The organism is Bradyrhizobium sp. CB3481 (assembly GCF_029714305.1).
Classification (GTDB): domain Bacteria; phylum Pseudomonadota; class Alphaproteobacteria; order Rhizobiales; family Xanthobacteraceae; genus Bradyrhizobium.
The window spans coordinates 3,617,002-3,671,768 of the sequence record NZ_CP121647.1; the positions used below are offsets into that span (position 1 = coordinate 3,617,002).

The following is a 54,767-nucleotide window of genomic DNA, read 5'->3' on the forward strand; positions in this document are numbered from 1 at the left end:
GTCGGTCATTTGCGGTTGATGTTGCCGGCCTTTGCCGCAGGACCGGCATCAGGGGGTGCATCAGGCCTGGTTCGACCAGCGGATCGGCGCATAGAGGCCATTCTTGCCGGAATTGTCCCAGCGCATGCCGTGATCGCTGTACGTATTGCCGGCGGCGCCGACGGCCATCACCATGTTGTCGGGGCTGACGGGATGGCCGATGTTCGCCCACATCTCGCCGCTCGGATGCATGGTCGGCAACGGATCGACAGACATGTGCAGAATGCCTGGAATTTCCGCGGACCGCGTCTTGCCCTCGATCCGGAACGTGATCGGGACCTTCCTCACGCCGAGGTTCTTGCTGATCAGCGGCGTGAACGCGGCCATCGGACCACCGGCGGCGCCGGTGAAGATCGCAGCCAGGGCCTCGGTCTGCGCATCGTTGGCGCGCTGATCGATATAGGCGGCGACCGACCAATCGCCGTCTGCCATGACGCCCGGCGCGTGGAGGATGACCAGGACATTGAATCCGTCGAGCACGACGTCGCCATAGCGGCCGCTTTCGACGTGGAAGATCAGCGGTACGTTGCAGAAGCCCTCGGTCGGCCGCGCGGTCAACGGCGGGGCCGCCGACACCAGGCAGGGACACACGATGCTGCAGCTGCAATTCTCGAAATAGTCACCGGAAAGGTGCCAAGGGACATCCGCCATCGCTCTCTCCCCCGCTAGGCCGCATCAGATAGATCGCTTTCGAAGGAACTACGTGTGGTTGAAAATTACGCCGCGCCGGAAGGGACCGCAAGGCGAATCGACCATTGGAAGATGCCGGGGGAAGGCCAGACAGGCCGTGGCGGCCTCCGTCGCGGGAATTCCCGCCGGCCTGCCTACCGATCACCGATTTGAGGAAGTCAAACATGCATGCATTCTGCTTTGAAGACCGATCTCGCGAGCGGAGACATCAGGAATATGAAGGCTTGGCCAGCTCCTTGGACGCTCCGCGGATCGTGACTGCACGATCGATTGCAGCGCCGCTTACGGCTGCTTGTTCGAACCCTGAGGCGAGAGCGGGACTCGGAAGGTCCGCAGCCGTGCAAGCTCGGGAAAGCTGTCCGCGGCAGCGACCGAGACCAGCCCTACGACCGCGGCCGGGACCTCTTTGCTGACCAGCCGGCTGATCGCCGTGGTTTGGCCCTTGCTCAGCTGGACGTCGAGCGCGCCCGCCGCCGCCACCGCCGTCCTGACCCGGCCGATCGATGACTCGGAATATCTGTCGTCGATCGCGATGGTCTTGCCGGCGAGGTCGGAGACCGACTTGATGTCGGGACCTGTGACCAGAATGGCCACGAGGGTGTCCAGCGATGCATCCAGCGTCGGGACCGTCATTCGTTCCGCGACGGCGGAGGCGGCCGCCACCTGCTGTTCTGTCGCGCGGGTCTGTGGGACATCGATCGTTGATGGCGGATCAGCGGCGCGTGCACGATCGGCTTCGGAGGCCGCAGCGTTGCCTGTTGTCTGCTGGCTCGTTTGCGGAGAAGGGACCGGCAGCGGAACGGGAGGCGCGGCTTTCGCTGCCTTGGCTGGCTTCGGCCCCCGGCGAATGGTGTGGTTCGAAGGCGATCGGGCGGGCCCGTCACCGCGCCAGGCAACGGTGGATACTGGTTTTGCCGGGGCAGAATCGTTGTCGTGTCCGTCGGGTTCAATCGGCACAGGAACCGCGGTCAGGCAGGGCAGCGGGTTCAGGCCGGCGCATGATAACTGTGGCGATGGTTGGTTGCTGCAACCGGCCAGAGCCATAGCCAGCGCGCAAATGGCAAGCGTCCTCAATCGATCCTCCTGACGAGGTTGAGTGGGGCCCGCAATTCTTGCGGCTTGAGAAATGGTGCGCTGGAACGTCAATCATTGATGCAAAACCGTTAAGCGCACATTAAGCCTCGCGGCGTGCAGCGCGACGCGCCGGCAGGGCCAGCACGTGGGCAGGTCTGTCTCTATTCACAAGTTCGCCTTCTAGTTGCTTTGTTCGGCGCGGGATTTCGCCACGAATCGGTCGCCATGCTCGCGCGGCCTGGGGGCTATTCATTGAGTCATGGAGATCGCCTATGGCGAGCATCGAACGACTTCACAGAACTGCGCCGCTGGACTTGGCCAAACTCGAGGAAGATGTCGTCGGGAGCCTTCCCGCGATCAGGGCAGCTCCATCGGAGCCAATGCCCGACTACGTCGAACACGAAGAGGGCATTACGCGCGTTGGCGCGCTGAGTGCCGAAGCTGTGGTGCGCGACTATGAAGCCGCCGCCAAGGAAATCGAAGCCATGGGGGCAGAGCTGATCAGCGCCGCGAAGAGATGCGAGGCGATGACCGCTGAGGTGCACAATGCCATTGCCTTCATGCGCGATACCGCAGCCTCCTATCGTGAGGAAGCCAAGAAGATCTTCAAGCGCATCGAAGAATGCGCGATCTTTACCGAGCAGGTTCGCAAGACCTGCGAGAGCGTCAAGCTCAAGATGATCGAAGGCAAAGCATAGTCGGAACATCCGTTCGCCGTCCTCACAGGAGGGCGATGTTTTTCAAATAGCGTGTGTCAATTGCGGTACATGTCCGGGCCGCGAATCAGCCTAATTTGCAGCTCCTCCCTGACCTCACACCCGCCGCAAATGGCGGGTCCTCTTCTGCAGTACCCGACAGTCAAAACAGCGCTGCTCGCGACGGCAGTTGCCGGTCAGACGGGGCCGTACCCGGTTTGTCGTGGCTTGGTATGCTCTGGTGGTCTGACGTTCTCCCCGCGTGCAACCGCAACGTGGCGGTTCGGTGTACTGCAATCGGTTCTGCGCGCATGCTGCGTGTCCGCAATGACACGAACCGCGAATCCTTTGCTGCCTGCTGCGTTGATACTCCTACCGTCGTACCTGCAGCGTAAGCTAAGAAGGCCGGCCGGCGGCTGATTGTACCGTTCGGCGCTTCCAAGACCTCCCCGGAGCCTCTTCTATGTTATTTCTGAGCTACGCCTATCGAGTCCTCTCCAACTTCGTGTTCCTGGCGCTGGTCTATTTCGCTCTCAATTTCCTCGAAAAGTATCAGCACCGCGTGGTAGTCGCGGTGCTCGTGTTGATCTACGCCAGCATGCATGCGGCGTCGGCGCTGCGGTCGTTTCACTTCTTCCAGCGCATCGAACGGCTGGAACTGGAGGCGCGCCGTCTGGTGGCGGCGCTGGGCGAGGGACCCAATTCGACATCGACGCGCAAGCAGGTGATCACCGAGGTCAGCGCACTCCGCCAAGCCGGCGAGATCAAGGCCTATATCGACCTGATGTTTCTCGCCATCGTGATCCTGCTGTGCATCGCCAAGATCGTGGCCAACTGAGTTGTCATCCGATTGCCGGGCGTGCGAGGGACCTGGTCTGGAAAATCAATCAAAACAAATGATTAGAGTTCAGCGCTGACCCGATCGGGCAGGGCCGCAAACGCTCAGCGCTTTTTCAGGCCGGCCACCCGCGTCGTCCGCTTGACCTCTTTCGCGGGCTTGGCGGCCGCTCCGCGGCCGCCGCCTTGGGGCGTCTGGGTGGCTAGTCCGGTAGTCGCAGGCTCGGCTGCTGCCGCGTGCCCGCGACGGCGAGATTTCCCGTCAAGCTTTGCCGAGACCTCGGTTGAACGCGCCTGCGCCACCGGCGTCGCCCGTCGCGCGGACCAAGCCAGCAGGGTCAGCCGTGCAGATTCCGGCATTTTGAAAATGTCCGCCGCCGGAACCGGTAGCGCGGCTAGCGTCGTGCCCGGCAGCAATGCCGCCTTGCGCGGCCATGGCGCAACCGGCGGCAGCGGGACGCCGCGCCCACGGCGCGGCGCGCCGAGATTGCTCGTGTGCCAATCGAGATTGGACAGGGCCGCGGCGGGCAGCACAGCACCGCCGGCCAACGCGAACTTCGGGACCTTCGGCCAGCGCGATGTCGCCACCACCTCCGACGCCGGGTGCAACTGCCATTGCTGCGGCTCGGTCGGTGTAGCCGGGCGCTCGGCTGTCGCCGGCACCACGTGGACGATGCGATAGCCGCGCGCCTTCATTTCACGCAGGATCCGCGGCAGCGCCGCGACCGTGCGCGGCTGGATGTCATGCAGCAGCAGGATGCCCTTGCCCTTTTTCTCCAGCCGCTGCATCGCGAGTTCATAGACACGGTTGGCTGTGACGTCGCGCCAGTCGTCGGCGGGGAAATCCGCACTCCAGAGCTGAAGCCCCTTGGCTGCGGCATAGTCCTCGATCTCGTCGGTGCGGCGCAGGCCGGGAATGCGTAGGAAGGGCGACAGCCCGCCGCCGTCGCCGAGCGCTGCGGTCACCGACGCGATACCTTGCTCGATCTCCTGCTTGGAGCGGTCGAACGGCAGCCGATCCATGCCGGTTGGATGGTTCTGGGTGTGGGTGCCGACCGTGTGGCCGGCATCGCGCACCTTGCGCACGCCTTCGGGATTGGCACGGGCCTGGCTTCCGACCAGGAAGAAGGTCGCCTTGGCGCAGTGGGCGGCGAGAATGTTGAGAATCTCGTTGCTGTATTTCGGCAGCGGACCGTCGTCGAAGGTCAGCACCACCTCATGGTCCTGGAGCGGCAGCGTCTTGCCGTATTGCATGGTGCCGATGATCGGATGGGCGCGAGGATCGACCACGAGGGTACGCGACGTGCCGATGGCGTCGGGATGGCCCGGGCAATCGGCAGCCGATGCCGTCTGCGCGGCAACGGAGGCCAAAAGGCCCAGGCACAAACCCATGCACGGGGCGGTCCAAGGCCGCCGCCGAAGCTCCCCAAATACACTAACGATCATCGAACCCCGGCTTCATTTCGAGAGCACGCAGCGGCTTATAACTGGCGTCATGAATGCCGCCTTAATCTCCTGAATTCTAGACTTAATTTTGGATTGCGAGCGTGATCCGGCTGACAGAGCGGCGCCAACCAAAAACTTCGTGATCTAATGTGCTTTGCCGGACACGGTTTTGGCTCCGGCCGGAACGAGATGGACCACGCGGTAATGATTGTCGCGGAGGTAGCGCAGGAAGGCCGGCAACATGGCGGCCGTCTGCGCTTTGGGATCATGCAGCAGGATGATGCCCTTGCGGGCAACCTGTAGCCGCTCGGTGAGCAGTTTTAGTTGCTGCGCCGGCGTCATCGGCGTCCAGTCGCTGGCCCACAGATCCGCGCCGAACACGGCAATGCCGCGCTTTTGCAGCGCCTCCAACGTGGCTGGCGTCGCTTCGAAATAAGGGAAGCGGAAGAACGGTGTCGTCGGCGTCGTCGTGGCGGCCCCGTTGAGCGCGGTCTCGACCGCCGCGATGCCCTTGTCGATCTCGCCGATGGCTGCATCGGGCTTTAAGTATTTCAGGTTGGGATGAGCAAAGCTGTGGTGCGCGATGGTATGGCCCTCGGCCGCCATTCGTCGCACCAGTTCAGGATGTGCTGCGGCGTTCCTTCCGATCAGGAAGAAGGTGGCGCGCACGCATTCCTGCGCCAGCGCGGCCAGGATTTTCCGGTCCGTCGGCGGCCATGGCCCATCGTCGAAGGTCAGCACCACCTCGCGGTCTTCGAGCGGGAGCGTCTGGGAGAAGCTCTTGAGGCCGACGCGGGGAAAGGTCGCAGCGTCCACGGTAAGAACGCGCGAGGTGCCGAGCGCGTCCTTGCGGGGACATTCGCCGGCCCAGGCCCCCGCCACGAAGGTGATCGATGCCGCAGCCGCCATGCACAGCACGTCGCGTAAATATCGGGTCATTTGCACTTGGACATATTTGGCATTGCGCTTTGTGTCGTCGATTGGGTAAGCGTGCAACGTAATCAGACAAGTTCCCGCAATCTGTCAAACCGGCGAGGCGCGGCATGGCCGAGAATATCGACGTTGCCCAAGCCGAGGCGCTGCCAGCGCAAGGCTCCGTGCTCGACCGTCTCCTGATGCGGGACGAGGAGGGGCAGCTTCGTCACGAGTTTGTCGAGGAGATCACGCGCTCCATCCACGCCGCCGACCGGCCGCTGCTATGTGAGGTGGTGGCGGAACTGCACGAGGCCGATCTCGGCGATTTGATCGCGGCGCTCGAACCTGAAGATCGCGTCACCCTCGTCGAGATCACCGGCACCGATTTCGACTTCTCGGCGCTGAACGAGGTCGACGACGCCGTCCGCGAGGAGATCCTCGAGGAACTCGAACCGGAGACGGTCGCCGAGGGCGTCCGCGAGCTGGAATCCGACGACGCCGTCGAACTGCTCGAAGGCCTGGACGAGGAGGACAAGGAGGAGATCCTCGACAAGCTGCCGCCGGCTGAGCGCGAGCCGCTGGAGCGCAGCCTGCTTTATCCGGAGAATTCCGCAGGCCGGCGGATGAGCTCCGAGTTCATCGCGGTGCCGCCGGACTGGACCGTCGGGCAGGCGATCGACTACATGCGCGACACGCCCGATCTGCCCGACCGCTTCTACGAGATCTACGCTGTTGATGCCGACAAGCACTGGCAGGGCGCGGTTTCGCTCGACACGCTTTTACGCGCGCGCCGGCCGGTGCAACTCGCCGAGCTGATCGACGAAGACCGCCGCCGCGTCTCGGTGCTGGACGACCAGGAAGAGGTCGCGCGGATGTTCGGCAAATACAATCTGGTCGCAGCCCCCGTGGTCGACACCACCAACCGGCTGGTCGGCGTCATCACCATCGACGACGTCGTCGACGTCATCGAGGAAGAGGCGGATGAGGACCTGAAGGCGCTCGGCGGCGTCACCAGCGACGAAGAATTGTCCGACAATGTCTGGACCATCGCGCGCGGCCGCTTCAACTGGCTGCTGGTCAACCTCGCGACCGCGTTCCTCGCATCCTCCGTGCTCGGTCTGTTTGAAGGCCAGCTCGAAAAAATGGTGGCGCTCGCGGTGCTGGCGCCGATCGTGGCGAGCCAGGGCGGCAATGCCGCGACCCAGACCATGACGGTGGCAGTGCGAGCGTTGGCGACCCGCGAACTCGGCTCGAATAATGCGTTCCGCGTCGTCTTGCGCGAGGCGATGGTCGGCCTCGTCAACGGGCTGGCCTTCGCCATCATCACCGGCGTGGCCGCGGTGGCCTGGTTCAAGATCCCTGGCCTCGGCGTCGTGATCGGTCTTGCCATCATCTGCAACCTGGTCGCCGGCGCGCTCGGCGGCATCCTGATCCCGATGGTGCTGGAACGGGTCCGCGCCGATCCGGCGGTGGCATCCGGAACCTTTGTCACCACCATCACCGACGTGGTCGGCTTCTTCTCTTTCCTCGGCATCGCCACGTTGTGGTTCGGGCTGAAGTAATCCGGGCAGGCGCCATATTTATCGTTAATCGCGCCTTAACGCGCTTGGCCCATGATGTTGGCTCACGGGGTCAACATGCAGCGCTTGCGACTGAAAGCGGACGGACGGATCGTCGAACTGCGGGACGGGCAGGAGTTCCCGCTCGCGCCGGCGCTTGTCGAGACGACCGCGGCTCCGGCCCCCTGCGAAACTGCGCCGCTGCCGGCGGTGCGCGATCTGCGCCGCCGTGCCCAACTGACGCAGCTCGAATTCGCGGCAAGGCTTGGCGTGCCCGTGGAAACGATCCGGAACTGGGAGCAGGGCAAGCGCGTGCCCCGCGGACCGGCGCGGGCGCTCCTCGCGGTGATCGCCCATTCGCCGGAGACCGTCTTCGCTGCGCTCGCACCGGAACAAGCGCCCGCCTAGTCATTCTGGTCTACCAGAGATCGATGCGTGGCATGCGCTCGCGCACCGCGGTAGCTGTTGGCACGGCTGTTTCCGCAGCCCATAATGGGGCTGATTTCGCGGATGCAACCGATGCTGTTTGTCGAAGCCAATGGCGCAAAGATTCCGGCGATTGGGCTGGGCACTTGGGAGCTGCGCGGCCGCACCTGCGCGCGGATCGTCGAGCAGGCGCTGCGGCTCGGCTATCGCCACATCGACACCGCCCAGATGTACGACAACGAGCGCGAGGTCGGCGAGGGCCTGCGCGCCGCCGGCGTCAAGCGCGACCAGGTCTTCATCACCACCAAGGTCTGGCCGTCGCATTTCGCGCCCCATGATCTGGAACGCTCCGCCAAGGAAAGCCTGGTGCGGCTGCGCTTGACCGAGGTCGATTTGCTGCTGCTGCACTGGCCGAACCCGCAGGTGCCGCTGGTCGAGACGCTGGGCGGGCTGGCGCGGGTCAAGCGGCAGGGGCTCGCGCGGCATATCGGCGTGTCCAACTTCACGGTCGCCCTGATCGAGGAGGCGATTGCCGCGTGTTCCGAACCTCTGGTGTGCGACCAGGTCGAATACCATCCCTATCTCGACCAGACCAAGGTGAAGGACGCCTGCGCCCGTCACGGCATGGCGGTGGTCGCCTATAATCCGCTTGCCAAGGGCCGTATCAAGAACGACCGCGCGCTTTTGCGGATCGGCGACCGCTATCGCAAGACGGCGGCACAGATCGGCTTGCGCTGGCTGGTACAGCAGGACGTCGCGGCGATCCCGCGCACGTCCAGGCTCGAGCGGCTTTCCGAAAACATCGAGATCTTCGATTTCGAGCTGTCGGATGAAGACATGCAGGAGCTTTCCGCCATGGGCAGCTCGAGCGGCCGGCTCACCGATTTCGGCTTTGCGCCGAAATGGGATTGAGAGGGTGCGCCGCCCGACGCTATGCTGGCGGATATTTAGGGACTTACCGGACATCGTTGCGATCCGATGGAGCTGCGGCGGATCATATCCTCTGACATCACGGCGTCGGCGGTTGCGCATGTGTCGCTGCTGACGCTGCTCGTGCTGTTTTCCGAGGTGCATCCGTTCGGCGCGGTGACCGCCGAACAGATCCCGGTCGAGATCGTGACGCCACAGGACGTTCCCGAGCAGCCGAACCCGCCTGAACAACAGGCGGCCGAGACCAGGCCGGAGTCGCCACCTGATTTCTCGTCGGCTGACAAGCCTGCCGCGGCATCTCCACCGCCAGCCGCACAGCCTGTACCCGTCACACAACCTGCGCCAGCCGCACGGCCGCAGAAGCAGGCGGCACTCGCCACGCCACCTGCGCCCCAGCCGGCGCCTCCGCCGCCATCGCAGCCGGCGGCCCCGGCCTACAAGCAGCCCGAGCCGGATGTCTCGATCAAATATCAGGTGCTGCTCGGCCTGCCGCCCGACCTCTCGCCAATGCCGCTGACATCAGCACAACCCCACAACAAGGGCGACGATGCCTTCGATGGTCCGGCGACCGAGGCCGCCGATCTATCGAGCAGCGTCGTTGCGGAATTCCGGCGGCATCTGAAGACCTGTTCGAAACTGCCGGCCTCGCTGGACGGCAATGATGATGTCAGGGTCAAGCTGCGCGTCTTGATGACGCCGGACGGAAGGCTCGCCGCGGACCCGATCCTGATCGAGGCCAGCGCCTCCATGAAGGGACCGCTACTGATGCAGGGCGCGATCCGCGCGTTGCAGGCGTGCCAACCCTACGGGATGCTGCCGGCGGACCGCTACGGCGAGTGGAAGGTGATCGACCTCAGCTTTACGCCGCAGGATTTCAGCAGCTGACGAGGATCGCAGCCGCCCGGATGCCGGGCGGCCTTGAACCTTTGTACCTCAGCCATCGTGCAGAGCGCGCCGGATCGCCAGTTCGACCGGGGAATAATCGCCGTCTTTCCGTTCGAGCTGAAAAGGCTCGGCGGGATGCAGCGGCGGCTGCGCCATGAAGCGCGGCGATGATCCGCGATGCGGCTGGGCGGCGTGGATCAGGAAAGGATGACACAGATAGACCGTGCCTGCTTCGCCGGTCGCCAGCGCTTCCGGATGATCGGCCGACACGTCCTTGAGCATCAGATGCGACATGCCGGCTTCCCCGGCAGGCCGGAGCAGCCGCGCCATATCGAGGTGCGAACCGACCCTTATCCGCGTCGGTGCATCCGCTTCACGGATGTCGGAAAACAGGAACAGCATCAGTAGCGCGCGGCCGCGCGAGGTGACGTTCACCCGCCATGAGGAGAAATCGTTCCGCTCATTTGGATCATCCGATGGGCCGGGGAAGCTGAGATCGACGTGCCAACCGGTGTCACCGGGATCGTCCGCGTGCGGGAAGCGAACAGGAAAACTGCCGAGGTCACCGCGCGGAAGCCAGCGGCCGCGGCCGACCAGCTGGTCGAAGGCCGCGTGGAGCACGGGCGTGTTGACGGCTTGCCGGAACGGCTCCTGTCCGTAATAGCCGAGCCGCACGACGGGTCGCGTCCATGTCCTGCTGTCGTAGGGGTCGCATCCCGTGTCGCGCCAGAGGACGGCGCGTCCTTCGTCGGCAAGTCGGCGAGGGAAGGCGTCGTCCAGCCGGACAAATCCGTCTTGGACAAATTGGTTGATTTGCGCGTCGCTGAGTGCGCGCGGTCGTGCAGATGTAGTCGTAGGCATGAAATCCTCATATCGCCTGGCCAGCCGGTATCACCTCGCATGGCGAGGCTAGCGGCGGCTCATTTCGGTCCTTGAACGCGCCATTGCATAAAATGGCAGGCGCATCCGTTCGCCCGCCGGAGCGGGGCCAGCCGTTAGCGGCTGAGGAAAAAGACCGAAGCGAAATTGACGCGGATCATCATCATGGTGACGGGCAATAACATGTACGGCCGGAGGCGGCAATTAAATGGAACCATGACCTACAAAGCGGTATGATACGAAATGATGTGGTCCGAGAGCCCTGGCAGGACGTTGCTGGCGGGACGTTGAAAGGCAACCGATCAACAGGGCGGCGAGCCATTAACGGGGGCAATCTCGCGGCCCATTCATTGGCGGGAGACGAGCATGACATTCATATGGCTTGGTGTGCTCCTTGTTCTCGGCGGCGTGTTGCAGATGGCATATCAGCCCATCTGGCGTGGCCGGCTAAGCGGTAGAAGGCGACTTCGCGCCGGGCAACCCGGCGACACCTTGGAACCAGAAAGACCGGCTGGCGGCTTTGGGTTCAAATCGAATTGGCCCGGCCTTGCACTCGTCGCGCTTGGCGGCGCCTCCCTGCTGGCCGGGGCAGCTATCTGAATCCGAACTGATTGCACGAGCAGGTTCGCTTGAAGCGCTCTAGCGGCCCATCGCCCGCCAGGCGTTCGATGCGAACTGTCGCCGCCAGGTAACGATGACGACGAGCGCGGTCGTTACCAGCAGCACCCAGGGGCTGACGAACCAGCCGAGATAGCCGAGCGCGAAGAAGAAGGCGCGCTGGCCGCGGTTGAAGTGCCGCCCCGCCGCCTCGAACAGGCGCGTCGTGCGCATCACATGGCTCTCCGCTTCTGCGGTGTCGCGCTGTGACGAGGGCGGCATCGCGCCGAGCAGGATCGCGACATAGTTGAACAGGCGATACGACCAGGCGAATTTGAAGAAGGCATAGATGAAGATCAGGATCAGCCCGACGCATTTGATCTCCCACAGCGCCGGCGAGGGGCTGAGATTGACCGGCAGCTCGCGCAGCACCGCGAGGGCGTCGTTGGTCGCGCGCAAAAGCGCCAGCGCGCCGCCGATCGCGAACAGGCTGGTCGAGGCGAAGAAGGCGGTACCGTTCTGCAGCGAGGCCATGATCTGCATGTCGACCATGCGCGCCTCGCGATCGAGCATGTTGCGCACCCAGACCTCGCGATAGGCGTTCATCCGCGCCGACAGGCTGTCGCGGCCGTAGGCCGTGTGCTCGAGCGTAAAGCCGTAGACCAGCCATTCGACGACGAAAAACGCGACGGCGGCGATATCGACCCAATAAGCGGCCATGTGGCGGCATCTCCGAGGATGGCTTGGCAAGCATCGTGATGTACAGGTTGAACGTGTGCGGTGCACTATGGCAAGATGCGGGTTCCAACAGGATTTCCCCCGCAAATGTTGAAACTGGTCATCGGCAACAAGAACTATTCGTCATGGTCGATGCGGCCATGGCTGGCGCTGCGCGCCAATGAAATTCCGTTCGAGGAAGTGTTCATTCCGCTCTACACCAACGACAAGGCCGACAAAGACCGGATCCTGAGCTTTTCGGATTCCGGCAAGGTGCCGGCCCTGATCGATGGCGACGTCACGGTGTGGGATTCGCTTTCGATCATCGAGTATCTCGCGGAGAAGTATCCGCAGGCGAAGCTATGGCCGGATGACCCCGCCCGCCGCGCGCATGCGCGCTCGATTTCGGCGGAAATGCATTCCGGCTTCCTGCCGCTGCGCAACGAATGCGGCATGAACCTGCACCGTCCTGTCGGCGCGATCGATCTGTCGGACGACGCGTGCGCCAACGTGGCGCGCGTGCAGGAGATCTGGGCCGACTGCCATCGCCGTTACGGCAAGGACGGGCCCTTCCTGTTCGGTGCGTTCGGCGGGGCGGATGCGATGTTCGCGCCGGTCGTGCACCGCTTTCGCACCTACGCGATTGAGGTGAGGGGCGAGGCGGGTCACTACTACGATGCGATGATGTCGCTGCCGGCGTTTCAGGAATGGACCCGCGCCGGTCTCGCCGAAACGCTCGTGATCGAGCGGTTCGAGACGGTCTGATTTAGGGCAGGGATCTGTGGCTGGGCCGGGAGGGTGACGGCGCCCGGCGGCCCGCCGCGTTCGGTGAATTCCCGGCCGAGGTGTCCGATATTGGGAAAACCGTCTGGCGGGCCGGGCGCCCGGTTTCCCGGGAACTCTCAAAAATTACCGCTTACTGCCCTGAAAAATATGCAGAATTTACCTGCGTGCCATGTCTCGATGCTGCTGGCTTTTGGGCCGGCGGCTGTGCTAGGTTGCCGCAGGGTTCTCAAGTCGGCCGAAAGCTAGCGGGACCGTGAGCGCGGCCGGCGTTCTTGCGTAATGGAGAGGGCGTTGAAGCATAAGTACTCCGTTGGAGAGACTGTCTATTTTACTGCCAGCAATGTTGCCCGTCCGGCCGCCAGCGGCACCTATGAGGTCGTCCGGCTGCTGCCGACCGATGGCGACGACTGCCAGTATCGCATCAAAAGCTCGACCGAAGCTTTCGAACGGGTCGCCAAGGAAAGCCAGCTCGCGATTTCCTGAATCAGTTGTGTGCAAGCCGCCTGCTGACGGAGTTCCATTCTAAACGCCGTCAAAAGGCCCCGTTCGCAGAACCATTCTGCCGAAAAGCGAATGCGAGAAAGACGCATTCGCGTTTCGATTGCGATTGATGCTGCGTTGAGGGACACCGCGCATGAACTGGGACTGGGCTGTCTCGCTGGATCAGATCTGGCGCTCGTCGAACCTTCCATTGTACCTGACGCTGGCCACGGCCGGATTTGTCGGGATCGTCGTTCTGATCACCCTGTTGCGCTCGGAGAGGTCCGCGGCCAACGGTGTGCTGGCGCTTGTCACGCTGCTTGCAGTTGGGGTCGCGAGCGCGATGACCTTCCGCGGCCTCGGCGCGGCGCCCGTGCCGCAGCAGGCCGAGGTGCGTCCGGTCCAGACGGCGACCGCTCCGTTGCCGCAGCTTTCATGCATCGATGAACTCGCCGGCGATGCCGTGCTGGCCGCGTGCGAGAAGGTGCTGTTCGGTTCGGCCGAGTCGGTCGCCGCGGCCGTGGCTTACGCGGCCTCTCAGATCACGCTGCTGACTTCGCTGGGTGATGTCGCCACCGCGAACAAGGGGGGCGGCTCCGATCTGGTGGCGCTGCGCCGCGCCGTCGAGCGCGATCGATATGGGTTGATGGCCTATGTGCTGATGGCGCGCGACCGCTGCACGCCGACGTCCTGCCGTGCGTTTCGCTCGCTGACCGAGACGCGGCAGATCGCCGCCAATATGGAAGATCGCGTCTACGAAAGCCTGATCATGCGTTATGCGTCCTCCTGGAACGCGCCGGGCCAGAACGGAGCCGGCCTGGTTGCCGCGCTGCCGCCGTCCGCGCCCACGGGTAAGCCGACCAACGCCGAATTCCCGACCTCGGCCTCCACCCCGCCGGTCAGCATCATGACGCCTGAGCCGCCGGCAAAGCCGTCGCCCGCGGCAGCCGCTGCGCCGGCGTCGCCGCCCCCGCCGCGTTCGGCCACGGCGGCAACGCCGCCGGCGCCCGCACCATCACCCACGGCCGCAGCCGCCAAGAAACCGCCGCCGGCGCCGAAGCGGCCTTCCGCTGCACCGGTGCAACTCGCACCGTCGGGGCAGGCCGCGTCTGAAAACGAGCAGTGATCTCCACAGGGAGTGATCTTTTCAAAGCGCGCACCGCCCGCTAAATCGGCATGATCATGCCGCTTCATCTCATCAAGCTTGCCGTCGGCTGCGAGTCGGTCAAGGAACTCAAAGGCTGGGTCGCCGACCGCATGGCAACCGCCAAGAAAAAGGGCCTGCCGATCCGTCACGTTCATGTCACCCGGATGACCCCGAAGCGCGACGCGGAAATCCTTGCCGGCGGTTCGCTCTACTGGGTGATCAAGGGCGAGATCGCCGCGCGTGAAAAGATCGTCGCGATCGAGCCGTTCCGCGACAAGGACGGCATCGGACGCTGCCGCCTGGTGATGCAGCCCAAGGTGTTCGCCGTCTCGCCGCGGCCGATGCGCCCGTTCCAGGGCTGGCGCTATCTGACGGCGGATGCCGCGCCGCCGGACCTCACCAAATCCTCCGCTGCCAGCGTGGCGGCGATGCCGGAGCCGATGCGGCGCGAACTGCGCGATCTCGGTCTGCTTTAGCGCTTACAGCGCCGTCGATGTGACGATGTGCAGCCGAAGCCATTCGGACGGCGGCATTTCGGTCGCCCGGTTCGTCTCCGAAATACGGTCGACGATGTCGAGCAGTTCCGGCTCGACCCCCATCTCCTTGAGGTAGCGGCGGAACTGATCGCCGAACAGCGCGGTCAGGCCCTGGCGCCGCTCCTCGGAGACGTTGGGCGCCAAGCGATTATGAATCGACATGCTGCCCAGGATCATCCTCGTGCCGGCGGGCAGGGTGCGATGTACGCCGCCGGCCAGCGTCAGCACGCAGGCCAGATCGCAGCGCGTGCCCGTCAGCGTCACCTTGGCCTCAAGCGGCCCGCCCGAGCGCTTGAGCGCGAAGCACTCGGCTTCGCTCTTCCCGTTGCAGGCCACGACGTCGGTCGTGCCCGCTGTCGTGTCGATGCCGTGGTCGCGCAGGATGCGCCCGAGACTTGCCGCGACGTTGAGGTTGGAATCGCCCCAGGCGTGGATGATCACAGGAAGCTTGCGCCCGGCCTGGCGGTCGAGGATCGCGATCAGCCGCTTGTGGGTGTCCCATTGCACGGTGCCTTCGGCGGCGATCCATTCGGAGCAGCCTTTGCCACAGGCGCCATCTGCACCGTGCGCGACATAAAAGATCATGGCATCGACCGGCGAACCGATGCCGCCGACCGCCGGCCGTCGCGGGTCCTGGGCCTGCGCGGCACCGGCCGCGAGCAGGCCGATCAGGCTTCCGAGGATCGCAGCGCGTAGCGACATGGGGCGCTCCTGCAGCCGGTAAGTCCTTTGTGACGGGATTTTCGATCCCGCGACGGCAGCGCGCAAGCAGCCCCGGCGGCTTACACGCCGATGTTATCGATCAGGCGGGTGGCGCCGAGTTTCGCCGCAACGAGGAGCCGCACCGGCCCGTCCTTCATCGACGCGATCGGGGCCAGCGTCGCCGCGTGGCGGGCTTCGAAATAGTCCAGCGCGAAACCGGCGGCGGTGATCTCTTCGCGGCCGGCGGCCATCGCGGCCTCGAAGTCGCCGCCAGCCTTCAGCCGTTTGGCGGTTTCCTTCATGGTCCGGTAGAGCGTCGGCGCAACCTGCCGCTCCTCGGCCGACAGGTAGACGTTGCGCGAGGACATCGCGAGCCCGTCGCGCTCGCGCACGGTGCGCGAGCCGATCACCTTCACGCCGAGGTCGAGGTCGCCGGCCATCTGGGTCACGACCCGCAATTGCTGAAAGTCCTTCTCGCCGAAGATCGCAACGTCCGGCCGGACCTGCGTGAACAGCTTGCCGACCACGGTGGCGACGCCGCCGAAGAAATGCGGCCGGAAACGATCCTCCAGCCCGACGGTGGCCGGACCTTCCGGCACGATCCGGGTGGCGAAGCCGTCCGGGTACATCGCCTTGACGTCCGGATTCCAGATCAGGTCGGTTTTCTCCTCCGTGAGCCGGGCGAGGTCGGCCTTCCAGGTGCGTGGGTATGAGCCGAAATCCTCCGTGGGCGCGAACTGCGTCGGGTTGATGAAGATCGAGACGACGACTTTCTGCGCGCGCTGCTTGGCGAGCCGCACCAGCGACACATGCCCGTCATGGAGCGCACCCATGGTCGGCACCAGTGCGACGGCGGCCTTTCGGGCGCGCAAGGCCTCGACGGCACGGCGCAATGCGGGAACGGTACGGACGACCATAGGACTTCGCGACATCTGGCTTGGATCTCTCGCAGCGTGTGACGGGGTGAGGGGGCGGGGGCCCCGATCGGTTCGGCGGGTGCGCCGACCTTATAAGGCCGGCGCATTGCCGCCAAGGTTGCGCTGAGATGGCAAGCCTGAGGCGGCAGAGCGCCAAGATAGGCACACGTCCCAACCGCTGTTGGTGGCCGGTCACTGCGACGGAACGAAAACCGCACCATCGGGATTCATGATTAAGACACACCACGCGCGAATTGAATGCGTCGCCACGCATTTCACTTGACGGGCAGTCGCGCGTGATTTGAAGATATCGTGCGGGGGTTGAGTCATGTTGCTGCAAGCGAGTCAGGGTCAATCGGGTTCGGCGCATGTCGTCGTGCTCGGCAATGAAAAGGGTGGTTCGGGAAAATCCACCACCGCCCTGCATATCGCTGTTGCCCTGATGAAGGCCGGACAGCGCGTCGCCACCATCGATCTCGACTGCCGCCAGAAGAGTTTCACCCGCTACATCGCCAACCGGAACGCGTGGGCCCGCCGCACCGGCCTCGACCTCGAAATCCCGGTGCACTACTGCATCAAGCTCGGCGAGACGATGCAGATCGCCGACAACGAGAATTCCGAGTTCCAGCAATTCGCCGAGGCGGTCGGCGCGGTCGAGCGCGCCTTCGATTTCATCGTCATCGATACCCCGGGATCGGACTCCTATCTAATGCGGCTGGCGCATTCGATGGCCGACACGCTGGTGACCCCGATCAACGACAGCTTCCTCGATTTCGACGTGCTCGGCACCGTCGACCCCGCGACCTATACCGTGACCGGGGAGAGTCACTATGCGGAGATGGTCCGCGATGTCAGGCGCAAGCGCCGCCAGCTCGACGGCGCCACCACCGACTGGATCGTGGTCCGTAACCGCCTGTCGATGATCGGCTCGCGGAACAAGCAGCTGGTCGCCGACAGCCTGAAGGACCTGTCGCTGCGGCTCGGCTTCCGTTCGATCGACGGCTTTGCCGAGCGGGTCGTCTACCGCGAATTCTTCCCGCGCGGCCTGACGGCGCTGGACGATATCGACGAGGCGACCCTCGGCACGCGGCCGAGCATGGGCCATGTGACGGCGCGCGAGGAGGTGACCAGCCTGTTGCGCCAGCTCAAGCTGCCGCTCGACGAGCGCGGCCGCCGCCGGGCCGCCAACCGGGCCGAATGGTTCACCCAGGTCGACAAGCCGCTCGAAGTCGACGACGTGATCGGCGACATCATCAGCGCCTGACCGGCTTGCCGGCCTACCGCGGCTGGATCACCGTCATCTTGAACGGACCGGCGTGTGCTGCGGCATGCGCGACCGCCTCGTTGGCGCGCTCGAGCGCAAATGCGGTGACCTCGAACTGGCCGAGGTCGATCAGGCCGGCGCGGATCAGGCCGGTCATCAGCACCGCGGCATGCGGCGGGTACATCCATTGCCCGTGCACGGTGATGCAGTTCCGCATCATCCATGAATACGGCAGGTCGAAACCGCTGCCGACGCCACCCATCAGCACCACCCGTCCGTACGGCCGCACCGCCATGACCGCCGTCCGCACCTGCACCGCGTTGGCCGCGGGCGGGAGGATGTCGAGCACACAGTCGATCGGGCCGGGCGCCGCCTGCAGAATGCGCGCACGATCGTCCGCCTCGTCGCCGCGCATCGGCACGGTCCGGACGCGGCCGCCGAACCGCCGGGTCAGCGCGGCCAGCGCCTGCTCGTTGCGTCCGGTTGCGACCACGCAGCTCGCTCCCATGGCCAAGGCGACCGCGACCGCCGCGCTGCCAAAACTGCCGGTGGCGCCGTTGACCAGCACGATCTCTCCGGCGCGCAGCTCCGCGGCCAGGAATCCGCCATAGGGAACGAGCAGGGTGCCGAGCGCGCACCATCGGGCCGCGTCCTTATCCGCGATGGTCCCGATCGGAACCGCGTTCTCGGTCGGCACGCGCATCTGCTCGGCCCAGGCGCCGTCGTGAAAGTATCGTTGCAAGCGCAGGCCGCTCTCGCTGCCGACGGTGAGGCCCTGCAGCGCGATGTCGGGCGACAGCGCATTGTCGCGCGAGCGCACCGTCGGATCGCAATAGACCCAGTCGCCCGGACTGAGCCGGGTCGCATCGGGGCCGGTGGCGCTGACGCGGCCGATCGCGCCGGGGCCGGGCACCATGGGCAGTTCCATCAGGTATTTCCGCTCGCCGCTGAGCACCTCGCCGGCGTAGGCCAGCACGCGGCTCGCCATCACATCGACAATGACCTCGCCGGTGCCGAGCTTCGGGGCGGGCACGGTTTCGATCGCAAGCGGCGATCCGAGCGCATTCAGAACGGCAGCCTTCATGGCCTCTCCTCGTTTCGGTGAAGCCGCATTGTCGGCAAGCTTCGCGGGTCCAACAAGACCTGGTATTATCCTAGGACTGTTAGACCCTTTCTCAGGACCCCGCGCATGGCGGCATCGATGGCCAATTCGAGGCAGAGCGAACTCGGCGACTTCCTGCGGTCGCGGCGGCAGAAGCTGACGCCGAAGACGGTCGGCTTGCCGGTTGGCCGGCGGCGACGCACGCCAGGGCTGCGGCGGGAGGAGGTGGCTGAACTCGCCGGCATCGGCGTCGACTGGTACATCCGTCTCGAGCAGGGACGTTCCGTCAGTCCTTCGGCTGCGACGATCGACGCGCTGGCGCGCGCGCTGCGGTTGACCAAGGCCGAACACCGGCATCTGAAGGAGCTGACGCAAAATGCCGATCGGCGTGCGTTCGCCCGCGAGAGCGTTCCCGCCGCCATCCTGCGCACGGTCGAGCAGCTCAATTTGCCGGCCTACGTCACTGGCCGGCGCTGGGATGTGCTCGCCTGGAATACGCCCGCCGACGCGATCTTTGCCTTCAGCCGCCTTGCGGATGCCGATCGCAACAGCCTGCTCTCGGTGCTGACCAATCCGGCAACGCGGCGCCTGTTCGGCGCATCATGGGCGGATGAGGCGAGGCGCATGGTCGCGCAGTTCCGGGCGACACACGACCTCTGGGCCGGCGATCCCGCCTTCCGCGATCTGTTGGCGCGGCTTCAGGAAGGCTGTCCCGAATTTGCAGGTTGGTGGGAGGCCCATGACGTCAGTGGAGTTGCGGCCGGCCGGAAGTCCTTGATCCATCCCAAAAAGGGCCGGCTCAAGCTGGAGTATGTGAGCTTTCAGGCCAATGACGACCCAGCGCTGAAGCTGGTCATCTACACGGCGGTGTAGCGCCGGTATTGTTCCACCTTGCGGGTTTTTTGGGAACCGGGAGGGCAGCATCCCGTTTTCATTAGACTTTTATCCAGCGGTCGAACCAAAGCTTGAGAGGAGGCGTCGTAAGTAAAAACGGGGTCAATTTGTGGGGATTGAGCGGTGCCCAATATCTGGGTGCGCCGCACAATGATCAGGCGGTCAACACACAACATTTGGCCTTTATGTCACGCCATCGTGACATATATCATCAACAAGGGACCGAAAGAGTCTCAAACAGGGATGGCCCCTCGCAGGGCTCGAGGACGACAATGAAACGTGGAATTCTGGTTCTGCTTTCACTCTCGGTGCTGGTCGCCGTCGCGTATTTCACCGCGAGCAAGTGGGCGATCCGTCACGAGACGATCGCCTTCCACGATCCAGGCCGCGACAACCGCCTTGTCGCCGTGCAGATCGCGGTTCGCCGCGACAAGGAGATGCAGGCCAATGCCGGCCTGATCAAGCTGCCGGTTGCGATCCTCAACCATGGCAACACCGTCAAGAACACCGAGTATTCCTTCCTCGCGAACATCTTCGCCGCGCGCGGCTATCTCACCATCAGCCCACAGCACGATCTGCCGACCGATCCGCCGATGGTGACCAAGATCGGTGAGCCCTATGTCGGCCGCCTGCCGCAGATTCAGCGCGGCGTCGCCAACATCCATTTCGCCATTTACGAAATGAAGAAGATCCAGCCCAATGCCGACTATGAAAAGGTGACGATGGTCGGCCATTCGATGGGCGGCGACATCTCGATGTATTTCGCCAAGGAGTTTCCCGACGAGATCAAGAAGGTCGTGACGCTCGACAATCTGCGCGTGCCGTTCCTGACCGACGGCAAGTTCAAGATCCTGTCGTTCCGGTCCAAGGATACGCATTTCAAGGCGGACCCCGGCGTCGTGCCCGACGACGAGCAGTGCGAGCAGGCCGGCATCACTGTCGTGAACACAGGCTTCCAGCACAACGACATGCGCGACACCGGCCCGGAGGCGGCCAAGTCTTCGATCCAGTCGATGCTCGACAAGTTCCTGGACGAGTCCGACAAGAGCGGCGCGTTGAAGCCGGTGCCGACCAAGGTGCCGGACGTGCTGAGCAGCAGCCCTGGCCCCGTGCCGCTTTCGACCCCGCTGGCCAGCAATCCGCAGCCGAAGAACAAGCCGGTCACGAACTAGGCTGCCGTCGCGCAATCGCCGCTGCGCCGCACGACGGCGCATTGACCGGCACCTCCAGCCGTCCCACATAAGGCTTGCTGCTACCCTGCGAGCACTTATGGCTGGCGAGCCCACCAAACCGAAATCAGCAGGCGACGTCGCCTCGACAAAAGCACGTCAAGACGGTTCGTTGCCTGAGGCCAAGCCGTCGACATCGGAGGATATCGCCGCCTTCGTGGCGAAGGCGCGCGCGATGTCGCCGCATGCGGCGGGCGGGCGGGGGCGGCTGGTGTTCGCACTTGACGCCACCATGAGCCGGCAGCCGACCTGGGACATGGCCTGCGCGCTGCAGGCCGACATGTTTCGCGAGGCGGCGTCGCTCGGCAGCCTCGACATCCGCCTGGTCTATTACCGCGGCTTCAATGAATGTCGCGCGACGGGATGGATCTCCGACTCGGCGCAGCTGGCGAGGTTGATGGGCAGGATCGACTGTCAGGGCGGCAACACCCAGATCGGCAAGGTGCTGTCGGAGGCGCGCCGTGAAGCGGTGGCGTCAGGCGTGCGCGCCGTGGTGTTTGTCGGCGACGCCATGGAGGAATCGGTCGACGATCTCTGTGCCAAGGCCGGTGAGCTCGGCCTGCTCAAGGTCCCCGTCTTCATGTTTCAGGAGGGCCATGATCCCATCGCCGAGCAGGCGTTCCGCGAGATCGCACGGCTCACCGGCGGCGCGTGGTGCAGGTTCGATCCCGGCGCCGCGGCGCAGCTGCGTGAGCTCTTGCGCGCCGCCGCTGCCTATGCCGCCGGTGGGCGCGAGGCGCTGCTGCGTCTGGCGAAAACGACCGGCGGAGCGGCCGCGCTGATCGGCCAGATGAAGTGATTACGACTTTGGTTGCCGCGGTGCGGGGCACCATGCTTTTCGGCGCCAGCAAGGCTATATTGGCATCATGCCAACCCTGGTTGCCGGCGTCGTCGCCGTAGTCGTTCTGTATTTGCTGCTGCAGATGTTTCGCGCGGCCAATCCGGTCGTGCTCGCGCGCGCCATCAAGATCGTGGGCGGCGTGCTGTCGCTGGCCGTTGCGGCCTATACCGGCTTGCGCGGCGAGCTTGCCGTTGCCATCCCCCTCGGCATTTTCGGCGCCGGCCTGCTCGGCTGGTCACCGTTCGGCCCGGGCAGCTTCGGCAATATCGGCGGGATTTTTGGCGGCGGCGCGCAGCGCTCGTCAGGGCAAGCCTCGCGCGTTCGCTCGCAGTTTCTGGAGATGATGCTCGATCACGACAGTGGCGAATTGTCCGGGCGGATCGTCGATGGGCCGAACGCAGGCCACTCGCTCGACGAATTCGACCTGTCGCAATTGCTCGCGATGGCCGCCGCCTTCGATGCCGAGAGCGTCGCCTTACTTGAAAGCTATCTTGACCGCCGGTTTCCCGCTTGGCGTCAGAACGCGCAAGGCGACACGGCAGGGGGGCAGCGCCGTACGGCGGCGAGCGGAAAAATGACGAATGAGGAGGCCTATCAGATCCTTGGCCTGCAGCCGGGCGCGGGGCGCGACGACATCACCCGGGCGCACCGCACCCTGATGAAGAAACTGCATCCCGACCAGGGGGGCTCGACGTATCTCGCTGCCCGCGTAAACGAGGCCAAGGATACCCTTCTTCGCACGCATCTCTAGCTAACTCCGGCTCACGCCACCGACGCTACAAACCGCGAGTTGCTGCTGTTCTCTGATTGAGGCCCCGTATCGCCCGCCGTTGTCCGGCGTGGTCGATCTCTTCGTTGCAAGGAACCTAGCGGCAAATTCTTGACGAGAAGTTTTCGTTTGGCGCGTTGTGCAAGATCACGCGCGCGTCGCCGCTGCTGTGCCTGGAAAACAACAAAGCCGGCGCTTGCGGCGCCGGCTTTGCGAACTCCAAAAGAAAAATCGTGATCAGTTGCGAACGGTCATGCAGGAGATGTCGGCGCGCTTGAGGGCCTTGCACACGGCTTCAGCCTGATCGCGGTCGAGACCGGCGAAGCGGGCGCGGTAGAGCGTGCGGTGATCCTTGGCGACGACGGTTTCGGTGAAGGGCTCGGCCTTGCTGAGCAGGCTGCTCGCCTTGCTCCGGACGAGATCGATCCGCTGCTTGGCTTCGTTTTCGCTTTCGAGCGCGCCGACCTGGACGATCCAGCCGGTGCGTACCACCGCCGGCTTGGCCGCCTCGCTCGGCGGCGCGGCCACGGGCTGCGCCCGCGGCGCCGGATCGGCAAAGGCGAGCGCCTGCGTGTGCGGGGTCGTTGAGGGCGCCTGCGTCAGGCTAGAAGCAGGCAACACACCGAGCACGCCGTTACCGGTGCCGTGACCTGCCGGCTGCGGCGGCATGGCTGCCCGGAGGGCTTCCTTGGCAGCTTCCGCCTTGGTCTCCGCGGCCTTTTCGACGACGGCGCTGGAGGTTTCGGCGACTTCGGGACGCGCCGGAATGGCGTTGGTGACTGGCGGGGCTACCGGCTGCGAGGGTCCGGCGGCCGCCAGTTTCATCGGGCCGGCCTTGACCTGAACGGTCTTGACCTTGACCGGCTTCATCGGTTCGGCCGAGCCCGGGATCGCCGAGATTTGTTGGGTCTGGATGACGCCGCTGGTCAGCGGGGCCGGTTCGGGCTTGGCCTGCGGCTCGACCTTGGCGGGCGGCGCGGGAAGAGCCGCGGCGGCGGCGGCCATCAGCGACGGCTTTGCCGGCCCGATCGAGCGGGTCGTTGGCATGGCTGGCTCGGACTGGGCTACCTCAGCCATCACCCGCGAAGGCGCGGTTTCGGCTTCCGCCACGTCGACGGCGCCGTCAGCGGAAGGATTGCGCTCGGTGATCGCGGCAACCGTGCGCTTGGTCGCGGCCTTGTCCAGGTTCTCGGCGAGCAGGTTGCGCATGATGGAGTCGCGCGAGCCGCCGCTGCGGCCGCCCAGCACGACGCCGACGAGGTGCCGGTTGCCGCGGCGCATCGAGCTGACGAGGTTGAAGCCGGAGGCGCGGGTGTAGCCGGTCTTGATGCCGTCGATGCCTTCGACATTGCCGAGCAGACGATTGTGATTGCGGATCGCCTGTCCGCGATAATTGAACACCGAGGTCGCGAAATAGCGGTAGTAGCGCGGAAAGCGGTCCTGAATCGCGCGGCCGAGGGTGGCCTGGTCGCGTGCGGTGGTCAGCTGTTCGTCGTTGGGCAGGCCGGACGCGTTGCGATAGGTAGTCTTGCTCATGCCGAGTGCGCGCGCCTTGCGCGTCATCAGCCTGGCGAATTCGGTTTCATCGCCGGCGATGGCCTCGGCGATCACGACGGCGGCGTCGTTGGCGGAACGCGTCACCAAGCCCTTGATGGCGTCCTCGACCCGCAGCGTCTGGCCGGGCTTTAAGCCAAGCTTGGTCGGCGCCTGTTCGGAGGCGTGCTCGGACACGTCCATTTCGGTGTCGAGCTTCATCTTGCCGGATTCGAGACGCTCGAACAGCAGATAGAGCGTCATGATCTTGGTCAGCGATGCCGGGCGCCGGATACCGTCGGGGTTGTTGGAGCTGAGGACGGCGCCGGAATTGCCGTCGACGATGATCGAGGAGAATTGCGGACTGTAGCTTTCCCGCACGACGTGATGGTGGCGGCGGTGCTTGTAGCGGCGCGCTTCGGCGCTCTCGCTCGAGATCAGGATCGTGGTCGTGAAGGTAATCAGTCCGAGGGCGCACACGCGCAAAGCGCGTGAGGAAGCCAAGGTTGTACGAAGCATTTACTTCCCCGTCCCAATTTCTGTCTTGATCACCGGCTCGTGAGGCAAAATTGTGCCCAACGGCCGCTGATGCTTTCCCGTTCGAAGTGCCGGTCCGGCTTTGATGGATGGCCGGCTCGGCCGATCAGGTCGCTGTTCTAGCTAAGTTGCTGTTCACAAACGACATTCATGTCGTCTGTCGGAAGGCGAACATGTCCAGGAATCAGGTTAGGCGGAGCGAGTTTCCAAAAGATTAATTAAGCGTTGCGTAAGACCCTGGGATTTTCCGCTAATACGCCACATTTGTGCGACGCACAACAATTCTTGACTTTATTGTGCAGTGCACATATATGTGATGTGTCAGGGAGCCGGGACCTCCCGGCAATCGGTTTGCACCTGCAGTCTGGGAAAGGACTCCATTGATGGTCAAGGTTGAAGACATTCAGAACTACGGCAAAGAGCATCTTGAAACGGTTGCCGCTTCCGCGAGCAACCTGCAGAGCGGCGTTCAGGCGATTGCGACCGCCTACGGCGACTACGCCAAGAAGTCGTTCGAAGATACCAAGTCGTTCGTCGAGAAGCTCTCCGGCGTGAAGTCGCTGGACAAGGCGCTCGAGGCGCAGACGGAATTCGCGCGCTCGTCCTACGAATCCTTTGTTGCGGAAGCGCAGAAGATCGCGGGCCTCTACACCGATCTCGCCAAGCAGACGTTCAAGCCCTACGAAGGCCTGGTCTCGAAGTACACCTCGGCCGGACACTAAGCCGTTCGCTTTCCGAGAAAAGACAACAAAAAGCCCGGCCGTTGCGGCCGGGCTTTTTTCTTGGCTCGTTTCTTCTTGCGCTCGCGTTTATTTATAGACGCGCAGCTTGGCCAGCGATTGGCCGATCGAGTTGAACACGGACAAGGTTTGGTTGGGGTCGGTGATGTGGAAGTACTTATCCGTACCGCTGGCGCATTGCTTGAGCACGGCAGACTCGCCATCCCCGCCGGTATCGACCTGGACCGTGTAGATTGTGATGTTCGCCGCCTTGGCGTTGGCGCACAGGATCTTCTGACGGGCGTCGATCGAAGAGGCGCTCGTGTACCAACGATTCTGCGTGTTCAGGCCGTCCGACAAGAGGACGATCGCCTCCTTGTAGGAATAGTTGCTAGTGTCCTTGGCCGGGGCATTGAACGGCGCGGTGGTGCCGAGCGTCAGCCAACCCCAAGCCAGTCCGATGCCCTGGTTGGTGTTGCCTGTCGGGTCGAGGTTGTCGATCGCCGTCTTGAGCGAGGACCAGTTGGAGCTGAGCGGCACGACCGGCTGCACGTAGGACGAACTGCCGATCTTGCAGTAGTTCGTACTCCCTGAGGTGTACTCTTCAGCCACAACCATCGTAGGCGCATTGCTGGACGTCGGCTCCGTATTCTTGGTGTCGTAGTCCTGGTCGCGGTCAGTGACGCAGCCGTTCCACTTGGTACGGTCCGGTGTCCAGGTTTTGCCGTTGTACTTGCAGGTCGCGCGGTCTGTGTAGGTGTTCTTGCTGCAGGTGCCCCAGGTGTTGGTCGCGGACTGAGTGTCCCAGATCGACCAGTCGATCCAACTCGAATTGTAGAAACTGCTGCCAATGTTGACGTCCTTGGCGAAGGGAACCAGCGAGATATAGATGTCACCAGGATTCTTTTGCAGCGCGCTCAACTGATCGACCAGTGCCTTGGCGGCGGTCTGCATCGCCGGCATCTTGCCGCTGCTGGCCATCGATCCCGTTACGTCGAGCACCATTGCCACCCGCATCCGGACGTTGCCCCAGGCCGAGGTGGAGCTGCTCTTAAAGTCCATGGTCGGGAAGCCGACGACCCGCATGAAACCGGTCTCGATATTGCCGGACCCGTTGACCACGATGGTCGACCCGTTGCCGGATTGCTGCGTATAGCTCGCCGTGATCGCGATCGATTTGGTTTCGTTGTTGGTAAAGAGGGCCCTGAAATACGCGTCCGCCTTGTCCGCGATCTGCGAGGTGTTGATCGTGCCCTCGGTCAGGTCCTTCGCCAGCATAAGGGCGGTTGAGTCGAGGGCGGCCTGCATCGCGGAACGGGCGTTGTTGGCGCGGGTATAATCGACCGCGGCCCCGACGAAGCTGATGATCGGAATGACCGCGATTCCAAACAGGATAGCGATGTTGCCTTCATTGGCGCCGGCGAACCGACGGCCGGCCGCGCGAATGCGACCGAAAACGTGTGTATCGAGCATGGCTTTCACCGCAGATGTGATTTCTGCGGGCATTTCCGCCCGATGCCGCTAAACAGGCGGTAAACCGGTTCCGCCAAAAACGGGTCAAAGCCGCTGCATCGCCGGACCGGCCGCCAAAAAGCGACCGGTATCCTCAACCGCGCCTAAACGGGGCCACGGGTCCTTTGTCAAATCCGGCAGAAACGATTAACCTTGAAGCGGATAGCCGAGCCGGGAATCGGGCTGGCCGAGGAGCGCGCAAGGGCGGTGTCAACGCGCTTGCGGCGATCAGGCGGCGGACCCATATTCCAGGTGCCGATCCGGCCACGGGTCGGATCGGGAGCGGCGATCTGGAAAAAGGCGTTGCCGGGTACTTGGCGGCGGCTCACGGCAGAGCCGACCCGCGGGTACGCTGGTATGCGCTGTCCGGTCACCCCTTTTGGAATCTCGAACGCCTGAGCCATGTTGCAGTCAACCTTCAAAGCTTGTTCGTCCGTGCCGGCAACGTCATCTGCTTCTGCTCCGCGAATGAGCAATGACGAGAACCGCAACAGCGGAACCGGCGGGCCGTCGACGTCGGTCATCACCAAGGTCAAGCCGAAGACGAAGCGGCCGAACCTCTACCGTGTCCTCATCCTGAACGACGACTACACGCCGATGGAATTCGTCGTTCACGTGCTGGAGAAATTCTTCCAGAAGGACGTCGAGGCGGCCACCAAGATCATGCTCCATGTCCATCATCATGGGATCGGCGAGTGCGGCGTGTTCACCTATGAGATCGCCGAGACCAAGGTCACGCAGGTGATGGATTTCGCGCGCAAGCACCAGCACCCGCTGCAATGCGTGATGGAAAAGAAGTAGCGGCGCACGGCGCGCGACCCGGCCGCTAGACGAGGAACGGGTCTTGCATTGATTGCTGACGGAAGCCGATCGTATTCCCGGTAATTTTTCGGGGGAGGGGTAGCCGCGTGGCGCAGGTGTGGTCGGGAATTTAGAGGAAAACCACGCTTGCGGAACCAGTCTTTCGCCACGATCGTTTGTAACTATATGACACTATGTGACAGGGGATGACGAAGGTTGTTGTTGCCTCACCGGGTAATGGCGATCATGATGACCGGGGGCCATAGAGGACGCGAATGCCAACTTTTTCCCAAAGCCTTGAACAATCCCTGCATCGTGCGCTGGCGATTGCAAACGAGCGTCATCACCAATATGCGACGCTCGAACATCTTCTGCTGTCGCTGATCGATGACTCGGATGCGGCGGCGGTGATGCGTGCCTGCAGCGTCGATCTCGACAAGCTGCGCACCAGCCTCGTCAACTATCTCGAGACCGAGTTCGAAAACCTGGTGACTGATGGCGCCGACGACGCCAAGCCGACCGCCGGATTCCAGCGCGTGATTCAGCGCGCGGTGATTCACGTCCAGTCTTCCGGTCGCGAAGAAGTGACCGGCGCCAACGTGCTGATCGCGATTTTCGCGGAGCGCGAAAGCCACGCTGCGTACTTCCTGCAGGAGCAGGACATGACGCGATATGATGCTGTGAACTATATCAGCCACGGCATCGCCAAGCGGCCGGGCGTCTCCGAAGCGCGGCCCGTTCGCGGCGTCGACGAGGAGACCGAGACCAAGGGCAACGAGGACGCCAAGAAGAAGGGCGAGGCGCTCGAAACCTATTGCGTCAACCTCAACAAGAAGGCGCGCGACGGCAAGATCGATCCGGTGATCGGACGCAATTCCGAAATCAACCGGGCGATCCAGGTGCTGTGCCGCCGGCAGAAGAACAATCCGCTGTTCGTGGGCGAAGCCGGCGTCGGCAAGACCGCGATCGCCGAAGGCCTCGCCAAGCGCATCGTCGATTCCGAGGTGCCGGAAGTGCTGGCCGCTGCCACCGTATTCTCGCTCGATATGGGCACGTTGCTGGCCGGCACCCGCTACCGCGGCGATTTCGAAGAGCGCTTGAAGCAGGTGTTGAAGGAACTGGAGGCGCATCCAAACGCCATCCTGTTCATCGACGAGATCCACACCGTGATCGGGGCGGGCGCTACGTCAGGCGGCGCGATGGACGCCTCCAACCTGCTCAAGCCGGCGCTAGCGTCGGGCACGATCCGCTGCATGGGCTCGACGACCTACAAGGAATATCGTCAGCATTTCGAGAAGGACCGCGCGCTGGTGCGGCGCTTCCAGAAGATCGACGTCAACGAGCCGACGGTGGAAGACGCCATTGCGATCCTCAAGGGCTTGAAGCCCTATTTCGAGGACTACCATCGGCTGAAATACACCAACGAGGCGATCGAGGCGGCGGTGCAATTGTCGTCGCGCTACATTCACGACCGCAAGCTGCCGGACAAGGCGATCGACGTGATCGACGAGTCGGGCGCGGCGCAGATGCTGGTCGCCGAGAACCGGCGCAAGAAGACCATCGGCATCAAGGAGATCGAGACGACGATCGCGACCATGGCGCGGATTCCGCCCAAGAGCGTGTCGAAGGACGATGCCGAGGTGCTCAAGCATCTCGAGCAGACGCTTAAGCGCGTCGTGTTCGGTCAGGACAAGGCGATCGAGTCGCTCTCGGCGTCGATCAAGCTGGCGCGCGCCGGCTTGCGCGAGCCGGAGAAGCCGATCGGCTCCTACCTGTTCTCCGGCCCGACCGGCGTCGGCAAGACCGAGGTTGCAAAACAGCTTGCGGCCTCGCTCGGCGTCGAGCTGCTGCGCTTCGACATGTCCGAATATATGGAGCGGCACACGGTGTCGCGCCTGATCGGCGCGCCTCCCGGCTATGTCGGCTTCGACCAGGGCGGCCTTCTGACCGACGGCGTGGACCAGCATCCGCATTGCGTGGTGCTGCTCGACGAAATCGAGAAGGCGCACCCGGATCTCTACAACGTGCTGCTGCAGATCATGGATCATGGCCGGCTGACCGACCACAACGGCAAGCAGGTCAACTTCCGCAACGTGATCCTGATCATGACCACGAATGCGGGCGCCGCCGACCTCGCGCGCCAGGCGTTTGGCTTCACGCGCAACAAGCGGGAAGGCGACGACCATGAGGCGATCAATCGCCAGTTCGCGCCGGAATTCCGCAATCGGCTGGACGCGATCGTCTCGTTCGCCCACCTCAACGCCGACGTCATCGGCATGGTGGTCGAGAAGTTCGTGCTGCAGCTCGAGGCGCAGCTCGCCGACCGCGACGTCACCATCGAGCTGTCGGAGCCCGCCAAGGCCTGGCTGATCGAGCATGGCTATGATGAGCAGATGGGCGCGCGGCCGATGGCCCGCGTGATCCAGGAGCACATCAAGAAGCCGCTGGCCGACGAGGTGCTGTTCGGTCAGCTCAAGGGCGGCGGCCACGTCCGCGTCGTGCTGGTCAAGGATGCCGAGAACAAGGACAAGATCGGCTTCGAGTTCGTCGAGGGCCCGGTCACGCCGAAGCCGGAGAAGCTGCCGGTGGCGCGCAAGCGCAAGCCGAAGTCGGGCGGTCCCAACAATGGCGGCGGTGGTGGCGGCTCCAAGGGGCCGGCCTCCAAGGGGCCGCTGGTCAAGGTGTAAGCGGCTTCAATTCGAAACCAAGAGCCGGCGTGTCGCAAGACCGCCGGCTTTTTGCTGTGCCTAGAGCAAGTTTCAACTGCGTTGAATCATGCTCGTCGGTCATCTCTTTGTTTTGAGCATGATCTTTTCGGAAAACCGGTACCCACTTTTCCGGATCATGCTCTAGCTGCCCGGCCAGACCAGCGCCTGGGCGGCCACGACATGCTCGCCGTTGAACGTCAGGGCGGGTGAGCCGTACAAGACGTAGCCGAGCTCGATGGCCTCCGAAACGCGCCGGCAGAAGGTGGCGTCATCCTTGCCGGTCAGGAGGCGATAGACGGGCAGGTCATCTGGCGGTTTTGTAGACATGCGAACTCCACCGTGGTGGCTGCGGCAGTGCAGGCTGTCTGTTGTATCACGTATCGCCGCAGGCGTTCAGCGCTCGCCGAGCAGCTCGTCGATCCGGCGCTGGAGCTGTCGCTTCTTGATCTCGCTCCGGCGCAGCCGCTCTTCGAGATCGGAGGCGGGCGGGGCCGGGCTTTCGCCCCTGAATGCGACGCCGACGAAATTGTCGCGCCACCAGATCACCTTGGCCAGAAAAGAGCGGCCCTTGCGCGCGATGCGCAGCGAAAGCTGCTCCCTGGGCAACTGGAAGTCATTGCTGAACTCGATGGTCGCGCCCTTGTCGGAGATGTTGCGGACGATGCATTCGTGCGTCGTGCCGCGTTCGCCGATTTCGGCGACGCCGCCATACATCACCTTATCGCGCACGCTCTCGCGCCGGTCCTGCATTGAAAGTCTCCCAACAAAGTGAGGAGACTTTTACCGCGCTTTGTTGTGCGAAAAAGTCCGGCGAGGGCAAAATGCGGCATTAACGTAAATTAACGGCGGCGCCGATGGCGCGGAATTAGAGGCAATTGCAGCGCAAAACGCGGCATTTCGCCCGGCGGCGGATCCACCTGCAAGCGACGATCGTTAACGGACGTTTTGATCGCCACGCGCTCTCGGAGTGCAGATTGCCATGCCAAGAGGACGGTTGCTTCGCGCCCTATCCTGCACGGTCTTGCTGTTGTCCGCCTCGGCGAAGGCGCCGGCTGAGGACGCGGGCGAGGCCACGCGCTCGAGCGCAGTGGCAATTCAAAAGGTGGATGCATCGGCGCGCGAAAGCGGGGCGCGCGAGGCGATGTGCCTGATGATCGAATCGGCGGCGCGGGAGTCGAACCTGCCGCTGGAGTTTTTCGCGCGCGTGATCTGGCAGGAAAGCCGCTTTCAGCCGGACGCGGTGGGGCCGGTGACGCGCAGCGGCCAGCGCGCGCAGGGCATTGCGCAATTCATGCCTGGCACGGCCAGCGAACGCGGTTTGCTCGATCCCCTCAATCCGGTGCAGGCGTTGCCGAAGTCCGCGGAGTTCTTGGCCGAGCTGCGCGAGCAGTTCGGCAATCTCGGCCTCGCCGCGGCGGCCTACAATGCCGGCCCGCGCCGGGTGCAGGAATGGCTTGCCGGCACCGGGCCGATGCCGCAGGAGACGCGCAACTATGTGCTCGCCATCACCGGCTCCACGGTGGAGGATTGGGCGAAGGCGGAGAAGAGGGGCAAGGCGCCCGAACCACGCCGGGCATCGAGCTGCCGCGAATTGATGGCATTGCTGAAGCAGGCGCCCAATCCCTTTGTTGCCGGGCTGGAGCAGCGCGTGACGCTCGCCGCCGCCAAGTTATGGGGCGTGCAACTCGCCGCCGGCTTTTCCCGCGACAAGGCGCTGGCGATGTATGGCCGCGCGGTCTCGCGCCTTTCGAGCGTGATCGGCAATCGCGACCCCTCGATCCTCACCTCGCGCCTGCGCAGCCGCGGCCCGGCGACGTTCTACCAGGTGCGCTTCGGCGCCGACACCCGCGGCGAAGCCGACGGCCTCTGCAACAGCATCCGAAAAGCCGGCGGGGCGTGTTTTGTGCTGAGGAACAGGGGCGTGGCGGGGTGAAGCTACTAGCTCCGTCATTCCGGGGCGATGCGCAGCATCGAGCCCGGAATCTCGAGATTCCCCGGTGCGCAATTGCGCACCTGAGGTCTGGTCCTTCGGACTATCCCGGAATGACAAAGGCAACTGATTGCATAGCCGCCCTGAGCCGCGCTTGGTTGACGCAGGCTGCTTTCGCCCGCCCTATGCCCGTGAGACTCTCACTCTGATCCCGGTCGCCCGTGGCGCTACCTCCACTCTCTTCCCCCCAATGGAAAAGCCCCATCCGCGCCTTCGCGTGGGGCATGAGTTCGGTTGCCTCCACCGTGCTGACGCTGGTGCTGTTTGCGACCTATCTCGGCATCGGCGCGCTTGCGCATGACAGCCATTTCAGCCTCGGCTGGGTGCTCGGTTCGACGGTGCTGGTCTGGGCCGGGCCGGCGCAGATCATCCTGATCTCGACGCTGGGCTCCGGCGCAACCGCGGTGCAGGCGGCGGTTGCGGTGACGTTGAGCGCCATCCGGCTGTTTCCGATGGTGGTCTCGGTGCTGCCGCTGGTGAAGACGCCCAGGACGAGGCGCCGGCATCTCATGCTGGTGACGCATTTCATCGCGGTGACATTGTGGGTCGAGTGCTACCGGCTGCTGCCAAAAGTGCCGCGCGAGCGGCGCATCGCGTTCACGCACGGGCTCGGCTGCGGGCTTCTCATGGTCTGCATGGTCGCGACCACGCTCGGCTATGGCCTCGCCGCCAACCTGCCGCCGCTGTTTGCAGCCGCGATCCTGCTGCTGACGCCGCTGGCGTTCCTGCTGTCGACCGCGCGCAACTGCAAGGAGATATCCGATGTGCTGGCGCTGGTGTTGGGGCTCGCGCTGTTTCCGCTGATCTCGATGCTGCATACCGGCGTCGACATCCTGATCAGCGGTATCACCGCCGGTACCATCGCCTACGGCGCGCACTGGTGGCGGGAGAGGGCGCGGGCATGAGCGAATTCTTCGGCAGTCCCCATGCACTGTTGGTGCTGGTCCTTGCGGGCTTCCTGCCCAACGAGATCTGGCGCATGGCCGGGCTGTGGTTCGGCGCCAGCGTCGATGAAGGCTCCGAAATCCTGGTGTGGGTGAGGGCGGTGGCGACCGCGATCCTCGCCGGCGTCATCGCGCAGATCCTGGTGCAGCCGCCGGGCGCGCTGGCCGGCGTGCCGGACTGGCTGCGCTATGGCGCAGTCGCGGGCGGCTTTGCGGTGTTCATGCTGACGCGGCGCTCGATCTTTGCCGGCGTGGTCGCAGGTGAGGTGTTTCTGGTGGCCGGGAAGTGGTGGCTCGGTTGATTGCAGGCAGCCGATAATCGGCTACTGTCCTGCGCATAAGAAACGCCGAGGAAACGCAAATGAACTGGCTGAAACTGCCGGCGCTGGCCTGCGCGCTGGTCTTCGCGATGCCGCAAGCCCATGCAGCGGAATATCCGGTGCGGCCGATCAAGCTGATCGTGCCCTATGCCGCGGGCGGGCCGACCGATGTGCTGGGACGCATGGTCGGCGAATATCTGGCCCGCGATTTGAAGCAGGCGGTCGTGGTCGAGAACAAGGCCGGCGCGCAGGGCGCGATCGGCGCGGAGGCGGCGGCGCGTTCCGAGCCCGATGGCTACACGCTGTTCTTCACGGCGGCCTCGATCTTCGTGCTCAACCCGCTGCTCTACAAGAAACTTCCCTACGACCCGCAGAAAGATCTCCGCCTGCTCGCGCTGGTCACGGACCTGCCCGTGGTGATGGAGGTGCATCCTTCCGTGCCTGCCAAGACGGTTGCCGAGTTCATAGCCTACGCCAAGCAGAATCCGGGAAAGCTGAATTTCGGATCGGCGGGTACCGGCGGCACCATTCATCTGGCCGGAGAGATGTTCAAGCAGATGACCGGCGTCGACATGGTCCATGTCGCCTACAAGGGCGCGGGGCCGGCGCTGACCGACCTGCTATCGGGCAACATCCAGTTGATGTTCGACACGCTCGGCACTGCGCTGCCGCCGGTCAAGGGCGGCTTGCTGCGGCCGTTGGCGGTCTCCTCGGCGCAGCGGATTCCTGAACTGCCCGACGTTCCCACCATGGCCGAAAGCGGCTATCCGGAGTATGGCGTCAGCGTCTGGTATGGTGTGGCGGCGCCGGCCAAATTGCCTGACGATATCGCGCAGAAGCTCACTGCCGGCCTCAACAAGGCGCTCGGTGACGATGCGTTCCGCGCCTCGCTCGACAAGGTCGGCTTCCCGCCGCTGCGGCCGCAGAGCCAGGCCGAGATCGATAAATTCGTCGCGACCGATCGCGCGCGGTGGGCGGGCGTGATAAAAGCGCTCAACATTTCACTGGATTAAATCGAGAATGGTTCGAGAAAGCGAAGTACGCGAGGGCGAAGTCATTGTCGACATGCCGCCGGCCCGCGATGCCGGGCTGGTCTTCATCGGCCGCATCCGCACGCCCTGGAAGTCACGGCTGGAGACGCCGCGGCAGGGCCGTCATGACGGCCCGGTCTGCAGGCTCGAAATTTTCGAACCCTGGGTGCCCGCGATCAAGGGCGTCGACTTCTACGAAAACCTCGAAGTGATCTACTGGCTGCACCAGTCGCGCCGTGACATGGTGCTGCAAAGCCCGAAGAACAACCAGAAAACCCGCGGCACCTTCTCGCTGCGCTCGCCGGTGCGACCGAACCCGATCGGCACCTCGATCGTGAAATTCGTGAAGATCGAGGGCAATGCCATCCTGGTGCGCGGCCTCGATTGTCTCGACGAGACGCCGCTCCTCGACGTCAAGCCCGACCGCTGCGAGTTCACCCCGCTGGCGCCCCCGCAGCCGGGGGATTTCCAGACGGAGTAGGGATCACCCCAGCGCCGCGGCCAGCTTGGTCGCATTTTCCTCCAGCACCTTCACATCTTCCTTGCGGCTGGCGGGCGGCAATAGCGCGACGCCGTCATGGCGCGGCATTACGTGCATGTGCAGGTGAAACACCACTTGGCCACCGGCCGGTTCGTTGAATTGCTGCACGGTGATGCCGTCGGCGTTGAAGGCCTTCATCGCGGCGGCGGCGATCTTGTGGACGGCGCGGGCGACGTGGGCGTAGTCGTCGGGCGCGATGTCGAGAATATTGCGGGCGGGCGCCTTCGGGATAACAAGTGTATGGCCGGGCGAACGCGGCATGATGTCGAGAAACGCCAGCACATGCTCGTCCTCATAGACCTTGTGGCAGGAGAATTCGCCGCGCAGAATTTTTGCGAAGGGGTTGTTGGTGTCGTAGGCGGGCATGGCTTCTTCCCTCAGGGTTCGTCTCAATTTCACGTCGCTCGCCGGGCAGGTCAAGCTTCGTCGGCGGTCTTGCGGAACGGTCCGGCTTCCGTCAGTTCGCGGCCGACCTCGGCGACATAGGCGCGCTCGCGCTTGAGGTAATCGGCAATCGCTCGGCGTAGATCGGGATCGGCGATGAAATGCGCGGAGTAGGTGGTTTGTGGCAGATAGCCGCGCGCCAGCTTGTGCTCGCCCTGCGCGCCGGCCTCGACGATTTTCAGGCCGCGCTGGATCGCGAAATCGATCGCCTGGTAGTAGCAGACCTCGAAATGCAGGAAGGGGTGGTGCTCGACCGCGCCCCAGTTGCGGCCGAACAGCGTATCGGAGCCGATGAAATTGATGGCGCCGGCGATCCAGCGGCCGTTGCGCCTGGCCATCACCAGGAGGACGTCGCGGCTCATGCTCTCGCCGATCAGTGAGAAGAATTTTCGCGTCAAGTACGGCCGGCCCCATTTTCGCGAGCCGGTCTCCATGTAGAACGTGAAGAAGGCGTCCCAGGCTTCCTCGGTGATGTCGCTGCCGGTCAGATGGTGGATCGTGATCCCGGCCGAGATCGCCTCGCGCCGTTCGCGCTTGATCGCCTTGCGATGGCGCGAGTTCAGCGAGGTCAGGAAATCGTCGAACGTGGCGTAACCTTCATTGTGCCAGTGAAACTGCTGGTCGTTCCGCTGCAGGAAGCCGTGCGCCCCCAACAGCTTTGCTTCCGCCTCGCGGGCAAACGTCACGTGCACGGAGGAGGCGCCGGTGGCGTCGCACAGCGCCATCAGCCCGCGCGCAAGTGCCGAGCCGATCTGCTCGCGGTCGACGCCGTCGCGGATCAGCAGCCGCGGTCCGGTCGCCGGCGTGAACGGCACCGAAACCTGCAGCTTCGGATAATAGCGCCCGCCGGCGCGCTCATAGGCGTCCGCCCAGCCGCGGTCGAAGACATATTCGCCCTGCGAGTGCGATTTCAGATAGCAGGGCACGACGCCGACAATGTCGCCGCCAAGCCGCGCCAGAAGATGCCGGGCCGCCCAGCCGGTGCGCGGGCTGGCCGAGCCCGAGGCCTCGGCGGCTGCGAAAAACGCGTGCGAAACAAAGGGGTTATAGGCCGGCTTTGAAACCGCGCAGGAGTGGATCTCGCGCGGGGCCAGCGTATCGAGCTGTTCGAGCCCGTTTGGGTCGCCGGCCGGATTGGCGCAAGCGTCCCATTCCGCAGCCGGGATGTCGGTGGCGGAGGGGACGGCTTCGAGGGTGATTTCGGATGATGCCATCTAGAAATTCAAACCGGTCCCATCATGCGATCAGCCATCGCCATGGTGACCAACGCCCCTGCAAAGATCGTGCATCGGCGGCGCGAGTTCAAGGTGGGCGGCCGCGCATCAGGTTCCCGGCAGGAACCCTTCGAAAATCATCTGGTCGGCATAGCGCGCGGCGCGGGCGCGCTGTTCCGGCGTGCGCACGGTCCAGGTCAAGAGCGGCAGGCCGAAGATGTTGTGCGCGATCCAGGGCGCCGCGGCGGGCAATTCGTCCACCCAATAGGCGACGAAATGCGGCCGGCTTCTGAACGCATGGCGCAGATGCGTCATGCCGCGGCGCTGTTCGGCAGAGGCTTCCGGCCATTCTTCGGCGGTATATTCGCGCTCCGCCACGATGCCGCGGGCGCGGCCGGGGATCAATTCGCGTAGCGCCACCACCTGGTCCGGATCGAAGGACATGCCGACCGCTGGGCCGTCATAGGCGGCGAGCACCTCCGCCATCCGCTTCACCAGCCGGCGGTCGCCGTCAAAATGACTTTTGACCTCGATTACCAGCGGCACGCGGCCCGCGACGAGGGCGCAGAGGTCGCCGAGCGTCATCATCCGCTCCGGCGTGTTTTTGAACGTGACGGCCTTGAGCTCGGCGGCGGTCTTGCCGAGCAGCGCGCCGGAGCCCTCGGTGAGGCGGCCGAGCGCATTGTCATGATGCACCATCGCTTCGCCGTCGGACGACAGCTGGATGTCGCATTCAATGGCGAAATTGCCGTCGACGGCGGCCTGCGCGGCGGCGGGCATGTTCTCGACGATGCCGCGGGAAATGTCGTGCAGGCCACGATGGGCGACCGGCCGAGCCGTCAGCCAGTCCGGCGCGCGCATGGGAAGGCGCTCCGCTCAGGCCACTTCGAAGATCGCGTCCACCTCGACGGCGGCATCGGCGGGCAGCGAAGCGACGCCGACGGTGGTGCGGGCGTGCCGGCCCTTGTCGCCGAAGGCGGTGACCATCAGGTCGGAGGCGCCGTTGAGCACCTTCGGGCCGTCGAGGAAGTCGGGCGCGGAATTGATGAAGCCGCCAAGCCGGACCACGCGCACGACCTTGTCGAGGTCGCCGAGCGCGGCCTTGACCTGAGCCAGCAGGTTGACGCCGCAGCCCTGGGCCGCCGCATAACCCTGTTCGATGGTGACGCCGGCCCCTAGCTTGCCCTTGGCGATCAGCTGGCCTTCCGCATTGGCGCAGACCTGGCCGGAGACGAACAGCAGATTACCGGAGCGGACAAAGCCGACATAGTTCGCCATGGGGGTGCGCGGCTCGTTCAGCACGATGCCTTTTTCCGCCAGCTTCTGTTCGACCGTACCCGCCATGTTCTTGTCCCCACTTGAGATGTGACTGTTTCTGACCCGCGATCAGGCCGCACTGTTTCGCGCATCGCGCCGCTTGTTGCAAGCGAGGCAGAATTTACCGGCGCGCCACCATTGGCGAGCGCAAATCCCCGTAAAAGTGCCGGAAAGCAAGCCTTCCCGGCGTCAAATTCCCGCGTTTCCGGAGCGTGCCCTAGTTGCGACGCAATGGAGCCATCACTAATGTAGCGAATCTCCATCGAGGAAAATACAGGACATGGCTCGCTCGTTTCCGGTTCGTGCTTTGGTGCTCTCGGCTGCGGCTGTTGTGCTCTCACCCTTCGGAGGCGAACCGGCGCTGGCCGGCGCCGGCGGGCCGTTTCTCTCCCATCAGGCGCTCTACGAGCTGAAGCTGGTCAAGTCGCGCGGAACGAATGCGATCTCAGGCGCGCGCGGCCGCATCCTCTACAATTTCTCGGGCAGCGCCTGCGAAGGCTACACATCCGATTTCCGCCAGGTATCGGAACTCGACAGCGGCGAGGGCAAGCTGACGCTGAGCGATCTGCGTTCGCATTCCTGGGAGGACGGAGCCGGCAAGAGCTATCGCTTCAAGATCGACACGCGGATGAACGACGCCGAGTCCCCGCCGGTCGACGGCATCGCGGAGCGGGTCGGCGACCGTATCAAGGTCAAGCTGAAACAGCCGGTCAACAAGACGTTCGACCTCGACGGCAAGATCGTGTTTCCGACCGAGCAGATCCAGCACATCATCGCCGCTGCCCGCGAAGGCAAATCGGTGCTGGAGCTGATGGTCTATGACGGCTCCGATAATGGCGAGAAGGTCTACAACACGCTCTCGGTGATCGGGCAGCCGATCCCGGGCACCCGCAACATCACGACGCCCGATCCGTCGACCGACAACGACCAGATGAAGGCGCTGACCCGCTGGCCGGTGACCGTGAGCTATTACGACCGCGACGCCAAGGCGAAGGAAGGCGAGCAGACGCCGGTCTACGCGATGTCGTTCGAATTGTTCGAGAACGGCGTCTCCCGCGCGCTGGTGCTCGATTACAACGATTTCGTGATCGCCGGCGCGATGGGCCGCTTCGACGTCCGGGACGCCAAGCCGTGCAAATGACGGCTCCGTCGAACCGCGCGCCGGGAGACTGCGCGGGGGCGTCTCAAACGTTCAGTTGATTTCATCCGCGCGTAAAGTCGCCGGGCTTCAATCCGAGCGCTTTGACTGCTGGCTCCGGAAGCGGCCCCCAGGCTTCGACCCTTTCGTTCGGGGCCATCATTGCTGCGATAACTGCCTCGGCCTTTGCCGGGTCGCGTTCAGCCACATAGTAGACCGAGCGAACGGGCGCACCGCCTCCCAACGGTTCAGTTGTTACGAGGACAACGTGACCATTTGCCATGCCTTTTAATATATGACTGAATGGTGCCGTTTCCACGATGGTAAAGGCCGCCCGCGAGCGCGGTGCAGCAACGGACATGCGAGATGGGCGCGTCCATCTTGTATTGTTCCGGACCAGCACCAATTACGAATTGTGGGATGCAGAATCGCTCCGGGAGCGAGGACGTGGCCAGCAAAAAAATGGCGGACGGAGGACTTCCGGTCATCGCGCGCTTTGAGGTGCGCCACCGCAATTATATCGCGCCTGACGGCTCGATTAAGCGGCCGCTCCCCGCATTCGCCTCCGATGCCGGCCTCCTCACTGCGCTCTATCGAGCGATGATGCTGCTGCGCAACTTTGACCGAAAGGCTGTTGCATTGCAGCGCACCGGCCGGCTTGGGACCTATGCCGTTTCGCTCGGCCAGGAGGCGGTATCGGTTGGCGTAGCCAGTGCGATGCGCGAAGAGGACGTTCTGTTGCCCTCTTATCGTGACAATGGCGCGCTGATCTGGCGAGGGGTCAAGCTCGAGGAAATTCTGCTGTTCTGGGGTGGGGACGAGCGCGGCAATTGCTTCTCTGGACCTCTCGAGGATTTCCCGTTCTGCGTTCCAGTGGGATCGCAGGCGCCGCAAGCCGCGGGCGTTGCCTATGCCTTCAAGCTGCGCAAGCAGCCGCGTGTCGCCGTGTGCATGTTCGGCGATGGCGCCACCTCGAAGGGTGACGTCTACGAGGCGATGAATTTCGCCGGGGTGCACAAGCTGCCGGTCGTGTTCGTCGCCACCAACAATCAATGGGCTATTTCGGTCCCGTTGCGGCTACAGACCGGTTGCGAAACACTGGCGCAGAAAGCCATTGCGGCTGGCTTTATCGGCGAGGAGGTGGACGGCAGCGATGTTGTGGCGATACGCGCCGCGGCCGAAGCTGCCATCGCCGCCGCCCGTGACGGCCAGGGCCCGCGCTTCATCGAGGCGGTCACCTACCGGCTCGGCGATCACACGACCTCCGATGATGCGCTACGCTATCGTTCGGCTGACGAAGTCCAGGCTCGCTGGAAGGAAGAGCCGATTACGCGCCTGAGGAGCTATCTCGTCGGTCAAAAAATGTGGAGCAAGGCGCAGGAAGAACAGCTCGCCGCGGAGTGTCATGAGCGCGTCGAGGCGGCGGTCGAGCGCTACCTGGCAACCGAGCCACGCCGGCCCGAATCCATGTTCGATCATCTCTATGCCGATCTGCCTGAGGTCTACGCCGCGCAGCGCCGTGAACTTGCGGGAGATGGCGATGTCTGAGGTGACGTTGGTCGAAGCCGTCAATCTGGCGCTCGCCCGCGCGATGGAGGATGATCCTGATGTCGTCGTGCTCGGCGAAGATGTCGGCATCAATGGGGGAGTCTTCCGCGCGACCGTGGGGCTGCAAGCGCGTTTCGGCCCGGAGCGCGTCCTCGATACGCCGCTTGCCGAACTCCTGATCAGCGGGCTCTGCGTTGGCATGGCGGCGCAAGGGTTGAAGCCTGTTGGCGAGATCCAGTTCATGGGATTTCTGTATCCCTGCATCGATCAATTGGTGAACCACGCATCCCGAATCCGCAACCGCACCCAGGGGCGGCTCACCTGTCCAATGGTTCTGCGCACGCCGCATGGCGCCGGCATTCGCGCCCCCGAGCATCATTCCGAAAGCACCGAGGCGATGCTCGCCCATATTCCCGGCTTGCGCGTTGTCATTCCCTCGTCGCCGGAGCGTGCTTACGGACTGCTGCTCGCCGCGATCCGCGATCCCGATCCGGTAGTGTTTCTGGAGCCGACCCGCATCTACCGCGCGGCGAAAGGCGAAGTGGACGACAACGGCGAGGCCTTGCCGCTGGATGTCGCCTTTGTCCTGCGGGAAGGCCGTGACGTCACGCTGATAAGCTGGGGTGCGATGCTGAAGGAAACCATGGCGGGGGCCGACGCGCTGGTTGCTGACGGCATCGCCGCCGAGGTCATCGATCTCGCCACGCTCAAGCCCTACGATGAAGCCACGGTGCTCGGTTCGGTCGCAAAAACCGGACGTTGCGTCATTGTGCACGAGGCGACGCGCACCGGCGGATTCGGAGCCGAGATCGCCGCGCTGATCGCCGAGCGAGCCCTGACTTCGCTGCTCGCACCTGTGGCTCGCGTCACGGGCTACGACACGGTGATTCCGATGGCGCGGCTTGAGCAGCATATGATGCCATCGGTCGGTCGTATCGTCACGGCCGCGCGAAAGGCCTGCCAGTACAGTTGATTTCCAGCGGACTTGTCCCATGCGCCAGTTCGTATTGCCGGATCTGGGAGAGGGCCTCGAAGAGGCGGAGATCGTGAACTGGTATGTCAACGAAGGCGATCACGTCGTCACCGATCAGCCGTTGGTTTCCGTCGAGACTGACAAGGCCGTCGTCGAAGTGCCGTCGCCGTCGAGCGGACGTATCCAGCACCTGTTCGGCGCCAAGGGAGATGTCGTCAAGGTCGGCGCGCCACTCGTGGAGTTTGCTGAAGGTCCCGAGCAAGATACCGGTACAATCGTCGGCGAACTAGGCCCTGGCGAGTCACTGGTTGCAGCAGCAACACCTTCCAGGCGAACGGCCGAACAGAAGGGGCAGGTTTTTCCGGCGGTACGTGCGCTCGCACGCAAGCTCGATGTCGATCTCGATCTCGTCGAAGCCACCGGCCCCGACGGCACCATCACGCGTGGGGATGTAGAACGTGCTGCAAGGAGTTTGTCCCAAAGCGGGCCTGCCGAACCCTTGCGCGGTTTGCGGCGCGCGATGGCCCAGCGCATGACGGCGGCTCATGCCGAGATCGTCCCGGCCGGTGTCACCGATGAGGCCGATATCGACGATTGGCGAACCGGTGAGGATGTGACGATCCGACTGGTGCGCGCGATCGCTGCCGCCTGCAAGGCTGAGCCTGCGCTCAATGCCTGGTACAATTCCGGCGCGGGTGAACGGCGTCTGATCGATCGCATCGATCTCGGCATCGCCGTTGATACCGGGGGCGGCCTTATCGTTCCTGTGTTGCGCAATGTCGCAGAGCGGGATGTATCAGACCTGCGGACCGGGCTTGACCGGATGCGGGCTGACGCCGTCGCGCGCTCGATACCTCCGGGAGAGCTGCGCGGAGCGACGATTACACTGTCGAACTTTGGGATGATCGGAGGCCGTTTCGCAAGTCTGATCGTCGTACCGCCACAAGTGGCGATCATAGGCGCCGGTCGGATTACCCAAGGGGTGGTTGCGTACCGAGGCCAGCCGGCGGTGAGGCGCGTGCTGCCATTGTCGCTGACTTTCGACCATCGCGTCGTGACAGGCGGCGAAGCTGCTCGCTTCCTGGTAGCGCTCAAGGCGGACCTTGAGCAGTTTTCGTGAGACAGCCGCGCGGGCGGGGCTGTATGGGCATATTGAGATTCGACAAGGATACCTCCATATCATTTCGATAAGGGAGTCCTTGCTGTGCAGAACGTACAGGCGACTCTTGCTGCGGTCGCCGCCGCGGTAGCCCTGGCTGTTTCCTCCCTTGCCGCCGCGGCGGGGGAGAACGACGGCAAGCTCGCGCTGACTATTTCCGTGGACGGAGCGATCGGACCGGCGACGGCCCGTTACGTCAAAGACGCGCTGACCAAGGCAGCCGAGCGGCGTGCCGAGGTTGTCGTTCTGCGCATGAATACGCCGGGCGGCCTCGCAACCAGCATGCGCGAGATTATCGCAGACGTGCTGGCCTCGCGCGTGCCCGTCATCGGCTACGTTGCGCCGTCCGGGGCCCATGCGGCCAGCGCCGGAACCTACATCCTCTACGCCACGCATATCGCGGCGATGGCGCCGGGCACCAATCTCGGAGCGGCGACGCCGGTGCAGATTGGCGGACCGCTGCCGGGCCTGCCGGACGCTACCCCTGACAAGAGCGACAAGGAGAAGAAGGACGGCAAGGACGAGAAGCCGAAGACGAAGGACTCTATGATGGCGAAGGCGACCAACGATGCCGTCGCCTTGATCCGCAGTCTTGCCGAGTTACGCGGCCGCAATGCCGATTGGGCGGAGAAGGCGGTGCGGGAGGCCGCCAGTCTTTCCGCCAATGCCGCATTGCAGGAGAAAGTCATCGACCTCATCGCGCGCGATCAGGACGAACTGCTCAGGCAGATCGATGGTCGCGCGGTCGAGATCGCGGGCGAGACGCGGCATCTGGCGACGAGGGACGCCGCGCGTGAAGCGATGGATGCTGGATGGATCGTACGATTTCTCAGGGTGATCACCGATCCCAACATTGCTTTCATTCTGATGCTGGTCGGCATCTACGGCCTGATTTTCGAACTTTCTTCGCCTGGTGCGGTCGCGCCCGGAGTGATCGGCACGATCTGTCTGCTGCTAGGCCTTTATGCGCTCAATATGCTGCCTATCAACTATGCGGGCCTCGGCCTGATCCTGTTAGGGATCACGCTCCTGGTCATCGAAGCCTTCAACCCGACCGTGGTGCTCGGTCTTGGCGGGATCATCGCATTCGTGCTCGGAGCAGTGATGCTGTTCGAGATCGAAGCGCCCGGATACCACCTGTCATGGTGGACCATCGGCATCGCGGCGGCGATATTTATCGGCTTGATTTTGGTCGTACTCGGTTCGCTTTGGCGCGCTCGAAAAGGTCCCGTACGGCTCGGCGCGCAAGCCATGCGCGGGCTGTCAGCCGAAATCCTCGACTGGTCCGAGAGCGAAGGCCACGTCTTCACCCAGGGCGAGCGCTGGCAGGCCCGCGGCACCGAAACCTTCAAGCCCGGTGACGTGGTCGAGGTGGCCAACGTCGTCGATTTGACGCTCGTCGTACGCCGGCCGGTACTGACCGCCCGCAAAGGAGGTACGTGATGATGCTTGATTACTTGACTTATGGGGCGCTGGCGATCGCCGTGGTCCTGTTTCTGTCCTCCGCCATTCGCATCCTGCGGGAATACGAGCGAGGCGTCGTGTTCACGCTCGGTCGCTTCACCGGTGTGAAGGGTCCGGGATTCATCATCCTGATTCCGGTCGTGCAGCAGATGGTGAAGGTCGATCTCAGGGTGATGGTGCAGGTCGTGCCGCCCCAGGACGTGATTTCGCGCGACAACGTTTCAGTGAAGGTCAATGCCGTTCTTTACTTCCGCATCATCGATCCCGAGCGCGCCATCATCAAGGTCGGCGATTACATGTCCGCGACCAGCCAGCTGGCGCAGACCACACTGCGCTCGGTGCTGGGCAAGCACGAACTGGATGAGATGCTTGCCGAACGGGACCGGCTTAACGCCGACGTCCAGGAGATCCTCGATCAGCAGACCGATGTCTGGGGCATCAAGGTCACCACCGTCGAGATCAAGGATGTCGATCTCAATGAAACCATGGTGCGCGCGATTGCCAAGCAGGCCGAGGCGGAGCGGTTGCGGCGCGCCAAAGTGATCAATGCGATGGGCGAGCAGCAAGCCGCCGAGAAGCTCGTCGAGGCCGGCCTGACGCTGGCGCGGGAGCCGCAGGCGATGCAATTGCGCTATTTCGCGGCGCTGCACGACATTGCCGGCGAGCGATCCTCGACCGTGGTGTTTCCGCTGCCGATGGACTTGCTCGGCCATGTGACAGGGAGGCGGAGCGAAGCGACTTGACTGTGGTCGTTTGTCGAAAGCCATTTGCTGCTGCCGACCGAAGGGCCGGGAGCGCTGATCGATGCCGCCGAACATTCGGTTGGAAGGTTCGGCGGCATCTGACAACCAGGGAGAGCCACGATGGCAACTTATGTTGTACTTGGCAACTTCACCGACCAGGGAATCCGCAATGCCAAGGAATCGCCGAGGCGGGCCGAGGCTTTCAAGAAGACGGCCGAGACCTTCGGAGTGACCGTAAAAGAGCTGTTCTGGACCCAGGGTCGGTATGACGTTGTGACAATCCTCGAGGCGCCCGACGAATTTGCCGCCATGACGCTTAGTTTGAGTCTTGGCGCCTTGGGCAATGTTCGCACCGAGTCGTTGCGAGCCTTCTCGGCGGCGGACATGACGAAGGTTGTCGAGAAGATGCTCTGACGGCGGCGGACAGGCTGCCGTCAGCGGTCATTACCTCAGCGGCAAAAACAGCTCCGCGACCGCCTCATGTTCCGGCACGTCCGGGAAGAACGAAAGCCGCTGGCAATAGATCGGGAAGTCGCGTGTTTCCTCGCCGCTGGCCGGAAGCCAGTCGCGATAAAGGTAGAGTGCGGCGGGTTCCAGATTGTCGGTGTTGCCGACGACGCGCAGCACTGCGCAACGTCCGCCTGGGATCTCGCCGGCTCTGACCTGCTCGCCGTTCGTCTCGATCGGCTGGTCGGTCCCGACACAAAGGTCCACGCTATAATCGGCAGGCGACGCAGGACGCCGCTCGGAACGCCAGACATTGAAGGTCGGACTTGTCTTGGGGTGCAGGCCAGCGGCCTTGCGCCACGTGATAAACCGCTGGATGGTGGCGCCGAGCGTCGCCGGGTCGCCCCGATGCTCCATGATCGCCACCGGCGTGGCAGGCACATCACGAATCGTCACGTCGTCGGTAGTAAAAGTTCTCTGCATGAGCTTGCTCCTGGCGTTGTCGAGAGGCCCGAAGGCCGCAAGCCACGGCTCCCAGTCGGGAGACTTCCGGAACGACGAAGGGGATTGCCCGAACCGTTGCCGAAAGGCGCGGGCGAAGGCATCCGGTGCATCGTAACCGGCATCCATCGCTATATCAGTGACGCTTTGGGCATCCCCGTAGGCCAGCCGGTACGAAGCGCGCTTCATGCGGGCGAGCTGGATATAGCGATGCACGGACAGACCGAAGGTCGCCGTGAACTGCCGGTGGAAATGATATTTCGAGTAGGCTGCGACGCTGCTCAGCGCGTCCAGGTCCAGATCGTCGTCCAGATGCCGGTCTATGTGATCCAGCACCCGCTGCATCCGGGCATGGTAGTTTTGAAGCGCCGCCTTCATCGTTCTTTCCTTCGTGGCAGCACCAGTTAAGCGTACGTAGACATGACGTGCTCGACCGATCTTGCGGTTTGTCACGCTCGCAGTTCATCGCCAAGGACGGTTTACGGGCACGCCCAATTTATGGATGAGAGGCTCTGCCGCGAGCGCAATCTGATCGAGCGGTTCTTTTCCAAGCTGAAGCACTTTCCGCCGTTCCGCCATACGCCATGACAAACTCGCCGCCATTTTCTCGCCATGTTCCAGCTCGCCTCGTTGCGGCCGTGACGGCGCGCTTAAGAGCCTACGGCCTTGCCTGTGCGAGAGCGCTGGCCGAGAGCGCCGGACCCGGCTACGCTTGCTGCTCATCACGCACGTCAGGGAGGCGCAAACATGAGCAAGATCGAGAAACTTCGACCGAGCGGACTTCACAACAATCCGGCTTACTCCCACGCCGTCACGGCTTCCGGCGCGCGCACCATCTATCTCTCGGGGCAGGTCTCCACCGACGAGGAGGGACGGGTGGTCGGCGAGGGCGATATCGCCGCGCAGACCACGCAGGTGATGACCAACATCGGCCTGGCGCTGAAGGCCGCCGGCGCCAGCTATGGCGACATCGTGAAGATTACGACCTATGTCGTCGGTTACAAGCCGGAACTTCGCCCCGTCATCGGCAAGGCGCGCTCGGCCTTCTTTGAAGGCATGGACCCGCCTGCAAGCACGCTCGTCGGCGTCTCAGCGCTGGCGGCGCCGGAATGGCTGATCGAGATCGAGGCGGTGGCCGTGGTGGACTGACGCCGTCTCCGTCATTGCGAGGAGCGAAGCGACGAAGCAATCCAGCTATGCCCGTGCGGTGAGGTGGATTGCTTCGCGGAGCCTGTCATCGGGCGCGCATTCGCGCGACCCGTTGGCTCGCAATGACGGGGAGAGAGCGGATTACTCTTCCTTCTCGTCTTCCTTCGCCGGTCCCTTGTAGGCAATGCCCCTGATAACAGCGGCATTGCCGAACTTCTTCCGCAAATCGTCCATCGCGCGTTCGGCATGGGCGGAGCGGCGGTCGAGCATGTCGCTGTCGTCGCTCCGCGATCCCTCGCGCAGCGCGCTAACGCCGGTACCCATCAGGCGAAACGCCGTGCCGTCGATTTCCTTCGCCAGCATTTCGCGCGACACCGCAAAGATTTTTGCGGCGAGCTGGGTCGGCGCCTGGATCGATTGCGAGCGGGTGCGCTGGCGGAAATCGGCGGTCTTCAGCTTCAGCGTGATGGTGCAGCCTGCGAGATTGCCATTCTTCAGCCGCGTCGACACTTTTTCCGACAGCCGCCACAACAGCCGTTCCAGCGTCGAAAAATCCCGGATGTCGGTCTCAAAGGTGGTCTCACTCGAAATTGTCTTGGCGCCGCGGTCCGGCATCACGCTGCGGTCGTCGATGCCGCGCGCCAGCCGCCAAAGCCGCCGGCCTTCGCCACCGAACTGCTTCATCAGTTCGACCTCGTCGGCGCGCTGCAGGTCGGCAATGCTGCGAAAACCCCGCTGCAGCAGCTTTTCCTGGGTCGCGGGGCCGACGCCGTAGATGAAGCCGACCGGCTTGTCCGCCAGCATCTCTCTCGCCTCATCCTGGTCGAGGGCAGCAAAGCCGCGCGGCTTGTCGAGATCGGAGGCGATCTTGGCTAAGAATTTATTACAGGACAGGCCGACCGAAACGGTGATGCCGATGTCGCGCTCGACGTCGCGGGCAAAGCGCGCCAGCACCTTGGCCGGGATCATTCCGTGGACGCGCTGGGTGCCGGAAAGATCGAGGAACGCCTCGTCGATCGAGAGCGGTTCCACCAGCGGCGTCAGTGTCTGCATGGCATGCCGCACCTCGCGGCCGACGCGGACATATTTCGCCATGTCGGGCGGAATCACCGCCGCCTGCGGGCAGAGCTCCAGCGCCTTGAACATCGGCATCGCCGAGCGCACGCCGTAGGTGCGCGAGACGTAGCAGGCGGCCGACACCACGCCGCGCTTGCCGCCGCCGATGATCACGGGCCTGTCGGCGAGTTCCGGATTGTCGCGCTTCTCCACCGTGGCGTAGAACGCATCGCAATCGATATGCGCCAGCGTCAGCGCGGGCAGGGCGTGGTGGCGGACGAGGCGCGGGGAACCGCACGCGCTGCAGCGCTTTACCTTGATATCGAGGTCGCCGAGACAATCCCGGCAAAAGGCGCGCGGACCATCTGGTGCTCCCATTCCGCAGTTCGCACGCATCTGCCGCACCACCTTATGCGAACTGCGGAATGATGAGGAGCACCAGCAAATTTATGTTTTCCAGTGCGGCTTTGAGAATTTGAAGTTCCTACGAAGAGGTTACCGCGAGTCTGGTAGGAACTTCAAATTCGCCGCACTGGTGTTGGCGCCGGTGCGCTCACGGCACGTCGCGCTCCCAGTGCGGGTCGCCGAGCACCTCGCGGGCCGCGGCGATGTTGGTTGGATGCAGTTGCGAAGCGTTCGCAAACGCCTTCACGGTGGTGTCGTCGCGCAGCACGAAATCGAGCACCGAGGCCAGAAATTGCGGATCCGCCGCCGCGGTGCGCAGCGTCTCCGGACCGATGCCGGTTTCGGCCAAAAAAAGGCCCAGCCGCTCGGGGTCGCCGGCGATGAAACTCAGCGCCTGAACTGCAACGATTTCAGCCACTTCGCGTGGGTTGTGAACAGGCTTTTTCAACAGACGATTTGCCTTTCCGTTAACTTCTGGGCTCTAATTTGGAACCATCATGCCCGAGTCTACGTGGTGTGTTCAATAATTGGACCGCTGCGTAAAACTTGGCGCATCGATTTAACCGCTTAGAGCGAATCTGGCGCTAGTTTGAATTCACTTTTCGGCAAGCGGGGCGGTGCCGAAGGACTGGAAGGCCGGACTTGTTTCCTGAGATGAGGGGAGGGACGGGATGGCAAAAACCGTCCTGATCGTGGAGGACAACGAGCTTAACATGAAGCTCTTTCGCGACCTGTTGGAAGCGCACGGCTATCAGACTTCGGGCACCAGCAACGGTTTTGAGGCGCTCGATCTCGTTCGCAAGCTGCGCCCCGACCTGATCCTGATGGATATCCAGCTTCCGCAGGTCTCGGGGCTCGAAGTGACGCGCTGGATCAAGGACGATCCGGAGCTGCGCGCCATTCCGGTGGTCGCCGTCACCGCCTTCGCGATGAAGGGCGACGAAGAACGCATCCGCGAGGGCGGCTGCGAGGCGTATCTGTCCAAGCCAATTTCCGTCGGCAAGTTCATTGAAACGGTGCGGCGTTTTATCGGGTAGGAATGGAGTTTCAATGTCTGCGCGTATCCTTGTCGTCGATGACGTTCCAGCGAACGTCAAGCTGCTGGAGGCCCGTTTGTCGGCCGAATATTTCGACGTGCTGACGGCTTGCAACGGCGCCGAGGCGCTCGATCTCTGCTCGCGCTCGGAATGCGATATCATCCTGCTCGACGTCATGATGCCCGACATGGACGGCTTCGAGGTCTGCCGCCGCCTGAAGTCCAACCCGGCGACCCATTTCATCCCCGTCGTGATCGTCACGGCACTGGACAGCCCGTCCGATCGCGTCCGCGGGCTGGAAGCCGGTGCCGACGACTTTCTCACCAAGCCGGTGTCCGACGTCGTTCTGATCGCGCGCGTTCGCTCGCTGACGCGGCTGAAGATGATGACGGACGAGCTGCGCATGCGCGCCATCACCTCGCTCGAAATCGGCATGGCAGCGCCCGAGCGCAGCGCGATCGCCGACAAGGGCATGGGCGGGCGGATCCTTCTGGTCGATGACCGGCCGTCGTCCTACGAGCGGCTGGCGCCGATCCTCTCCGCCGAGCACACCGTCGACGTCGAGGTCAATCCGGCCGAAGCACTGTTTCATGCCGCCGAGGGCAATTACGATCTCTTGATCGTCTCGCTCAGCCTGGAAAACTATGACGGCCTGCGGCTATGCAGCCAGGCGCGCTCGCTGGAGCGCACCCGGCAGTTGCCGATCCTGGCGATCTCCGATGCCGACAACAATGCGCGGCTGCTGCGCGGGCTGGAGATCGGCGTCAACGACTATCTGCTGCGCCCGGTCGACAAGAACGAACTATTGGCGCGGGCGCGCACCCAGATCCGCAAGCGGCGCTACACCGATCATCTGCGCGACAACGTGCAGAACTCGATCGAAATGGCGATCACCGACGCGCTGACCGGGCTGCATAACCGCCGCTACATGGAAAGCCATCTGGCGACGCTCGGCGAGCAGGCCTCCAGCCGCGCCAAGCCGCTCTCGCTGATGATCCTCGACATCGACTACTTCAAATCCATCAACGACACCTACGGCCACGATGCCGGCGACGACGTGCTGCGCGAATTCGCCGTGCGCATCCGCAAGTCGATCCGCGGCATCGATCTCGCCTGCCGCTACGGCGGCGAAGAATTCGTCATCGTGATGCCGGAAACCGACATGCAGGTCGCAAGCCTGATCGCCGAGCGCCTGCGCCGCTCGATCGCCAGCGAGACCTTTGCCGTCAACAAGGGCACCAAGCGGATCGACGTCACGATCTCGATCGGCCTGGCGACGCTCGACCGCAAGGGCGAGCCGGTCGCCGACGTCCTCAAGCGCGCCGACACCGCGCTCTACCGCGCCAAGAATGACGGGCGGAACAGGGTCGTTTCGGCGGCGGCGTAGTTGCGGTGGTGCACTTAAGCATCCGCACAAAGACTGTCATCACCCGCGCATGCGGGTGATCCAGTATTCCAGAGACGGTAGTGAATGAACCGAACGGCCGCGGCGTACTGGATCCCCCGCCTTCGCGGGGATGACGACTGCCAGTGCGGTTAGATGGTCGTCGCGGTTGCCTCACGCCGACACCCGCATCCCCTCTGCGCGCTGCTTCACCGCCTCATAGGCCAGTCGCTTGAACTCGAACGCGAACGGGTGGACGAACGACATCTGGCGCTGCGCCATCATCACGCCGGCGATGTTGCGCTTCGGCGAGATCCACCACTGCGTGCCGGCGACGCCGCCCCAATAGAGCTCGCCCGGGGCATCGGGGTGATCGAACGGTGACGGCTGCAAGATCATTCCGCCCGCGAGGCTGAAGCCCTTGCCCGGCTGCTCTCCGAGCAGCGCAAAGCGGATCCACTGTCCCTCCGGTAATTGGTTGGTCGTCATCTGCGCGATCGTCTCCGGCTTGAGCAGGGTCGGGCCGCCGGGCAGCAGGCTGCGGATCAAGGCGACCATGTCATGCAGCGTCGAAACCAGCCCGCCGCCGCCGCTGAGCCTTGCGATCGGGCGGAGATAAGCACCGGGGAAGGGCGCGTTGTCGGTCCTGGTCAATCCCGGTTTCATCGGCTCCATCAGGTCGGCGCCGGCGTAGTACGCAACGAGCCGTCCGTGATCCTTTTCCGGCACGACAAAGCCGGTATCGACCATGCCGAGCGAAGCAAAAATCCGCGCCTGGATGAACTGGTCAAAGCGCTGCCCGCTGATCATCTCGACCAGCCGCGACAGCACGTCAGTGGCGAGCGAATATTCCCAGGACGTGCCGGGATGATAGATCAGCGGCATGTCGGCCAGCACGTCCACCATCTGCGCCAGCGTCGTTCGCGGGTCATGCACGCCGCGCTCGTTCAGCGCCTTGTAGATCAGCGTGCCCGGATCGAAGAAGCCGTAGCTCAGGCCCGAACTGTGGGTCAGGAGATGACGGATGGTGATCGAGCCCTTCGCCGGTTCGGTGTCATCAAGCGAGGTGGCACCCGGTCGCAATACTTTGCGATTTCCGAGCTGCGGAATAAATTTTTCGATTGGGTCGTCGAGCCCAAGCTTGCCGTCCTCGAACAGCAGCAGCACCGCGCAGGAAGTGACCAGCTTGGTGTTGGAAAAGACGCGGAAGATATGGTCGGTGCGCAACGGCACCTGCGCTTCCTTGTCGGCCCATCCGACACAATTCACGTCGGCAAGTTCGCGCCCGACCATGACGGCCCAGGAAATGCCTGACAGCAGGTTGTTGTCGATATAGCGCTGCATCGCCGCGCGGGCCGGTTTGAAGTCGTAACCATCGGCGGTCACTTTCAGGTCTTCCATTTTCGCTCCCGTGTCGCCGTGTTTTGCGCGGCTCTATTTTTTATGTCGTCCCGGCGAAGGCCGGGACCCATAACCACGAACGCTGATTGTAGCAGAGGATAACCACCACATTGCTCAATTGAAAGGCCGCGGCGTATGGGTCCCTGCGTTCGCAGGGACGACAGTGGAGAGCGCCTTAAGAGATCGGTCCTGATTGCCGTTTCTTTGCCGCGCTCCCGCCCACTTTCACTCCGGCATTCCTCAGCAGCACCGTTGCCGCTTCCTTGGCCGCGCGGGCCATCGCGGGATCGTTGCGCACCAGATCCTGCGCGATCGAGCCGTCGACGAGCAAAGCGAGCTGGGTCGCCAGCGCTTCCGCATCCTTGACGCCGAGCTGCATCAGCAGGTCGCGAAACCAGAGGCGGCGGCTTTCCTTGAAGGCGACCGCAACCTTGCGCACCGCGCGGTCTTCGCCGAGCTCGGCGACCGCGTTGACGAAGGGGCAGCCGCGAAAATCCTTGGCCGAAAAGCGCCGCTCCAGCGAATCGAAGGTACCGAGAATCTGTTCCACCGGCGATTTGTCAGACGGGCGCGGGGCGACGAAGCGTCGTGCCAGATAGGCCGAGATCAGCGCATCCTTCGACGGAAAGTGATTGTACAGCGTGCGCTTGCTGATGCCGATTTCGGCCGCGATGGTATCGACGCCAACGGCGCGAATACCCTGCAGATAGAACAGCCTGTCCGCGGTTTCGAGAATGCGGTCCTTCATGTCGGGTTTGGCGGGCAGGGTAGCCATGCGAATGTGCGGGTCGCCTTTGCTTGACAGCTCGTCTCCCTTATAGCCTAAGTACACAGGTCTGTGTACCCATTTCAGATGTCAATTGCAGGACGCGGCATTCGAATCGCGCACCTTGGGGAGAACAAAAACAATGGCCCTGCTGCAAATCCTGCGTCCAACGTTGCCGATTCTAATCGGAGCGTCCCTCATGCTGACGATCAGCATGGGCCTGCGGCAATCGCTCGGCCTTTTCATGCAGCCGCTGACGCAGGACATCAGGATTTCGGTTTCCGATTTCACGCTGGCGCTCGCCGTGCAAAACCTCGCCTGGGGCTTTTTGCAACCGCTCGCCGGCGCGCTGACGGTGCGCTACGGTTTTCGCGCCATCATGGTGGTGGGCGCGCTGCTTTATGTCGCCGGATTGGCGTTGATGGCCGGCGCCAACGGCCTTCTCAGCGTCATGATCGGCGGCGGCGTGCTGATCGGCATGTCGCTGGCCTGCACCGCGGCGGCGATCGCCATGTCGGTTGCGGCCCGCGCGGTGCCGGCATCGGTGCGCTCGACCGTGCTCGGCCTGGTCTCGGGCGTGGGATCGCTGGGCGCGCTCCTGTCAGCGCCGATCGGACAGATCCTTAACGAGGGCTATGGCTGGCGAATGGGGCTTGTCGGCTTCGTGGTGCTGTCGCTCTTGATGACTCCGGCCGCGTGGTACGCGGGCAAGGTGGACAGGATCCCGCTGCCCAAGCCCGCCGATGACGAGATCGACGACGCGTCAGCGGCGGTCGCGACGAAGATGGCATTCTCCAATGCGTCCTTCGTGGTGATGACCGGCGCCTATTTCGTCTGCGGCATGCAACTCGTCTTCCTTACCACGCATCTGCCGTCTTATCTGGCGATCTGCGGCATGGACCCGATGCTGAGCGCGCAGACGCTCGGCATGATCGGCGGCTTCAACGTGCTCGGCAGCATCTTCTTCGGCTGGGCCGGCCAGCGCTGGAACAAGCTGGCGCTGCTCGGCGGCATCTACATCCTGCGCTCGATCGCGCTCGCCTGGTACTTCACGCTGCCGCCGACACAGGCGACGACGCTATTGTTCGGCGCCATCATGGGGTTTCTGTGGATGGGCGTCGGCCCGCTGGTCGCGGGCGCGGTCGCCGAGATGTTCGGCCTGAAATGGCAGGCGATGATCCAGGGGCTCGCCTTCATGAGCCATCAGATCGGCAGCTTCCTCGGCGCCTACGGGGGCGGGGTGCTCTATGACGCGCTCGGCTCCTACACCATGGCATGGCGGATCGGCGTCGCGCTGGGCCTTGCCGGCGGTATCATCCAGGTCGCCTTCGCGCTGATCCGGCCGGGCCGGCCGCCGCAGATGCAGGCGGCGTAATCCATCCGTTTGCGAGGTGTGCGCTCTTGTCCCGTCCCGATTGTCACAATGCGTTGATGTGCATCGCGTATGAAGACCAAGTGCCTCGCTAGAGAAGCCAAGTAACAACCGAGTAGAGTAACGAGGGCGGATGTACCCCTCGTAAGACTAAAGGCCTCCAGCGACATCGCGGAGGCTTTTTGCTTTTCCGTCGACGCGCCGCCAGAATCAAAAACGGGGCCCGAATGGGCCCCGTTCAAAACCGTCCGCAATAG

Annotated in this window: 58 protein-coding genes (1 of these 58 running past the window's edge); 34 read left to right on the forward strand and 24 right to left on the reverse strand. The window is 63.7% G+C overall.

Annotated elements, in window-relative coordinates:
* From QA643_RS17480 to QA643_RS17490, 3 genes are all read right to left on the reverse strand, one after another.
* Positions 1-9: the 5' portion of a DUF2182 domain-containing protein gene (locus tag QA643_RS17480; protein WP_283034327.1), read on the reverse strand. It extends 813 nt beyond the left edge of the window; the window shows 9 of its 822 coding nt (coding positions 1-9); the start codon lies at positions 7-9; its stop codon lies beyond the left edge, outside the window.
* A 51-nt stretch (positions 10-60) separates the two neighbouring features.
* Positions 61-690, reverse strand: a complete 630-nt coding sequence (locus QA643_RS17485; protein WP_283034328.1) for a DUF1326 domain-containing protein — start codon at positions 688-690, stop codon at positions 61-63.
* Between the two features lie 321 nt (positions 691-1,011).
* Positions 1,012-1,803, reverse strand: a complete 792-nt coding sequence (locus QA643_RS17490) for a hypothetical protein (RefSeq protein ID WP_283034329.1) — start codon at positions 1,801-1,803, stop codon at positions 1,012-1,014.
* Positions 1,804-2,183: 380 nt separating this feature from the next.
* Between QA643_RS17490 and QA643_RS17495 the strand changes: the two genes are divergently transcribed.
* Together QA643_RS17495 and QA643_RS17500 are read left to right on the forward strand one after the other, a co-directional pair.
* Positions 2,184-2,501 carry a hypothetical protein gene (locus QA643_RS17495; RefSeq protein ID WP_283034330.1) on the forward strand — a complete coding sequence of 106 codons (318 nt, stop codon included), beginning with the start codon at positions 2,184-2,186 and terminating at the stop codon, positions 2,499-2,501.
* A gap of 460 nt (positions 2,502-2,961) precedes the next feature.
* Positions 2,962-3,336, forward strand: coding sequence for a hypothetical protein (locus tag QA643_RS17500; protein WP_283034331.1), 375 nt, complete (start codon positions 2,962-2,964; stop codon positions 3,334-3,336).
* A 104-nt stretch (positions 3,337-3,440) separates the two neighbouring features.
* On the opposite strand, the gene QA643_RS17505 is transcribed toward QA643_RS17500, so the two are convergent.
* Positions 3,441-4,727: a polysaccharide deacetylase family protein gene (locus tag QA643_RS17505; RefSeq protein WP_283034332.1), complete on the reverse strand. Its 1,287-nt coding sequence runs from the start codon at positions 4,725-4,727 to the stop codon at positions 3,441-3,443.
* A 198-nt stretch (positions 4,728-4,925) separates the two neighbouring features.
* The gene (locus QA643_RS17510) at positions 4,926-5,690 is read right to left on the reverse strand and encodes a polysaccharide deacetylase family protein (protein WP_283034837.1); all 765 of its coding nucleotides are present in this window, start codon (positions 5,688-5,690) and stop codon (positions 4,926-4,928) included.
* A gap of 134 nt (positions 5,691-5,824) precedes the next feature.
* On the opposite strand from QA643_RS17510, the gene mgtE reads away from it, so the two are divergent.
* The 4 genes from mgtE (at position 5,825) to QA643_RS17530 (ending at position 9,496) form a co-directional block, all read left to right on the forward strand.
* Positions 5,825-7,258: a magnesium transporter gene (gene mgtE / locus QA643_RS17515; protein WP_283034333.1), complete on the forward strand. Its 1,434-nt coding sequence runs from the start codon at positions 5,825-5,827 to the stop codon at positions 7,256-7,258.
* 75 nt (positions 7,259-7,333) lie between these two features.
* A complete protein-coding gene (locus QA643_RS17520; protein ID WP_283034838.1) occupies positions 7,334-7,663 on the forward strand; it encodes a helix-turn-helix domain-containing protein in 330 nt (109 codons plus the stop codon).
* Between the two features lie 111 nt (positions 7,664-7,774).
* Positions 7,775-8,593, forward strand: coding sequence for an aldo/keto reductase (locus QA643_RS17525; protein WP_283034334.1), 819 nt, complete (start codon positions 7,775-7,777; stop codon positions 8,591-8,593).
* A 66-nt stretch (positions 8,594-8,659) separates the two neighbouring features.
* Positions 8,660-9,496 carry a hypothetical protein gene (locus QA643_RS17530; RefSeq protein ID WP_283034335.1) on the forward strand — a complete coding sequence of 279 codons (837 nt, stop codon included), beginning with the start codon at positions 8,660-8,662 and terminating at the stop codon, positions 9,494-9,496.
* 48 nt (positions 9,497-9,544) lie between these two features.
* Here the strand turns inward: QA643_RS17530 and QA643_RS17535 are convergent, their stop codons facing one another.
* Entirely contained in the window at positions 9,545-10,357 is an 813-nt protein-coding gene (locus tag QA643_RS17535; protein ID WP_283034336.1) for a phytanoyl-CoA dioxygenase family protein, read from the reverse strand.
* 657 nt (positions 10,358-11,014) lie between these two features.
* Complete coding sequence (locus QA643_RS17540) at positions 11,015-11,692, reverse strand: DUF599 domain-containing protein (RefSeq protein ID WP_283034337.1); 678 nt, start codon at positions 11,690-11,692, stop codon at positions 11,015-11,017.
* 105 nt (positions 11,693-11,797) lie between these two features.
* On the opposite strand from QA643_RS17540, the gene QA643_RS17545 reads away from it, so the two are divergent.
* From QA643_RS17545 to QA643_RS17560, 4 genes are all read left to right on the forward strand, one after another.
* Positions 11,798-12,454: a glutathione S-transferase family protein gene (locus QA643_RS17545; protein WP_283034338.1), complete on the forward strand. Its 657-nt coding sequence runs from the start codon at positions 11,798-11,800 to the stop codon at positions 12,452-12,454.
* 300 nt (positions 12,455-12,754) lie between these two features.
* The gene (locus tag QA643_RS17550; protein WP_171712330.1) at positions 12,755-12,958 is read left to right on the forward strand and encodes a hypothetical protein; all 204 of its coding nucleotides are present in this window, start codon (positions 12,755-12,757) and stop codon (positions 12,956-12,958) included.
* A 151-nt stretch (positions 12,959-13,109) separates the two neighbouring features.
* Positions 13,110-14,081, forward strand: a complete 972-nt coding sequence (locus QA643_RS17555) for a hypothetical protein (protein ID WP_283034339.1) — start codon at positions 13,110-13,112, stop codon at positions 14,079-14,081.
* 56 nt (positions 14,082-14,137) lie between these two features.
* Positions 14,138-14,578 carry a DUF1489 domain-containing protein gene (locus tag QA643_RS17560; protein ID WP_283034340.1) on the forward strand — a complete coding sequence of 147 codons (441 nt, stop codon included), beginning with the start codon at positions 14,138-14,140 and terminating at the stop codon, positions 14,576-14,578.
* 3 nt (positions 14,579-14,581) lie between these two features.
* Here QA643_RS17560 and QA643_RS17565 read toward each other — a convergent pair whose 3' ends face one another.
* Positions 14,582-15,340 (reverse strand): hypothetical protein, encoded by a 759-nt coding sequence (locus QA643_RS17565; RefSeq protein WP_283034341.1) that lies wholly within the window; start codon positions 15,338-15,340, stop codon positions 14,582-14,584.
* An 80-nt stretch (positions 15,341-15,420) separates the two neighbouring features.
* On the reverse strand, positions 15,421-16,272 hold the full coding sequence (panC, locus tag QA643_RS17570) for a pantoate--beta-alanine ligase (RefSeq protein ID WP_283034342.1): 852 nt from the start codon (positions 16,270-16,272) through the stop codon (positions 15,421-15,423).
* Between the two features lie 313 nt (positions 16,273-16,585).
* Between panC and QA643_RS17575 the strand changes: the two genes are divergently transcribed.
* Positions 16,586-17,521: a division plane positioning ATPase MipZ gene (locus QA643_RS17575; protein ID WP_283034343.1), complete on the forward strand. Its 936-nt coding sequence runs from the start codon at positions 16,586-16,588 to the stop codon at positions 17,519-17,521.
* A gap of 13 nt (positions 17,522-17,534) precedes the next feature.
* On the opposite strand, the gene QA643_RS17580 is transcribed toward QA643_RS17575, so the two are convergent.
* Entirely contained in the window at positions 17,535-18,605 is a 1,071-nt protein-coding gene (locus QA643_RS17580; RefSeq protein ID WP_283034344.1) for a zinc-binding alcohol dehydrogenase family protein, read from the reverse strand.
* A gap of 117 nt (positions 18,606-18,722) precedes the next feature.
* On the opposite strand from QA643_RS17580, the gene QA643_RS17585 reads away from it, so the two are divergent.
* From QA643_RS17585 to QA643_RS17600, 4 genes are all read left to right on the forward strand, one after another.
* Positions 18,723-19,496, forward strand: coding sequence for a helix-turn-helix transcriptional regulator (locus tag QA643_RS17585; protein WP_283034839.1), 774 nt, complete (start codon positions 18,723-18,725; stop codon positions 19,494-19,496).
* Between the two features lie 293 nt (positions 19,497-19,789).
* A complete protein-coding gene (locus QA643_RS17590; RefSeq protein WP_283034345.1) occupies positions 19,790-20,689 on the forward strand; it encodes an alpha/beta fold hydrolase in 900 nt (299 codons plus the stop codon).
* Positions 20,690-20,786: 97 nt separating this feature from the next.
* A complete protein-coding gene (locus QA643_RS17595; RefSeq protein ID WP_283034346.1) occupies positions 20,787-21,545 on the forward strand; it encodes a VWA domain-containing protein in 759 nt (252 codons plus the stop codon).
* A gap of 67 nt (positions 21,546-21,612) precedes the next feature.
* Positions 21,613-22,338, forward strand: coding sequence for a DnaJ domain-containing protein (locus QA643_RS17600; protein WP_283034347.1), 726 nt, complete (start codon positions 21,613-21,615; stop codon positions 22,336-22,338).
* 255 nt (positions 22,339-22,593) lie between these two features.
* On the opposite strand, the gene QA643_RS17605 is transcribed toward QA643_RS17600, so the two are convergent.
* A complete protein-coding gene (locus QA643_RS17605; RefSeq protein ID WP_283034348.1) occupies positions 22,594-24,408 on the reverse strand; it encodes a serine hydrolase in 1,815 nt (604 codons plus the stop codon).
* Positions 24,409-24,809: 401 nt separating this feature from the next.
* On the opposite strand from QA643_RS17605, the gene QA643_RS17610 reads away from it, so the two are divergent.
* Entirely contained in the window at positions 24,810-25,148 is a 339-nt protein-coding gene (locus QA643_RS17610) for a phasin family protein (protein ID WP_283034349.1), read from the forward strand.
* Positions 25,149-25,235: 87 nt separating this feature from the next.
* Here QA643_RS17610 and QA643_RS17615 read toward each other — a convergent pair whose 3' ends face one another.
* Positions 25,236-26,618, reverse strand: coding sequence for a VWA domain-containing protein (locus tag QA643_RS17615; RefSeq protein ID WP_283034350.1), 1,383 nt, complete (start codon positions 26,616-26,618; stop codon positions 25,236-25,238).
* A 167-nt stretch (positions 26,619-26,785) separates the two neighbouring features.
* On the reverse strand, positions 26,786-27,133 hold the full coding sequence (locus QA643_RS17620; protein ID WP_283034351.1) for a hypothetical protein: 348 nt from the start codon (positions 27,131-27,133) through the stop codon (positions 26,786-26,788).
* Between QA643_RS17620 and clpS the strand changes: the two genes are divergently transcribed.
* Both clpS and clpA read left to right on the forward strand, forming a co-directional pair.
* Positions 27,126-27,458 (forward strand): ATP-dependent Clp protease adapter ClpS, encoded by a 333-nt coding sequence (gene clpS / locus QA643_RS17625; RefSeq protein ID WP_283034352.1) that lies wholly within the window; start codon positions 27,126-27,128, stop codon positions 27,456-27,458. The genes QA643_RS17620 and clpS overlap by 8 nt on opposite strands.
* 275 nt (positions 27,459-27,733) lie before the next feature.
* Positions 27,734-30,145, forward strand: coding sequence for an ATP-dependent Clp protease ATP-binding subunit ClpA (gene clpA / locus QA643_RS17630; protein ID WP_283034353.1), 2,412 nt, complete (start codon positions 27,734-27,736; stop codon positions 30,143-30,145).
* A 162-nt stretch (positions 30,146-30,307) separates the two neighbouring features.
* Here clpA and QA643_RS17635 read toward each other — a convergent pair whose 3' ends face one another.
* Together QA643_RS17635 and QA643_RS17640 are read right to left on the reverse strand one after the other, a co-directional pair.
* Positions 30,308-30,469 (reverse strand): DUF1737 domain-containing protein, encoded by a 162-nt coding sequence (locus tag QA643_RS17635; protein WP_283034840.1) that lies wholly within the window; start codon positions 30,467-30,469, stop codon positions 30,308-30,310.
* Positions 30,470-30,559: 90 nt separating this feature from the next.
* On the reverse strand, positions 30,560-30,916 hold the full coding sequence (locus tag QA643_RS17640) for a PilZ domain-containing protein (RefSeq protein ID WP_283034354.1): 357 nt from the start codon (positions 30,914-30,916) through the stop codon (positions 30,560-30,562).
* Positions 30,917-31,145: 229 nt separating this feature from the next.
* On the opposite strand from QA643_RS17640, the gene QA643_RS17645 reads away from it, so the two are divergent.
* The 5 genes from QA643_RS17645 (at position 31,146) to tsaA (ending at position 34,932) form a co-directional block, all read left to right on the forward strand.
* The gene (locus QA643_RS17645; protein WP_283034355.1) at positions 31,146-32,099 is read left to right on the forward strand and encodes a transglycosylase SLT domain-containing protein; all 954 of its coding nucleotides are present in this window, start codon (positions 31,146-31,148) and stop codon (positions 32,097-32,099) included.
* Positions 32,100-32,317: 218 nt separating this feature from the next.
* Positions 32,318-33,061 (forward strand): AzlC family ABC transporter permease, encoded by a 744-nt coding sequence (locus tag QA643_RS17650; RefSeq protein ID WP_283034356.1) that lies wholly within the window; start codon positions 32,318-32,320, stop codon positions 33,059-33,061.
* On the forward strand, positions 33,058-33,402 hold the full coding sequence (locus tag QA643_RS17655; RefSeq protein WP_283034357.1) for an AzlD domain-containing protein: 345 nt from the start codon (positions 33,058-33,060) through the stop codon (positions 33,400-33,402). Before QA643_RS17650 ends, QA643_RS17655 begins: the two co-directional genes overlap by 4 nt.
* Before the next feature lie 59 nt (positions 33,403-33,461).
* Positions 33,462-34,433, forward strand: a complete 972-nt coding sequence (locus QA643_RS17660; RefSeq protein ID WP_283034358.1) for a tripartite tricarboxylate transporter substrate binding protein — start codon at positions 33,462-33,464, stop codon at positions 34,431-34,433.
* Positions 34,434-34,440: 7 nt separating this feature from the next.
* Positions 34,441-34,932 carry a tRNA (N6-threonylcarbamoyladenosine(37)-N6)-methyltransferase TrmO gene (gene tsaA / locus QA643_RS17665; RefSeq protein ID WP_283034359.1) on the forward strand — a complete coding sequence of 164 codons (492 nt, stop codon included), beginning with the start codon at positions 34,441-34,443 and terminating at the stop codon, positions 34,930-34,932.
* Positions 34,933-34,935: 3 nt separating this feature from the next.
* Here the strand turns inward: tsaA and QA643_RS17670 are convergent, their stop codons facing one another.
* From QA643_RS17670 to QA643_RS17685, 4 genes are all read right to left on the reverse strand, one after another.
* A complete protein-coding gene (locus QA643_RS17670) occupies positions 34,936-35,358 on the reverse strand; it encodes an HIT family protein (RefSeq protein ID WP_283034360.1) in 423 nt (140 codons plus the stop codon).
* Positions 35,359-35,408: 50 nt separating this feature from the next.
* On the reverse strand, positions 35,409-36,650 hold the full coding sequence (locus QA643_RS17675) for a GNAT family N-acetyltransferase (RefSeq protein ID WP_283034361.1): 1,242 nt from the start codon (positions 36,648-36,650) through the stop codon (positions 35,409-35,411).
* A gap of 108 nt (positions 36,651-36,758) precedes the next feature.
* Positions 36,759-37,511: a glycerophosphodiester phosphodiesterase family protein gene (locus QA643_RS17680; RefSeq protein ID WP_283034362.1), complete on the reverse strand. Its 753-nt coding sequence runs from the start codon at positions 37,509-37,511 to the stop codon at positions 36,759-36,761.
* Between the two features lie 15 nt (positions 37,512-37,526).
* Positions 37,527-37,994 (reverse strand): RidA family protein, encoded by a 468-nt coding sequence (locus tag QA643_RS17685; protein WP_283034363.1) that lies wholly within the window; start codon positions 37,992-37,994, stop codon positions 37,527-37,529.
* Between the two features lie 253 nt (positions 37,995-38,247).
* Between QA643_RS17685 and QA643_RS17690 the strand changes: the two genes are divergently transcribed.
* From QA643_RS17690 to QA643_RS17720, 7 genes are all read left to right on the forward strand, one after another.
* Positions 38,248-39,108, forward strand: a complete 861-nt coding sequence (locus tag QA643_RS17690) for a cell envelope integrity EipB family protein (protein WP_283034364.1) — start codon at positions 38,248-38,250, stop codon at positions 39,106-39,108.
* Positions 39,109-39,552: 444 nt separating this feature from the next.
* Positions 39,553-40,653, forward strand: coding sequence for a pyruvate dehydrogenase (acetyl-transferring) E1 component subunit alpha (gene pdhA, locus QA643_RS17695; protein ID WP_283034365.1), 1,101 nt, complete (start codon positions 39,553-39,555; stop codon positions 40,651-40,653).
* Positions 40,646-41,626: an alpha-ketoacid dehydrogenase subunit beta gene (locus QA643_RS17700; RefSeq protein ID WP_283034366.1), complete on the forward strand. Its 981-nt coding sequence runs from the start codon at positions 40,646-40,648 to the stop codon at positions 41,624-41,626. The genes pdhA and QA643_RS17700 overlap by 8 nt, the downstream gene beginning before the upstream one ends.
* A gap of 19 nt (positions 41,627-41,645) precedes the next feature.
* On the forward strand, positions 41,646-42,746 hold the full coding sequence (locus QA643_RS17705; RefSeq protein ID WP_283034367.1) for a dihydrolipoamide acetyltransferase family protein: 1,101 nt from the start codon (positions 41,646-41,648) through the stop codon (positions 42,744-42,746).
* Between the two features lie 132 nt (positions 42,747-42,878).
* Positions 42,879-44,228: a nodulation protein NfeD gene (locus QA643_RS17710; protein WP_283034841.1), complete on the forward strand. Its 1,350-nt coding sequence runs from the start codon at positions 42,879-42,881 to the stop codon at positions 44,226-44,228.
* Entirely contained in the window at positions 44,228-44,992 is a 765-nt protein-coding gene (locus QA643_RS17715) for a slipin family protein (RefSeq protein ID WP_283034368.1), read from the forward strand. Before QA643_RS17710 ends, QA643_RS17715 begins: the two co-directional genes overlap by 1 nt.
* 120 nt (positions 44,993-45,112) lie before the next feature.
* Complete coding sequence (locus tag QA643_RS17720) at positions 45,113-45,406, forward strand: GYD domain-containing protein (protein WP_283034369.1); 294 nt, start codon at positions 45,113-45,115, stop codon at positions 45,404-45,406.
* A 30-nt stretch (positions 45,407-45,436) separates the two neighbouring features.
* Here the strand turns inward: QA643_RS17720 and QA643_RS17725 are convergent, their stop codons facing one another.
* Positions 45,437-46,318, reverse strand: coding sequence for an AraC family transcriptional regulator (locus QA643_RS17725; protein ID WP_283034370.1), 882 nt, complete (start codon positions 46,316-46,318; stop codon positions 45,437-45,439).
* Between the two features lie 369 nt (positions 46,319-46,687).
* On the opposite strand from QA643_RS17725, the gene QA643_RS17730 reads away from it, so the two are divergent.
* Entirely contained in the window at positions 46,688-47,089 is a 402-nt protein-coding gene (locus QA643_RS17730; RefSeq protein WP_283034371.1) for a RidA family protein, read from the forward strand.
* Positions 47,090-47,230: 141 nt separating this feature from the next.
* Here QA643_RS17730 and QA643_RS17735 read toward each other — a convergent pair whose 3' ends face one another.
* Entirely contained in the window at positions 47,231-48,523 is a 1,293-nt protein-coding gene (locus QA643_RS17735) for a DNA polymerase IV (protein WP_283034372.1), read from the reverse strand.
* Positions 48,524-48,698: 175 nt separating this feature from the next.
* Entirely contained in the window at positions 48,699-48,998 is a 300-nt protein-coding gene (locus QA643_RS17740; RefSeq protein WP_283034373.1) for a DUF3572 domain-containing protein, read from the reverse strand.
* Between the two features lie 223 nt (positions 48,999-49,221).
* Between QA643_RS17740 and QA643_RS17745 the strand changes: the two genes are divergently transcribed.
* Positions 49,222-49,587, forward strand: coding sequence for a response regulator (locus tag QA643_RS17745; RefSeq protein ID WP_027538546.1), 366 nt, complete (start codon positions 49,222-49,224; stop codon positions 49,585-49,587).
* Positions 49,588-49,600: 13 nt separating this feature from the next.
* The gene (locus QA643_RS17750; RefSeq protein WP_283034374.1) at positions 49,601-50,974 is read left to right on the forward strand and encodes a PleD family two-component system response regulator; all 1,374 of its coding nucleotides are present in this window, start codon (positions 49,601-49,603) and stop codon (positions 50,972-50,974) included.
* Between the two features lie 171 nt (positions 50,975-51,145).
* On the opposite strand, the gene QA643_RS17755 is transcribed toward QA643_RS17750, so the two are convergent.
* Together QA643_RS17755 and QA643_RS17760 are read right to left on the reverse strand one after the other, a co-directional pair.
* A complete protein-coding gene (locus QA643_RS17755; RefSeq protein WP_283034375.1) occupies positions 51,146-52,372 on the reverse strand; it encodes a serine hydrolase domain-containing protein in 1,227 nt (408 codons plus the stop codon).
* Between the two features lie 175 nt (positions 52,373-52,547).
* Positions 52,548-53,120 carry a TetR/AcrR family transcriptional regulator gene (locus QA643_RS17760; RefSeq protein ID WP_283034842.1) on the reverse strand — a complete coding sequence of 191 codons (573 nt, stop codon included), beginning with the start codon at positions 53,118-53,120 and terminating at the stop codon, positions 52,548-52,550.
* A gap of 160 nt (positions 53,121-53,280) precedes the next feature.
* Between QA643_RS17760 and QA643_RS17765 the strand changes: the two genes are divergently transcribed.
* On the forward strand, positions 53,281-54,513 hold the full coding sequence (locus QA643_RS17765; protein WP_283034376.1) for an MFS transporter: 1,233 nt from the start codon (positions 53,281-53,283) through the stop codon (positions 54,511-54,513).
* The last annotated feature ends 254 nt before the right edge of the window (positions 54,514-54,767 follow it).

Bases quoted from the DNA above. Each gene is read 5' to 3' on its own strand.
- QA643_RS17565 (WP_283034341.1), bottom strand. From the start codon at position 15,340: ATGTCGCTACGCGCTGCGATCCTCGGAAGCCTGATCGGCCTGCTCGCG.
- QA643_RS17585 (WP_283034839.1), top strand. From the start codon at position 18,723: ATGGCCAATTCGAGGCAGAGCGAACTCGGCGACTTCCTGCGGTCGCGG.
- QA643_RS17750 (WP_283034374.1), top strand. From the start codon at position 49,601: ATGTCTGCGCGTATCCTTGTCGTCGATGACGTTCCAGCGAACGTCAAG.
- QA643_RS17660 (WP_283034358.1), top strand. From the start codon at position 33,462: ATGAACTGGCTGAAACTGCCGGCGCTGGCCTGCGCGCTGGTCTTCGCG.
- QA643_RS17655 (WP_283034357.1), top strand. From the start codon at position 33,058: ATGAGCGAATTCTTCGGCAGTCCCCATGCACTGTTGGTGCTGGTCCTT.
- clpA (WP_283034353.1), top strand. From the start codon at position 27,734: ATGCCAACTTTTTCCCAAAGCCTTGAACAATCCCTGCATCGTGCGCTG.
- QA643_RS17645 (WP_283034355.1), top strand. From the start codon at position 31,146: ATGCCAAGAGGACGGTTGCTTCGCGCCCTATCCTGCACGGTCTTGCTG.
- QA643_RS17680 (WP_283034362.1), bottom strand. From the start codon at position 37,511: ATGCGCGCGCCGGACTGGCTGACGGCTCGGCCGGTCGCCCATCGTGGC.
- QA643_RS17600 (WP_283034347.1), top strand. From the start codon at position 21,613: ATGCCAACCCTGGTTGCCGGCGTCGTCGCCGTAGTCGTTCTGTATTTG.
- QA643_RS17765 (WP_283034376.1), top strand. From the start codon at position 53,281: ATGGCCCTGCTGCAAATCCTGCGTCCAACGTTGCCGATTCTAATCGGA.
- QA643_RS17525 (WP_283034334.1), top strand. From the start codon at position 7,775: ATGCTGTTTGTCGAAGCCAATGGCGCAAAGATTCCGGCGATTGGGCTG.
- clpS (WP_283034352.1), top strand. From the start codon at position 27,126: ATGAGCAATGACGAGAACCGCAACAGCGGAACCGGCGGGCCGTCGACG.
- QA643_RS17670 (WP_283034360.1), bottom strand. From the start codon at position 35,358: ATGCCCGCCTACGACACCAACAACCCCTTCGCAAAAATTCTGCGCGGC.
- QA643_RS17595 (WP_283034346.1), top strand. From the start codon at position 20,787: ATGGCTGGCGAGCCCACCAAACCGAAATCAGCAGGCGACGTCGCCTCG.
- QA643_RS17610 (WP_283034349.1), top strand. From the start codon at position 24,810: ATGGTCAAGGTTGAAGACATTCAGAACTACGGCAAAGAGCATCTTGAA.
- QA643_RS17705 (WP_283034367.1), top strand. From the start codon at position 41,646: ATGCGCCAGTTCGTATTGCCGGATCTGGGAGAGGGCCTCGAAGAGGCG.
- QA643_RS17715 (WP_283034368.1), top strand. From the start codon at position 44,228: ATGATGCTTGATTACTTGACTTATGGGGCGCTGGCGATCGCCGTGGTC.
- QA643_RS17605 (WP_283034348.1), bottom strand. From the start codon at position 24,408: ATGCTTCGTACAACCTTGGCTTCCTCACGCGCTTTGCGCGTGTGCGCC.
- QA643_RS17730 (WP_283034371.1), top strand. From the start codon at position 46,688: ATGAGCAAGATCGAGAAACTTCGACCGAGCGGACTTCACAACAATCCG.
- panC (WP_283034342.1), bottom strand. From the start codon at position 16,272: ATGTCGCGAAGTCCTATGGTCGTCCGTACCGTTCCCGCATTGCGCCGT.
- QA643_RS17590 (WP_283034345.1), top strand. From the start codon at position 19,790: ATGAAACGTGGAATTCTGGTTCTGCTTTCACTCTCGGTGCTGGTCGCC.
- QA643_RS17685 (WP_283034363.1), bottom strand. From the start codon at position 37,994: ATGGCGGGTACGGTCGAACAGAAGCTGGCGGAAAAAGGCATCGTGCTG.
- QA643_RS17535 (WP_283034336.1), bottom strand. From the start codon at position 10,357: ATGCCTACGACTACATCTGCACGACCGCGCGCACTCAGCGACGCGCAA.
- QA643_RS17485 (WP_283034328.1), bottom strand. From the start codon at position 690: ATGGCGGATGTCCCTTGGCACCTTTCCGGTGACTATTTCGAGAATTGC.
- QA643_RS17615 (WP_283034350.1), bottom strand. From the start codon at position 26,618: ATGCTCGATACACACGTTTTCGGTCGCATTCGCGCGGCCGGCCGTCGG.
- QA643_RS17575 (WP_283034343.1), top strand. From the start codon at position 16,586: ATGTTGCTGCAAGCGAGTCAGGGTCAATCGGGTTCGGCGCATGTCGTC.
- QA643_RS17500 (WP_283034331.1), top strand. From the start codon at position 2,962: ATGTTATTTCTGAGCTACGCCTATCGAGTCCTCTCCAACTTCGTGTTC.
- QA643_RS17700 (WP_283034366.1), top strand. From the start codon at position 40,646: ATGTCTGAGGTGACGTTGGTCGAAGCCGTCAATCTGGCGCTCGCCCGC.
- QA643_RS17720 (WP_283034369.1), top strand. From the start codon at position 45,113: ATGGCAACTTATGTTGTACTTGGCAACTTCACCGACCAGGGAATCCGC.
- QA643_RS17505 (WP_283034332.1), bottom strand. From the start codon at position 4,727: ATGGGTTTGTGCCTGGGCCTTTTGGCCTCCGTTGCCGCGCAGACGGCA.
- QA643_RS17560 (WP_283034340.1), top strand. From the start codon at position 14,138: ATGCCGCTTCATCTCATCAAGCTTGCCGTCGGCTGCGAGTCGGTCAAG.
- QA643_RS17755 (WP_283034375.1), bottom strand. From the start codon at position 52,372: ATGGAAGACCTGAAAGTGACCGCCGATGGTTACGACTTCAAACCGGCC.
- tsaA (WP_283034359.1), top strand. From the start codon at position 34,441: ATGGTTCGAGAAAGCGAAGTACGCGAGGGCGAAGTCATTGTCGACATG.
- QA643_RS17510 (WP_283034837.1), bottom strand. From the start codon at position 5,690: ATGGCGGCTGCGGCATCGATCACCTTCGTGGCGGGGGCCTGGGCCGGC.
- QA643_RS17545 (WP_283034338.1), top strand. From the start codon at position 11,798: ATGTTGAAACTGGTCATCGGCAACAAGAACTATTCGTCATGGTCGATG.
- QA643_RS17580 (WP_283034344.1), bottom strand. From the start codon at position 18,605: ATGAAGGCTGCCGTTCTGAATGCGCTCGGATCGCCGCTTGCGATCGAA.
- QA643_RS17520 (WP_283034838.1), top strand. From the start codon at position 7,334: ATGCAGCGCTTGCGACTGAAAGCGGACGGACGGATCGTCGAACTGCGG.
- QA643_RS17675 (WP_283034361.1), bottom strand. From the start codon at position 36,650: ATGGCATCATCCGAAATCACCCTCGAAGCCGTCCCCTCCGCCACCGAC.
- QA643_RS17555 (WP_283034339.1), top strand. From the start codon at position 13,110: ATGAACTGGGACTGGGCTGTCTCGCTGGATCAGATCTGGCGCTCGTCG.
- QA643_RS17725 (WP_283034370.1), bottom strand. From the start codon at position 46,318: ATGAAGGCGGCGCTTCAAAACTACCATGCCCGGATGCAGCGGGTGCTG.
- QA643_RS17735 (WP_283034372.1), bottom strand. From the start codon at position 48,523: ATGGGAGCACCAGATGGTCCGCGCGCCTTTTGCCGGGATTGTCTCGGC.
- QA643_RS17760 (WP_283034842.1), bottom strand. From the start codon at position 53,120: ATGAAGGACCGCATTCTCGAAACCGCGGACAGGCTGTTCTATCTGCAG.
- QA643_RS17540 (WP_283034337.1), bottom strand. From the start codon at position 11,692: ATGGCCGCTTATTGGGTCGATATCGCCGCCGTCGCGTTTTTCGTCGTC.
- QA643_RS17550 (WP_171712330.1), top strand. From the start codon at position 12,755: ATGGAGAGGGCGTTGAAGCATAAGTACTCCGTTGGAGAGACTGTCTAT.
- mgtE (WP_283034333.1), top strand. From the start codon at position 5,825: ATGGCCGAGAATATCGACGTTGCCCAAGCCGAGGCGCTGCCAGCGCAA.
- QA643_RS17640 (WP_283034354.1), bottom strand. From the start codon at position 30,916: ATGCAGGACCGGCGCGAGAGCGTGCGCGATAAGGTGATGTATGGCGGC.
- QA643_RS17530 (WP_283034335.1), top strand. From the start codon at position 8,660: ATGGAGCTGCGGCGGATCATATCCTCTGACATCACGGCGTCGGCGGTT.
- QA643_RS17745 (WP_027538546.1), top strand. From the start codon at position 49,222: ATGGCAAAAACCGTCCTGATCGTGGAGGACAACGAGCTTAACATGAAG.
- QA643_RS17690 (WP_283034364.1), top strand. From the start codon at position 38,248: ATGGCTCGCTCGTTTCCGGTTCGTGCTTTGGTGCTCTCGGCTGCGGCT.
- QA643_RS17495 (WP_283034330.1), top strand. From the start codon at position 2,184: ATGCCCGACTACGTCGAACACGAAGAGGGCATTACGCGCGTTGGCGCG.